Source organism: Streptomyces tendae, from assembly GCF_014650435.1.
Classification (GTDB): domain Bacteria; phylum Actinomycetota; class Actinomycetes; order Streptomycetales; family Streptomycetaceae; genus Streptomyces; species Streptomyces tendae.
This window is the reverse complement of record NZ_BMUY01000019.1, coordinates 111042-165618: the sequence shown is the minus strand read 5'-3', so window position 1 is coordinate 165618 and position 54577 is coordinate 111042. Positions and strand designations below refer to the sequence as shown.

General features: G+C 73.1%; 52 protein-coding genes, 1 tRNA gene and 2 pseudogenes. 25 read left to right on the top strand and 30 right to left on the bottom strand.

Going from position 1 to position 54577, the window contains the following annotated elements:
- Together IE258_RS36230 and IE258_RS36225 are read left to right on the top strand one after the other, a co-directional pair.
- Positions 1-272: DUF475 domain-containing protein (locus IE258_RS36230; RefSeq protein WP_189750080.1), on the top strand; the 272-nt coding region annotated here is incomplete at its 5' end.
- 150 nt (positions 273-422) lie between these two features.
- Complete coding sequence (locus IE258_RS36225) at positions 423-1160, top strand: TerD family protein (protein WP_159327465.1); 738 nt, start codon at positions 423-425, stop codon at positions 1158-1160.
- A gap of 69 nt (positions 1161-1229) precedes the next feature.
- Here the strand turns inward: IE258_RS36225 and IE258_RS36220 are convergent, their stop codons facing one another.
- Positions 1230-2207 carry a TerD family protein gene (locus IE258_RS36220; protein WP_189750079.1) on the bottom strand — a complete coding sequence of 326 codons (978 nt, stop codon included), beginning with the start codon at positions 2205-2207 and terminating at the stop codon, positions 1230-1232.
- A 207-nt stretch (positions 2208-2414) separates the two neighbouring features.
- On the opposite strand from IE258_RS36220, the gene IE258_RS36215 reads away from it, so the two are divergent.
- The 3 genes from IE258_RS36215 to IE258_RS36205 all read left to right on the top strand — a co-directional run bounded on the left by IE258_RS36215 (position 2415) and on the right by IE258_RS36205 (position 7004).
- Positions 2415-3581 carry an HpcH/HpaI aldolase/citrate lyase family protein gene (locus tag IE258_RS36215; protein WP_189750078.1) on the top strand — a complete coding sequence of 389 codons (1167 nt, stop codon included), beginning with the start codon at positions 2415-2417 and terminating at the stop codon, positions 3579-3581.
- Positions 3582-3660: 79 nt separating this feature from the next.
- Positions 3661-6192, top strand: coding sequence for a phosphoribosyltransferase (locus IE258_RS36210; protein WP_189750077.1), 2532 nt, complete (start codon positions 3661-3663; stop codon positions 6190-6192).
- Positions 6192-7004: an HAD family hydrolase gene (locus IE258_RS36205; RefSeq protein WP_189750076.1), complete on the top strand. Its 813-nt coding sequence runs from the start codon at positions 6192-6194 to the stop codon at positions 7002-7004. The genes IE258_RS36210 and IE258_RS36205 overlap by 1 nt, the downstream gene beginning before the upstream one ends.
- Here the strand turns inward: IE258_RS36205 and IE258_RS36200 are convergent.
- The 4 genes from IE258_RS36200 to IE258_RS36185 all read right to left on the bottom strand — a co-directional run bounded on the left by IE258_RS36200 (position 6922) and on the right by IE258_RS36185 (position 10432).
- Positions 6922-7761: a DedA family protein gene (locus tag IE258_RS36200; RefSeq protein WP_189750075.1), complete on the bottom strand. Its 840-nt coding sequence runs from the start codon at positions 7759-7761 to the stop codon at positions 6922-6924. The genes IE258_RS36205 and IE258_RS36200 overlap by 83 nt on opposite strands.
- 153 nt (positions 7762-7914) lie before the next feature.
- Positions 7915-8130 carry an FmdB family zinc ribbon protein gene (locus tag IE258_RS36195; protein WP_189750074.1) on the bottom strand — a complete coding sequence of 72 codons (216 nt, stop codon included), beginning with the start codon at positions 8128-8130 and terminating at the stop codon, positions 7915-7917.
- A gap of 56 nt (positions 8131-8186) precedes the next feature.
- The gene (locus tag IE258_RS36190; RefSeq protein ID WP_189750073.1) at positions 8187-9590 is read right to left on the bottom strand and encodes a coiled-coil domain-containing protein; all 1404 of its coding nucleotides are present in this window, start codon (positions 9588-9590) and stop codon (positions 8187-8189) included.
- Between the two features lie 71 nt (positions 9591-9661).
- Positions 9662-10432 carry a DUF4097 family beta strand repeat-containing protein gene (locus tag IE258_RS36185; RefSeq protein ID WP_189750072.1) on the bottom strand — a complete coding sequence of 257 codons (771 nt, stop codon included), beginning with the start codon at positions 10430-10432 and terminating at the stop codon, positions 9662-9664.
- A gap of 222 nt (positions 10433-10654) precedes the next feature.
- On the opposite strand from IE258_RS36185, the gene IE258_RS36180 reads away from it, so the two are divergent.
- The 3 genes from IE258_RS36180 to IE258_RS36170 all read left to right on the top strand — a co-directional run bounded on the left by IE258_RS36180 (position 10655) and on the right by IE258_RS36170 (position 12092).
- Positions 10655-10729, top strand: a tRNA-Val gene (locus IE258_RS36180).
- A gap of 83 nt (positions 10730-10812) precedes the next feature.
- Positions 10813-11316, top strand: coding sequence for a DUF6153 family protein (locus IE258_RS36175; RefSeq protein WP_189750071.1), 504 nt, complete (start codon positions 10813-10815; stop codon positions 11314-11316).
- Between the two features lie 80 nt (positions 11317-11396).
- Positions 11397-12092, top strand: coding sequence for a DUF305 domain-containing protein (locus IE258_RS36170; protein ID WP_189750070.1), 696 nt, complete (start codon positions 11397-11399; stop codon positions 12090-12092).
- A gap of 63 nt (positions 12093-12155) precedes the next feature.
- Here the strand turns inward: IE258_RS36170 and IE258_RS36165 are convergent, their stop codons facing one another.
- Entirely contained in the window at positions 12156-12512 is a 357-nt protein-coding gene (locus tag IE258_RS36165; protein WP_159327474.1) for a DUF8825 domain-containing protein, read from the bottom strand.
- 227 nt (positions 12513-12739) lie between these two features.
- Here IE258_RS36165 and IE258_RS36160 point away from each other — a divergent pair, with 227 nt between their 5' ends.
- Entirely contained in the window at positions 12740-12973 is a 234-nt protein-coding gene (locus IE258_RS36160; protein WP_127896886.1) for a DUF2277 domain-containing protein, read from the top strand.
- Positions 12974-13046: 73 nt separating this feature from the next.
- On the opposite strand, the gene IE258_RS36155 is transcribed toward IE258_RS36160, so the two are convergent.
- The 4 genes from IE258_RS36155 to IE258_RS36140 all read right to left on the bottom strand — a co-directional run bounded on the left by IE258_RS36155 (position 13047) and on the right by IE258_RS36140 (position 17117).
- On the bottom strand, positions 13047-13721 hold the full coding sequence (locus IE258_RS36155) for a DedA family protein (protein ID WP_189750069.1): 675 nt from the start codon (positions 13719-13721) through the stop codon (positions 13047-13049).
- Between the two features lie 121 nt (positions 13722-13842).
- Positions 13843-14301: a DoxX family protein gene (locus tag IE258_RS36150; RefSeq protein ID WP_189750068.1), complete on the bottom strand. Its 459-nt coding sequence runs from the start codon at positions 14299-14301 to the stop codon at positions 13843-13845.
- Between the two features lie 334 nt (positions 14302-14635).
- A complete protein-coding gene (locus IE258_RS36145; RefSeq protein WP_189750067.1) occupies positions 14636-16351 on the bottom strand; it encodes an alkaline phosphatase D family protein in 1716 nt (571 codons plus the stop codon).
- 121 nt (positions 16352-16472) lie between these two features.
- The gene (locus IE258_RS36140) at positions 16473-17117 is read right to left on the bottom strand and encodes an HNH endonuclease family protein (protein ID WP_003976456.1); all 645 of its coding nucleotides are present in this window, start codon (positions 17115-17117) and stop codon (positions 16473-16475) included.
- A gap of 441 nt (positions 17118-17558) precedes the next feature.
- Here IE258_RS36140 and IE258_RS36135 point away from each other — a divergent pair, with 441 nt between their 5' ends.
- The gene (locus tag IE258_RS36135) at positions 17559-18140 is read left to right on the top strand and encodes a TMEM165/GDT1 family protein (RefSeq protein ID WP_189750066.1); all 582 of its coding nucleotides are present in this window, start codon (positions 17559-17561) and stop codon (positions 18138-18140) included.
- 178 nt (positions 18141-18318) lie between these two features.
- Positions 18319-18984: an HAD-IA family hydrolase gene (locus IE258_RS36130; RefSeq protein WP_189750065.1), complete on the top strand. Its 666-nt coding sequence runs from the start codon at positions 18319-18321 to the stop codon at positions 18982-18984.
- A gap of 27 nt (positions 18985-19011) precedes the next feature.
- Here the strand turns inward: IE258_RS36130 and IE258_RS36125 are convergent, their stop codons facing one another.
- Complete coding sequence (locus tag IE258_RS36125) at positions 19012-20226, bottom strand: peptidoglycan-binding domain-containing protein (protein WP_189750064.1); 1215 nt, start codon at positions 20224-20226, stop codon at positions 19012-19014.
- 166 nt (positions 20227-20392) lie between these two features.
- On the opposite strand from IE258_RS36125, the gene IE258_RS36120 reads away from it, so the two are divergent.
- Entirely contained in the window at positions 20393-22462 is a 2070-nt protein-coding gene (locus tag IE258_RS36120) for an MDR family MFS transporter (RefSeq protein ID WP_189750063.1), read from the top strand.
- A 107-nt stretch (positions 22463-22569) separates the two neighbouring features.
- Here IE258_RS36120 and IE258_RS41495 read toward each other — a convergent pair.
- Positions 22570-22692 (bottom strand): annotated as a pseudogene (locus IE258_RS41495) (GNAT family N-acetyltransferase); the annotation flags it as partial.
- Between the two features lie 112 nt (positions 22693-22804).
- Here IE258_RS41495 and IE258_RS36115 point away from each other — a divergent pair.
- Positions 22805-23500 (top strand): hypothetical protein, encoded by a 696-nt coding sequence (locus IE258_RS36115; RefSeq protein ID WP_159327482.1) that lies wholly within the window; start codon positions 22805-22807, stop codon positions 23498-23500.
- 3 nt (positions 23501-23503) lie between these two features.
- Complete coding sequence (locus IE258_RS41490; protein WP_229892644.1) at positions 23504-24076, top strand: hypothetical protein; 573 nt, start codon at positions 23504-23506, stop codon at positions 24074-24076.
- A 10-nt stretch (positions 24077-24086) separates the two neighbouring features.
- On the opposite strand, the gene IE258_RS36105 is transcribed toward IE258_RS41490, so the two are convergent.
- A complete protein-coding gene (locus IE258_RS36105) occupies positions 24087-24494 on the bottom strand; it encodes a DnaJ family domain-containing protein (protein ID WP_189750062.1) in 408 nt (135 codons plus the stop codon).
- A gap of 88 nt (positions 24495-24582) precedes the next feature.
- On the opposite strand from IE258_RS36105, the gene IE258_RS36100 reads away from it, so the two are divergent.
- Positions 24583-24981 (top strand): FHA domain-containing protein, encoded by a 399-nt coding sequence (locus tag IE258_RS36100; RefSeq protein WP_161379925.1) that lies wholly within the window; start codon positions 24583-24585, stop codon positions 24979-24981.
- A gap of 15 nt (positions 24982-24996) precedes the next feature.
- Here IE258_RS36100 and IE258_RS36095 read toward each other — a convergent pair whose 3' ends face one another.
- The 3 genes from IE258_RS36095 to proP all read right to left on the bottom strand — a co-directional run bounded on the left by IE258_RS36095 (position 24997) and on the right by proP (position 27684).
- Complete coding sequence (locus IE258_RS36095) at positions 24997-25668, bottom strand: O-methyltransferase (RefSeq protein ID WP_189750061.1); 672 nt, start codon at positions 25666-25668, stop codon at positions 24997-24999.
- On the bottom strand, positions 25665-26150 hold the full coding sequence (locus tag IE258_RS36090; protein ID WP_189750060.1) for a GNAT family N-acetyltransferase: 486 nt from the start codon (positions 26148-26150) through the stop codon (positions 25665-25667). The genes IE258_RS36095 and IE258_RS36090 overlap by 4 nt, the downstream gene beginning before the upstream one ends.
- A 148-nt stretch (positions 26151-26298) precedes the next feature.
- Entirely contained in the window at positions 26299-27684 is a 1386-nt protein-coding gene (gene proP / locus IE258_RS36085) for a glycine betaine/L-proline transporter ProP (protein WP_189750059.1), read from the bottom strand.
- A gap of 409 nt (positions 27685-28093) precedes the next feature.
- On the opposite strand from proP, the gene IE258_RS36080 reads away from it, so the two are divergent.
- The gene (locus IE258_RS36080) at positions 28094-30232 is read left to right on the top strand and encodes a bifunctional glycosyltransferase 87/phosphatase PAP2 family protein (protein WP_189750058.1); all 2139 of its coding nucleotides are present in this window, start codon (positions 28094-28096) and stop codon (positions 30230-30232) included.
- Here the strand turns inward: IE258_RS36080 and IE258_RS36075 are convergent.
- Positions 30192-31850 (bottom strand): DUF8823 domain-containing protein, encoded by a 1659-nt coding sequence (locus tag IE258_RS36075; protein WP_189750057.1) that lies wholly within the window; start codon positions 31848-31850, stop codon positions 30192-30194. The two genes, IE258_RS36080 and IE258_RS36075, sit on opposite strands and share 41 nt — an antisense overlap.
- A 207-nt stretch (positions 31851-32057) precedes the next feature.
- Between IE258_RS36075 and IE258_RS41815 the strand changes: the two genes are divergently transcribed.
- Genes IE258_RS41815 through IE258_RS36065 form a run of 3 tightly spaced genes read left to right on the top strand, consistent with a single transcriptional unit; the run spans position 32058 to position 33911 of the window.
- Positions 32058-32183 (top strand): ATP-binding protein, encoded by a 126-nt coding sequence (locus IE258_RS41815; RefSeq protein ID WP_268256360.1) that lies wholly within the window; start codon positions 32058-32060, stop codon positions 32181-32183.
- Between the two features lie 59 nt (positions 32184-32242).
- Positions 32243-33181: an alpha/beta hydrolase gene (locus IE258_RS36070; protein ID WP_189750056.1), complete on the top strand. Its 939-nt coding sequence runs from the start codon at positions 32243-32245 to the stop codon at positions 33179-33181.
- 10 nt (positions 33182-33191) lie between these two features.
- Complete coding sequence (locus IE258_RS36065; RefSeq protein WP_189750055.1) at positions 33192-33911, top strand: helix-turn-helix transcriptional regulator; 720 nt, start codon at positions 33192-33194, stop codon at positions 33909-33911.
- A 17-nt stretch (positions 33912-33928) separates the two neighbouring features.
- Here IE258_RS36065 and IE258_RS36060 read toward each other — a convergent pair whose 3' ends face one another.
- Complete coding sequence (locus IE258_RS36060; protein WP_189750054.1) at positions 33929-34519, bottom strand: cysteine hydrolase family protein; 591 nt, start codon at positions 34517-34519, stop codon at positions 33929-33931.
- Positions 34520-34673: 154 nt separating this feature from the next.
- On the opposite strand from IE258_RS36060, the gene IE258_RS36055 reads away from it, so the two are divergent.
- On the top strand, positions 34674-35666 hold the full coding sequence (locus IE258_RS36055; RefSeq protein WP_189750053.1) for a GlxA family transcriptional regulator: 993 nt from the start codon (positions 34674-34676) through the stop codon (positions 35664-35666).
- A gap of 152 nt (positions 35667-35818) precedes the next feature.
- Here IE258_RS36055 and IE258_RS36050 read toward each other — a convergent pair whose 3' ends face one another.
- The 6 genes from IE258_RS36050 to IE258_RS36025 form a co-directional block, all read right to left on the bottom strand.
- A complete protein-coding gene (locus IE258_RS36050; RefSeq protein WP_506417439.1) occupies positions 35819-36493 on the bottom strand; it encodes a lytic polysaccharide monooxygenase auxiliary activity family 9 protein in 675 nt (224 codons plus the stop codon).
- A 191-nt stretch (positions 36494-36684) separates the two neighbouring features.
- On the bottom strand, positions 36685-37530 hold the full coding sequence (locus IE258_RS36045) for an ECF transporter S component (RefSeq protein WP_189750051.1): 846 nt from the start codon (positions 37528-37530) through the stop codon (positions 36685-36687).
- Positions 37527-39224 (bottom strand): ABC transporter ATP-binding protein, encoded by a 1698-nt coding sequence (locus IE258_RS36040; RefSeq protein WP_189750050.1) that lies wholly within the window; start codon positions 39222-39224, stop codon positions 37527-37529. The genes IE258_RS36045 and IE258_RS36040 overlap by 4 nt, the downstream gene beginning before the upstream one ends.
- Positions 39221-40405, bottom strand: a complete 1185-nt coding sequence (locus IE258_RS36035; RefSeq protein WP_229892641.1) for an energy-coupling factor transporter transmembrane component T — start codon at positions 40403-40405, stop codon at positions 39221-39223. Before IE258_RS36035 ends, IE258_RS36040 begins: the two co-directional genes overlap by 4 nt.
- 79 nt (positions 40406-40484) lie before the next feature.
- A complete protein-coding gene (locus tag IE258_RS36030) occupies positions 40485-41150 on the bottom strand; it encodes an SCO2322 family protein (RefSeq protein ID WP_189750049.1) in 666 nt (221 codons plus the stop codon).
- Positions 41147-42388, bottom strand: coding sequence for an SCO2321 family membrane protein (locus tag IE258_RS36025; protein ID WP_189750048.1), 1242 nt, complete (start codon positions 42386-42388; stop codon positions 41147-41149). Before IE258_RS36025 ends, IE258_RS36030 begins: the two co-directional genes overlap by 4 nt.
- A gap of 316 nt (positions 42389-42704) precedes the next feature.
- Here IE258_RS36025 and IE258_RS36020 point away from each other — a divergent pair, with 316 nt between their 5' ends.
- Complete coding sequence (locus IE258_RS36020) at positions 42705-43376, top strand: phosphotransferase (RefSeq protein WP_189750047.1); 672 nt, start codon at positions 42705-42707, stop codon at positions 43374-43376.
- Positions 43377-43553: 177 nt separating this feature from the next.
- Here IE258_RS36020 and IE258_RS36015 read toward each other — a convergent pair.
- Positions 43554-44183, bottom strand: a pseudogene (locus IE258_RS36015) (TetR family transcriptional regulator); the annotation flags it as partial.
- A gap of 164 nt (positions 44184-44347) precedes the next feature.
- Here IE258_RS36015 and IE258_RS36010 point away from each other — a divergent pair.
- The 3 genes from IE258_RS36010 to IE258_RS36000 are packed head-to-tail and all read left to right on the top strand — an operon-like array spanning position 44348 to position 47669.
- A complete protein-coding gene (locus IE258_RS36010) occupies positions 44348-45847 on the top strand; it encodes a glycosyltransferase family 4 protein (protein ID WP_189750046.1) in 1500 nt (499 codons plus the stop codon).
- Complete coding sequence (locus IE258_RS36005; protein ID WP_003976496.1) at positions 45841-46575, top strand: class I SAM-dependent methyltransferase; 735 nt, start codon at positions 45841-45843, stop codon at positions 46573-46575. The genes IE258_RS36010 and IE258_RS36005 overlap by 7 nt, the downstream gene beginning before the upstream one ends.
- Complete coding sequence (locus IE258_RS36000) at positions 46572-47669, top strand: prenyltransferase/squalene oxidase repeat-containing protein (protein ID WP_189750045.1); 1098 nt, start codon at positions 46572-46574, stop codon at positions 47667-47669. The genes IE258_RS36005 and IE258_RS36000 overlap by 4 nt, the downstream gene beginning before the upstream one ends.
- A gap of 19 nt (positions 47670-47688) precedes the next feature.
- Here IE258_RS36000 and IE258_RS35995 read toward each other — a convergent pair whose 3' ends face one another.
- The 5 genes from IE258_RS35995 to IE258_RS35975 form a co-directional block, all read right to left on the bottom strand.
- Positions 47689-47982 (bottom strand): hypothetical protein, encoded by a 294-nt coding sequence (locus IE258_RS35995; RefSeq protein ID WP_087809622.1) that lies wholly within the window; start codon positions 47980-47982, stop codon positions 47689-47691.
- 122 nt (positions 47983-48104) lie between these two features.
- A complete protein-coding gene (locus IE258_RS35990) occupies positions 48105-48953 on the bottom strand; it encodes a DUF5336 domain-containing protein (RefSeq protein ID WP_189750044.1) in 849 nt (282 codons plus the stop codon).
- 158 nt (positions 48954-49111) lie between these two features.
- Positions 49112-50095: an N-acetylmuramoyl-L-alanine amidase gene (locus IE258_RS35985; RefSeq protein WP_189750043.1), complete on the bottom strand. Its 984-nt coding sequence runs from the start codon at positions 50093-50095 to the stop codon at positions 49112-49114.
- Between the two features lie 57 nt (positions 50096-50152).
- Positions 50153-50827, bottom strand: a complete 675-nt coding sequence (locus IE258_RS35980; RefSeq protein WP_189750042.1) for a class I SAM-dependent methyltransferase — start codon at positions 50825-50827, stop codon at positions 50153-50155.
- 100 nt (positions 50828-50927) lie between these two features.
- A complete protein-coding gene (locus tag IE258_RS35975; protein ID WP_189750041.1) occupies positions 50928-52685 on the bottom strand; it encodes an MFS transporter in 1758 nt (585 codons plus the stop codon).
- A gap of 323 nt (positions 52686-53008) precedes the next feature.
- Here IE258_RS35975 and IE258_RS35970 point away from each other — a divergent pair, with 323 nt between their 5' ends.
- On the top strand, positions 53009-54463 hold the full coding sequence (locus IE258_RS35970; RefSeq protein ID WP_189750040.1) for an MFS transporter: 1455 nt from the start codon (positions 53009-53011) through the stop codon (positions 54461-54463).
- The last annotated feature ends 114 nt before the right edge of the window (positions 54464-54577 follow it).

Genomic DNA, 54577 nt, shown 5'->3' with positions numbered 1-54577 from the left:
TGTACGTCCGGTCGCTCACGGTCTACCTGGTCCGCCAGGGCACCCTCGACGACTACGTCTACCTGGAGCACGGCGCCCACTACGCCATCGGCGCCCTGGCCGTCATCCTGCTCGTGACCATCCAGTACGAGATCCACGAGATCATCACGGGCCTCGTCGGCGTCGCCCTGATCGGCTGGTCCTTCTTCTCCTCGGTGCGCCGCAACCGCGCACTGGCGGCGGCCGGGGGAGACGGCGACCAGGAGAAGGCGGAGGTCTCCTCCGGGGTGTGAAACCCCTGGTCCCGGGCCGGGGTGCGCCCCCGGTGCGCCCACACCCCTGGTGTGAACCCGGCCCGGACGAGGAACGCTCTGAACGGGGCGGCCGACGAGGACGACTCCTCGGGGCCGCCCCGTCGGCGGTGACGCGAAGGTGGGGCGGGAATGGGCTTCTTGGACGGGCTGTGGCGCGGCCGCGAGTCCGAGTTCGACTCGGGCAGCGCGGCGACCAACTCCATACAGCTGACCAAACGGCACAGCCAGGTCTCCCTGACCAAGCAGGGCGCGGCGACCGGCAATCTGCGCATCAACCTGGCCTGGCGCATGCGGTCCTCGGACATCGGGGGCACCCAGCGGGAGAGCCTGCTGCGGCACCCCTTCAAGGCGCTCAAGCCTCCCGAGGTCGTCGGCCACAGCCAGAGCATGGTCAACGTCGACCTCGACCTCGGCTGCCTCTACGAACTGAAGGACGGCACCCGCGGCGTGGTCCAGCCGCTCGGCGGCTTCCTGGGCGACGTGAACGCCCCGCCCTACGTCAAGCTCAGCGGCGACGACCGCTTCGGCTCGGCCTCCGGCGAGACGATCTACGTCAACCTCGACCACAAGGACGCCATCAAGCGCCTGCTGCTGTTCGCCTACATCTACGACCAGACCCCCGCCTTCGACCGGACCCACGCCATCGTCACGCTCTACCCGAGCAACGGTCCGCGCATCGAGATCGGCCTCGACGAGCGGCACCCCCAGGCCCGGTCCTGCGCCGTGGTGATGATCGAGAACGTCAAGGACGAGATCCTCGTCCGCCGCGAGGTGAAGTTCGTGTACGGCTTCCAGGGCGAGCTGGACCGGCTGTACGGCTGGGGCCTGCAGTGGGGCCGGGGGCACAAGAGCAAGGCGGAGCGATGAGCCCGTGCGCGACCGGACCAGCCGGCCCGAACCGCCGGGCCCGACGCGCCCGGGGGCGGTCCGTGGCGGCTACCGGCCGAGGAACTGCGGCCCCTGCGGGGGCAGCCGGAAGTCCGGATCGGGCGCCCCGGTGACCGGCTGCGGATAGCCGTAGCCGGACTGGGCCCCGGTGACCCCCGCCGCCGCGGGCGCCTGCGGATACCCGTACCCGGGCGGGCCGGCGGCCGGCTGGGGATAGCCGTAGGCGGGCTGGGCGGTCGGCGGCTGCGGATAGCCGTACGCGGGCTGCGCCGGTACGCCGATGGGCTGCTCCGGCGGCAGTGGCCGCGAGGCCCCCGGGAGCGGCTGCACGGCCGTCGGGTGGTCGGGGCCGACGGCCTGCGGGGCGGGCATGGACTGGGCGGGTGTCGGCTGGTCGGGCGTGGCCTGGGACGGCGCGGACGGGGCCGCGGGGGCCGACGGGGCCGGTTCGGGCCGAGGGGCCGCCATGGGGTCGTCCGAGCCTTCCGACTCGTCCACCGAGATGCCGAAGTCGGTCGCCAGGCCCTTGAGCCCGTTGGAGTAGCCCTCGCCCAGCGCCCGGAACTTCCAGCCGTCCCCGCGCCGGTACAGCTCGCCGCAGATCAGCGCCGTCTCCTGGCCGGTCTCCGGTGTGACGTCGAAGTACGCCAGCGGTTCCCCGTCGGCCGCGGCGTCGTGCAGCAGGATGCGCAGTGAACGCACGCGGTCGAAGGCCACGCCGTCCGCGGACGCGACCAGCAGGATCCGGCCCACCGAGGGCTCGACACCGGTGAGGTCCGTCTGGATGGTGTCGGTGAGACCCTCGGCGACCCGCTTCTTCCCGAGCCGCCAGACCTGGCCGGAGGGGTGCCGTGGCTGGTTGTAGAAGACGAAGTCCTCGTCGGAACGCACACGGTCGTCCGGCCCCAGCAGCAGCGCCGAGGCGTCGACGTCGGGAACCCCCTGCCCGGGAGTCCAGCGCAGCACGGCGCGTACCGTGGTGGCTTGCAGCGGGACGTTCGACCCCTTCAGCATCGCGTGCGTCATGTCGTCATCCTGCCCTCTCGGTCCTGGTCACGACAACGCGGGGGCGGGTACTCGACCGGTGTGCGCCCGCCCCGGGTCGCCGATGCCGACACGGCCGGGTTACCTGGAATTCATGCCCGGTGGGAACCTCCGACATGGATACCTACGTACTATTACCGGCCACCTTTCGACGATTCCAGGTCGCCCAGACACCACGGGGGAGTTTAAATGCGTCATTTCGGACAGATAGCCCCTGATGTGCGGAAGCGTCTCTTTCATCAGGAGCCCTGCTCCTTCACCGCGGACTCGCCGGCCAGGCTGCTGTCCGCGGCCCTGGGTGCCACGCTCTACAGCCCCGCCACCCGACCGAACCTCGCCGACGACATCCTGAAGCAGGGCGGGCGCGGCCTGGTGTCGATGGTGCTGTGCCTGGAGGACTCGATCGACGACGCCGACGTACCCGTCGGCGAGGCGAACCTCGTCCGTCAGCTCACGGACCTGGCGGAACGTTCCGGCGACGACGTCCCCCTGCTGTTCGTCCGGGTCCGCACCCCCGAGCAGATCCCCGACCTCGTACGGCGCCTGGGCCCCGCCGTCCGGCTGCTGTCCGGGTTCGTGCTGCCGAAGTTCACCGAGGAACGCGGCATCCCCTTCCTGGAGGCGCTCACCGCGGCCGAGGCCACCAGCGGCCGCAGGCTCTTCGCCATGCCCGTGCTCGAGTCCCCCGACCTGCTGTACCGGGAGTCCCGGGTGCAGACGCTGGAGGGCATCTTCCGCGCGGTCGACAAGTACCGGGACCGCGTGCTCGCTCTGCGGCTCGGCGTGACCGACTTCTGCTCCTCCTACGGGCTGCGCCGAGGCCCCGACATGACGGCCTACGACGTCCAGATCGTCGCCTCCGTGATCGCCGACGTGGTCAACATGCTCGCCCGCGCCGACGGCACCGGCTTCACGGTGACCGGGCCCGTGTGGGAGTACTTCCGCGTCCAGGAAAGGATGTTCAAACCGCAACTGCGGCAGAGCCCCTTCCTGGAGGGCCAGGCCGTGGAACTGCGCCAGAAGCTCATCGCACACTCCATGGACGGCCTGCTGCGCGAGATCTCCCTGGACCGGGCCAACGGCCTGCTGGGCAAGACCTGCATCCACCCCTCGCACGTGCTCCCCGTGCACGCACTGTCCGTGGTCAGCCACGAGGAGTTCAGCGACGCCCAGGACATCCTGCGGCCCGAACGCTGCGGCGGAGGTGTGATGAGGTCGGCCTACACGAACAAGATGAACGAGGTGAAGCCGCACCGCGCCTGGGCCGAGCGGACCCTGCTGCGCGCCGAGATCTTCGGGGTGGCGAACGAGGACATCGGCTTCGTGGAACTGCTCGCCGCCGGCCTCGCCGACTGACCGCCGGACGACCGGACGCAAGCGATCCATCACAGACGCCGGGGCCCGGGCCGCGGCGGACAACGGGAGGCACGAGTACATGACCGAGAGGGCGCACGCCGAGGGGCACGCCGAAGAGGGCGCCGGGGCATGGTCCGGCAGCTGGGTCGCCGAGCGGCTCGGCGTCCAACTCGCCGGCGACGAGGCGCTGACCGGCCTGCTGGGGCTCGCCCTGCGCCGCAACCCCAAGCGGGCGCACCTCCTCGTCTCCAACGTGCTCGGCAAGCACGTCCCGCAGTCGCCCTCCGTCGTCCACGGCCACGGCGTCGCCCTCGGCCGACGCGTCCGCGACCTGCTCGGTGCCGAGGCGGCCGAACGCGCGGTCGTCCTCGGCTACGCGGAGACGGCCACCGGACTCGGCCACTCGGTCGCCGACGGCCTGGGTTCCGCCCCCTACCTGCACTCCACCCGCCGTCCGGTCGCCACCGTCGCCCGGGCGGGCGGCTTCGAGGAGTCCCACTCGCACGCCACCTCCCACCTCCTGCTGCCGGAGGACCCCGCGCTGCTGGCCGGGGACGGGCCGCTGGTCCTCGTCGACGACGAGTTCTCCACCGGCAACACGGTGCTCAACACCGTCCGCGCCCTGCACGAGCGCTATCCCCGCAAGCGGTACGTCGTGGTGGCCCTGGTCGACATGCGCTCGCCCGCGGACGCCGGCCGGCTGGACGACTTCGCCCGGGAGATCGGCGCCCGCGTGGACCTGGTGACCACCGCCTCGGGCACCGTCCAACTGCCCCCGGGAGTACTGGAGAAGGGCCAGGAACTGGTCGCCCGCCACGAGACGGCGGCCACGGAACCGGCCACGAAACCGGCCACGGAACCGACCACCGGCCCGACCGGCCGGGGTCCGGCCGCCGCTCCGTCCGGAACCGTGCGGCGCGTCGATCTGCACTGGCCCCACGACGTGCCCGACGGCGGACGGCACGGCTTCACCCCGGCCCACCGCGCCCGGCTGGAGGCCGCCCTGCCGGCGATGGCGGCACGGATCGCCGAGGCGCTGCCCACCGGCGCCCGCCGCGTCCTGGTCCTCGGCTTCGAGGAACTCATGTACGCCCCGCTCCGCCTGGCCCACGCGCTGGAGCAGACCGTCGGTGGCGACATCGCCGTGCGCTACTCCACCACCACCCGCTCTCCCGTCCTCGCCGTCGACGACCCCGGCTACGCCATACGCACCCGCCTGGTCTTTCCCGCGCACGACGACCCGGCCGACGGCCCCGGCGAGCGCTACGCCTACAACGTCGCGGGCGCCGGCTTCGACGCCGTCGTCGCCGTCGTCGACTCGGTCGCCGACACCCCCGCGCTGCACGCCCCGGACGGACTGCAGGACCGGCTCGCCGCCCACGTCCCCCACGTCCTGCTCGCGGTCGTCCCCTCGTACGTCCCGCGCTCCCCGCACGCCCCCGAAAGGCCCTCCATGCTGCCCGAGCCCCTGCGCGGCCCCGACTTCTCCTCGTACGCGCCCGACGAGGTCGGCTGGCTGCTCCAGGACCTCTCGGACGTGACGCTGGAGGCGCCGACCGAGGAGCGCGAGGAGGCGATCCAGAGCGGCGGCGCGCACTACGCCGAGTCGCTGCCCGTGGAGTACCAGCCCAGCGAGCAGTACCAGCAGCTGTTCCACGCGGCATTGGAGACGTCCGCCGCGCGGCTGGCCCGCGCCGTCGGCGCCGTCACCGAGATCGTCCTCGCGGAACGGTCGCCCCGCCCCGTCCTGGTCTCCCTCGCCCGCGCGGGCACCCCCGTCGGCGTTCTGATGCGCCGCTGGGCGCGGTTCCGTCATGGACTCGACCTCCCGCACTACGCCGTGTCGATCGTCCGGGGCCGCGGCATCGACGCCAACGCGCTGCGCTGGCTGGCCGACCACCACGACCCCGCCGACGTCGTCTTCGTCGACGGCTGGACCGGCAAGGGCGCCATCACCCGCGAACTCGCGGCCGCCCTGCGCGCGTTCGGGGACTCCGACGGCGTCACCGGCTTCGACCCGGAGATCGCGGTCCTGGCCGACCCCGGCTCGTGCGTGCGCACCTACGGCACCCGGGACGACTTCCTCATCCCCTCCGCCTGCCTCAACTCCACCGTCTCCGGCCTGATATCCCGCACCGTGCTCCGCGCCGACCTGGTCGGCCCGCACGACTTCCACGGCGCGAAGTTCTACCGCGAACTCGCCGGCGCCGATCTGTCACCGGCCTTCCTCGACGCCGTCTCCGCCCGCTTCCCCGAGGTCACGGAAGCGGTCGACGCCCAGGCGAAGGACCTCCTCTCCGCCGACCGCGCGCCCACCTGGGAAGGCTGGGCCGCCGTCGAGCGCATCAGCGAGGAGTACGGCATCCACGACGTGAACCTCGTCAAGCCCGGCGTCGGCGAGACCACGCGGGTGATGCTGCGCCGCGTCCCGTGGAAGGTCCTGGCCCGGGCCGGGGCAGGCGCCGACCTGGACCACGTCCGCCTGCTGGCCGAACAGCGGGGCGTACCCGTGGAAGAGGTCGCCGACCTCCCGTACACCTGCGTCGGGCTGATCCACCCCCAGTACACGCGGGGCGCCACCGGCGCCGACGGCAAGGCGGTGACGCTCTGATGCCGGTGCTCGTCGCCAGCGACCTCGACCGCACGCTCATCTACTCGGCGGCCGCGCTCGGACTGACCATGCCCGACCTGAGGGCACCCCGCCTGCTGTGCGTGGAGGTCTACGAGAGCAGACCCCTGTCCTACCTGACCGAGACGGCCGCCCACCTGCTGACCGACCTCGGCGACACGGCCGTCTTCGTGCCCACCACCACCCGGACCCGCAAGCAGTACCAGCGGATCAACCTCCCCGGCCCGCCGCCGAAGTACGCGATCTGCGCCAACGGCGGCCACCTGCTGGTGGACGGCGTCTCCGACCCCGGCTGGCACGCCCGGGTGACCGCACGGCTGGCCGACGAATGCGCCTCGCTGGCCGAGGTCCGCGACCACCTGACGAACACCGCCGACCCACTGTGGGTGCGCAAGCACCGGGTCGCCGAGGACCTCTTCGCCTACCTGGTCGTCGAACGCGACCTGCTGCCCGAGGACTGGGTGAAGGAACTCGCCGTGTGGGCCGAGAACCGCGGCTGGACCGTCTCCCTCCAGGGCCGCAAGATCTACGCCGTCCCCAAACCGCTCACCAAGAGCGCCGCCGTGCGCGAGGTCGCGCGCCGCACCGGAGCCGAACTCACCCTCGCCGCCGGCGACTCGCTCCTCGACGCCGACCTGCTCCTCGCCGCCGACCGCGGCTGGCGCCCGGGCCACGGCGAACTGGCCGACTCCGGATGGACGGCTCCGACGATCAGCGCCTTGCCCGAGCGCGGCGTCCTGGCCGGTGAGCGGATCCTGCGCGAGTTCCTGCGGGCGGCGGGGCCGACTCGCTGAAGCCGCCGTCCGGGTCCCCGGCACCGCCTCCGGGACGGCTGCCGGGGCCGGGGTGGCCGTCGTCGTCGGCCGGCGACCGCGTCTCCTGCCCGTCCTGTCCGCGGCCCCGCCGCCGGTGGCCGGCGCCCGGCCGCAGCAGACGCAGGGCGATGAAGACCACCAGCGCCAGGGCGGCTGCCGCGAGGATCACCTTCGAGTACGTGGAGGCGATGCCCGAGACCTCCGACCAGTTGTCCCCCAGCGCGTAGCCCGCGAGTACGAACACGGTGTTCCAGATGGCACTGCCGAGCGTCGTCAGGGTGAGGAAGACGGGCAGCCGCATCCGCTCCACGCCCGCCGGCACGGAGATCAGGCTGCGGAAGATGGGGATCATCCGGCCGAAGAACACCGCCTTGGTCCCGTGCCGGAGGAACCACGCCTCCGTCTTCTCTATGTCGGCCACCTTCACCAGCGGCAGCTTCCCCGCTATCGCCACCGTGCGGTCCCGGCCGAGCAGGGCGCCGATCCCGTAGAGGGCGAGCGCGCCGATCACCGAACCCGCCGTCGTCCACAGCAGGACGGCGATCAGGTTCATCCGGCCGGAGCTCGCCGCGAACCCGGCGAGCGGCAGGATCACCTCGCTCGGCAGGGGAGGGAAGAGATTCTCCAGCGCGATGGCGAGACCGGCGCCGGGGGCGCCGAGGGCGTCCATGAGGTCGTTGATCCACTGCGGTGCCGCACCGCTGTCCGCGGCCGGCTGCGCTGCGATGGCTGTCATGGCGACCACGCTAGGAAATCGCGGCTGAAGGGACCCTGAGGAAGACCGCATGGTCCTGGGCAGTCTGGGCGGCTCGTTTTCCCGGGTTCCTCGACGTGCGGGGAGTATGCGGCGTGGCCGGCGGCTGTCCGAGCGGCCTCAGGCGCGGCAGCTTCAGCCGCAGCAGCCACCGCCGCAGCAACCCCCGCCACCGCCGCCGCCCGACGGTGCCGGTGCGGAGGACGAGCCGCCGACCGCGACCGTCGACAGCAGCTTCACCGTGTCGTCGTGGCCCGCGGGGCAGGCGGCCGGAGCGGCGGACTCGGCCATCGGACGGCTCAGTTCGAAGGTGTCGCCGCAGCTGCGGCAGCGGTACTCGTAGCGAGGCATGCGCACAGATTAACCGGCATCACCGACCGGCGGACCCGGTCGGCCGACCTCGCGGATCAGTGACCGGCGCCGCGCTCCTCGCGGATCTGCGCGACCACGTGGGCCACCGTCTCCCGGACCGCTTCCGTCTCCGTCAGGAAGTGCCAGTAGTCGGGGTGCCGGCCCTCCAGCGTGGCGATCGCCCGTTCCAGCCGGGCCACGGCGTCGTCCAGGGGCCGCGCGTGACGCGGCTCGGGGGTGTTGCGGCCGGCCATGGCCAGGCGCTGGGCGTCGCGGATCGCGAAGCGGGTGCGCTCGATCTCCTGCCGCGGGTCCTTCTGCACGGCGTTGAGCTGCGCCAGCCGGTCGCCGGCCGCCGAGACGGCTTCGTCGGTCGAGTTCAGCAGCGCTCGTACCGTCGACAGCAGGGCGGTGGCGTCGGGCCAGCGCTGCTCGTCGCGGGCGGTCTGCGCCTCGGCCAGTCTCCGCTCGGCCTGCCGGACCGACTCGGCCGCCTGCTCCGGCACGTGCTGGAGGTCCTGCCAGCAGGCGGCGGTGAAGCGGCGCCGCAGCTCGCTCAGCACCGGCTCGACCTGTTCGGTGCGGGTGGTCAGCGCCTGGGCGCGGGTACGCAGGGAGACCAGGCGGTGGCCGATCTCGGCGGCGCGCTCGGGCAGCCGTTCCGCCTCGGCGCGGACCGCCTCGGCCTCTCGGGTGACCCGTTCGGCCCGGTCGAGCGTCTGGGGCACCCCGTGCTGCCCCGCGCCCTGGTTCAGCCGGGTCAGCTCCGGGCCGAGGGTGGCGAGCCGGGTGGCGAGGTCGTCCGCCTTGAGGCCGGAGCCGCGTGCGGCGTCCAGGGCGTTGGACGCGGCGAGCAGGGCCTGCCGGGCGCGCTCGACGGCGGGAGCCAGCCGGGCCAGCTGGGTCTCGGCCTTGCCGAGGAGGGGGCCGAGGCCCTCGGCGAAGCGGTCCAGTTCCTGTTTGACCCGGCCCAGCTCGGTCTTGGCGGCGGTCAGCTCGGTGCGGGCGCGCGCGGCGGCCGACGCCTCCAGGTCGTCCCGGTCCAGGTCGTGGGCGTCGACGGCGCTGATGTACTGGTGGCTGACCTCGTCGATGCGCCGGCCGAGGGCCTCGAAGTCGGAGACCGCGCGCCGGGCGGCGGGGGAGGAGTCGACGGCCGCGATCGTCTCTATCGAGATCCGCAGGTCACGCTGGGCGGTGTCCAGTTCGTAGAAGGCGGCGGCCGCGTCGTCCTTCGCGGTCTGGGCCTCGGCCCGCTGGCTCTCGGCCCGCCCGCCGAACCACCGCCGGGTACCGCCCCCGGCGAACGCCGCGGGCAGCGCCGACACGGCGAGCAGGGGCAGGCCCATCAGGGTGAGGGTGTCACGGACCGCGCGCATCCGGCTCCGACGCGAGCGGTCGGGCAGGCGTCGGGCGCGCGCCACCATCGGCGAGTACGGCTGCGATGGCGTCGCCGTCACATCACTCTCCCGTGTCGTCCGTCCTGCCCGGGTTCATTCTCCCACCCGTAAGGGACGAACACACGGGGCGGTCAGTTCGCTGTTCGGACGGTGATTTTGCCGTCACCGGACCGGGCGTCCACGACGTGCGCGCTGGTGTCGTCGGTGGGCACGGACACGTCGACCGAACCGTCACCGGTGTCGGTGGACACCTTGTACGCGGCCCGGGGCAGCGAGATCGTCACGGAGCCGTCGCCGGTGCGGGACTCCACCCGGTCCGGGACGGTGTCGAGTTCCAGCCGGACCGAACCGTCGCCGGTGTGTGCCCGCACCCGGCGGGAGGAGACCGAGGCACGGACGGAACCGTCGTCGGTGCGCAGTTCCAGCGGGCCGGAGGAGTCGGTGACGTGTACGGAGCCGTCGCCGGTACGGATGTTCAGCGCGTCCTCGAACCCGCTGGCCCGCACACTGCCGTCCCCGTCCTTGACGTCGACGGCGATGCCGCGCGGCACCTCGACGCGGTGCTTGGCCGCGCAGTTGGCGACCACACCGGAGCAGTGCATCCGCAGCACCAGCCGGTCGCCGTCCATCTTCCAGGTCACCTCGGGGTCCGAGCCGACCGCGACCGAGCCGGAGAACCACCGCGTGACCTCGATCTTCCCGGCGGCGTGGTCGTCCGAGGCGACGATCTCCAGCGCGGAGTCGTCGGTGTCGACGGTGAGCGTGCGGCCCTGGAGGTCGAACGACCGGTGCTCGGGGTCCTTGTCGTCCGAGGCGGAGGCGCAGGCGCTCAGGCCCGCGACGAGAACGGCGACGGCACCGAGGGCGGCGAACGCGCGGACGGGAACGGTACGGGCGGGCATGGCGGTCTCCCCCTGGAACGGACGACGAGGCGCCGCGCCCGGGACTTCCGCGGTGCGCGGAGACCTGCTGGGCGAGGCTCTTCGACCGTACGGAGCACGCGCCCCCGGCGGGATCCGGACCGCTACCGGATCGAGGGTGGGGTTAACCCCCCGGGGCCCGGTCACCGGGGGAACACGTTTGCCGGGCAGCGCCTTGGGCCATGTAGGCTGTCGACTCGTCCTGGGTGCGTAGCTCAGGGGTAGAGCGCCTGCCTTACAAGCAGGATGTCGGCGGTTCGAAACCGTCCGCGCCCACCAGGACCGGCGCCTTCGTCGGTGCGCAAGGCCCCCGGAGATCTTCCGGGGGCCTTACGCGTGCGGTCGTTCCCGGCCTCCCTAGGATGAGGTCCGTGAGCAGCAGCACCGAGCAGCACGTCCCCGGACCGCCCGTGCGGTGGCGGCTGGCCGTGTGCGTGCTCGGACTGCTCGCCGGGCTCTTCGGCATGCACGGGCTGGCGCCCGCCGGCGGCCTCCCGGAGCACTCCGCGGAGCGCCCGCACGCGTCGGCGGCACCGGCGGCCGCGGACGCGCATGCGACGGAGCCGCCGCCGGTGCCGTCCACACCGCCCGCACCGATGGCCGCGCACGCCGACGCGGTGCACACCGGAGAGGCACATGCCGGGTGCCCGCAGGGCGACGGTTCCTGCGGCGGCGGTCATCTCCGGCACGCCGACGCGATGTGCGCGTCCGGCGCGGTGAGTGACGGACCGGTGCTGCCGGCGCCCGTTCCCGACCCCGTCCCCGTCGTCGGGTGCGACGGGACCGTACGCGTGCACGCCGTCGACGCCCCGGACGGGGCGCGGGCACCGCCCTCCCTCGCCGAACTCCAGCTCCTGCGGATCTAGACACCGCCCCCGCACCCGCGCTGCCCGAGCGCCGCGCGGTGCACCGGCATGTCCATCCCCTTCACAGCAGGAGTCCACGCATGAACAGCATCCGTACCCGCACGCGCCGTACCGCCCTGGTGGCCGCGACGGCCACCGCCGCGTTCCTCCTCGCCGCCTGCGGAGGCGGCAGCGGCGACGACGGCGGCAGCGCTCACGAGGGCCCGCACGGCTCCGCGTCCGCGAGCGCCGACGCCGGAAGCACCCTCGGGAACGAGACCGGAGAGAAGGCGCACAACGCCCAGGACGTCGCCTTCGCGCAGGGCATGATCCCGCACCACCGGCAGGCGCTCGAGATGGCGCGGCTGGCCCCGGACCGGTCGGCGTCGGCCGAGGTCGAGGACCTTGCCGCCCGCATCGAGAAGGCGCAGGACCCGGAGATCACCACCATGACCGGCTGGCTGACGGCCTGGGGCGAGGACGTGCCCCAGCCCGCGGCCTCGAACGCCTCGCCGGGGGCGACGGAGCCGATGCTCGGCATGGACCACTCGGGACACTCGGGCATGCCCGGGATGATGGACGGCCAGGACATGGCGGAGCTGGAGAAGGCGTCGGGCCGGGCGTTCGACACGATGTTCCTGGCCATGATGGTCGAGCACCACGAGGGGGCCGTCGAGATGGCCGGGACCGAGCAGGCCGAGGGCCGCTACGCACCGGCACGGGCGCTGGCCGACGACATCGTCACCGCGCAGAACGCCGAGATCACGGAGATGAACAAGCTTCTCGGCAAGCAGTGACCCGGTAGGAGACCAGGCCCTCGGCCGCACTCACGAGTCCCGCCCGGGCGACGCTCACGCTTCTCAGGCGTCCCCGGGCGGTGACTCGGGGAGCGGGGCCTCATGGGTGTGCTTCAGCGCCGACCGGGCGCTCACCTGGTCGGGGCCGGTCGTCTCCGACCAGTAGCGATGGGTGCTGACGAACACGGCCAGCTCGCGCTCGCGGCGGCGGAGCTTCTCGACCTCGGCCTGCTCGTCCGCCGACCAGCCGGGCGAGGCCGGGCGTTCGACCTTCCGCCAGCCGTTGTCGTCGCTGAATCCGTCGAGCGGTTCGACAGACCAGGGAAGTCTCTTCAACAGGGCCGACAGCTCGGCCCGGACCTGATGCAGTTCCTCCTGACCGGCGAGGAGGTCACTGGGGAAATCATAGGTCGTAGCCACATGCCAATGATACGCCTGTTCGATTTTGAGGCGCGCGTTCCCTTCCGTGGTTCACGCGAAAGGGTGGCCCCGCGGCCCCACGGCCCCGCCCGACTGTCAGACCTCTGCCCTACCGTGAAAGACAGGTCGACTTCGAGTGTTTCGAGTGTGTCGACTTCGAGTGTTCGGAGGGCCACTGGAGCCGGTCGAACGACTGGCGGGTGGATCTGGAGAGGGAGACCGACGTCATGTGCCGCAGCATCAAGACCCTGCGTCCGCCGGTGCTGGCCGAGGAGGCCACCGAGGACGAGATCAGGGCCGCCGCCCTTCAGTACGTACGGAAGGTCTCCGGTTTCCGCGCGCCCGCCGCGCACAACCGGGAGGTCTTCGACGACGCCGTCGACGCCGTCGCCAAGGCCACCGCAGAGCTGCTCGCGAGCCTGGAGATACGGGGCGGCGCCGGAGCGCGACGCGCCTCCTGACGCCGGTCGGTGACGCCGGGCGGCACCCTCGCGAGGCTTCCGTCGCCACCGAGGGGCGACGAGGGCGCCGGCGTTACGAGGCTTCCGTCGTCCTGGGCTGCCTGCGCATCAGGTACGCCGCGCCCGCCCCCGCGCCGAACAGCGCCACCAGCGACACCCCCGCCGCCAGCCAGGTCGCGCCCAGCCACTGACCGCCGAAGTAGCCGAGGGCGACGCTGTACGCGGCCCAGGCCAGTCCGGCCAGCGCCGACCAGGGGAGGAACTCGCGGACCCGGCGGTGCGCCGCCCCGGCGACGAGTGAGACGACCGAGCGACCGGCCGGGGCGAACCGGGCCAGGACGACGAGGGCGCCGCCGCCGCGGGCCAGGGCGCCGCCGAGACGTTCCTGCGCGGAGGTCAGCCGCCGGGAACGGGCGATCGCGCGGTCCAGTCGCGCCCCGCCGCGCCAGGCGAGGCGGTACACGGCAAGGTCGCCGGCGACGGAGGCGGTCGCCGCGCAGAGCGTGAGGACGACGATGTCGGGAACGTCCTGCGGAACCCGCCCGGCGGCCGCCGCCCCCGAACCCGCCGCCGCCGCGGTCGCCGCCGTGATCACGAGGACCCCGCTGGGCAGCACCGGCAGGAAGATGTCGAGGAGCACCGAAACGGCCACCAGCGCATAGATCCATGGGCTGCTGACCAGCGACCCGATGCTTCCCAGACCTTCGACCACCACAACTCCCCGATACTCCCCCGTGGGCCGGGCCATGCCGCGAGACGCGGGGACGGCAGGAGCGGCCGATGACAGCCATACAGCGTACGCCCGGGGTGTGACAGAGGGTTCACAGGGGGCTTGTGTGATCGACGCGCGGCGTTCACACGCGGTCGGATCAGGCCGCGACCGGCGTCTGCCGCTCCGGGGTGGACTGCTCCGGCTCCGACGTGCGCCGGGCGAGGAGCCGGTCCAGTCCGAAGGCACCGGAACCGGTGAAGGCGAGCAGCAGGAAGGCCCAGCAGAACATGACGGAAGCCTCGCCGCCGTTCTCCATCGGCCACAGGGCACCCGGCTGGTGCACCTTGAAGTACGCGTAGGCCATGGAGCCGGAGGCGATGACCGCCGCGGCTCGGGTGCCGAGGCCCAGCAGGACGAGGCTGCCGCCGACCAGCTGGATCACGGCCGCGTACCAGCCCGGCCAGGTGCCCGCGTCGATCGTGCCGCCCCCCGCCGCGCCACCGAGGACGCCGAAGAGCGAGGCGGCGCCGTGGCAGGCGAAGAGGAGGCCGACGACCATGCGGAACAGGCCGAGTACGTATGGCTGGGCGGTGGCGCTGTTGAGGCGTCCGGGCATGGGGGAGTGCTCCTTCGGTCGGCCGGCCGGAACGGGCCGGTGGGGGACGGAACCGAGTGGGCGGCCCACGTTAGGTGAGCCTAACGAGTGCTTGCAAGTTCAACATTTAGCCATAGCCTGACGTGCGGTCACCTGCCCGCTACTGCCACCGGGCCAGGTGGGAGCGCTCCCACACTCGCGGCGCGGCCCACCGACGTGACTCAATTCATACCCCGCACCGCCCCTGACCCATGCGGGCCGCACACCGCCGCGGCCCCAAGCGGGCCACACCGTCTCACCCCGTGCGGGCCGTGCCGTCTCAACCCGGGCGGGTCGCCGCGCCTCCCGGGGCCGTCTACGCCAGCTCCCGGTCCGTCACCTTCCGCAGGACGGTCGTCCCGTCACGATGGGCCCGGGCCTGTTCCAGGCGCAGCCGCGCCGACCGCCCCCGCAGGGTCAGCGTCATGATCTGGTTGCCGAACCAGGGCCCGCCCGTTCTGCGCCAGCTCACCGCCGGGGGCGTGCAGCGTCCGTGCCGGGCGATGCGCCGCCCGAGGGCACGCGCGGGGGCGCTCCAGCCGAAGCGGAAGCCGAGGCGGATCGAGAGCGGCACGGAGTTGTGGACGGGGGAGCAGGTCAGCTGGGCCACGCGCGCGTCCGGTGCCCGCCCCGGCCACGACGGCTCGGCCACGTAGGCGTGGTGGACGTCGCCCGACAGCACACTCACGGTCGCGGGCGCTCCAGGCCCGGTACCGGCCTCGGCGATCAGGTCGCCGAGGGCGTCGAAGGACGAGGGGAACGCGGACCAGTGCTCCAGGTCGGCCCCGCGCCGGATCCGCTCCCCGAGCCGCGCCCAGCGCGCGCCCCGTTCACCGCCGCACATCGCGGCGTTCCACGCCTCCACGTCGTGCACCAGGTGGGGCAGCAGCCAGGGCAGCGAGGTGCCGATCAGCAGGTGGTCGTACGCGCCGAGACCGTCGCCGCCGTTCTCGCTCGCGCCCCCGTTCTCGCTCCCGCCCCTGTTGTCGCCCTGGCCCCCGCTCCCGCGGCCCCGCCCGTCGAGGATCTGTTCGCGCAGCCACGCGGCCTCGGCCGGGTCGAGCATCGTGCGGCGGTCCTCCTCCAGGACGCGGGCCGCGCGGGAGTCGACCATCAGCAGCCGTATGCGCCCGAAGTCGCGCCGGTAGCTCCAGCGGACGGAGGCCGGATCGGCGTCGGCGCGGGCGGCGAAGTCCCGCAGGGCGTCGGTGCCGTCGGGTGCCTCGCGGACGGCCGTGTAGAGCGGGTCGGCGGCCAGTTCGTCCGGGGACAGGTTGCCCAGCTGCTGGTACACCCAGTACGACATCAATCCGCTCAGCAGCCGCTGCTGCCACCAGTCGGTGGCCCGCATGTCGGCGAGCCAGGCTGCGGAGGTGTTCCAGTCGTCGATGACGTCGTGGTCGTCGAAGATCATGCAGCTGGGGACGGTGGACAGCAGCCAGCGCACCTCGGGGTCGAGCCAGGACTCGTAGTAGAGGCGGGTGTACTCCTCGTAGTCTGCGACCTGGTCGCCGGGACCCGCGTCCAAGTCCCGCCGGCCGGCGATCCACTGGCGCGTGGCGTCGGAGATCTCGTCGGCGTACACCTGGTCGCCGAGCAGCAGCAGCACGTCGGGGCGGGCACCGTCGGGGTCGGCCGCGACGCGGGCTGAGAGGGTGTCCAGGGCGTCGGGACCCACGCGGTCCTTGCCGCCGGCGGGCGGCGCCGCCCAGCGGCAGGAGCCGAAGGCGACGCGCATGCCGTCGTCGTCCGTGGGAGTGGCGATCACCGAGGGCGGGAAGCGGGAGTCGGGCGGCGGCCACACACCGGTCCCGTCGAGGAGCACCTCGTACTCCGTCGCCGTGCCGGGCGTCAGGCCGTCGACCTGGACCAGGGCGTAGTGGTGGCCCGCGATCAGGAAGCTGCGGGCCGTGCCCCGGGCGCCGTCGGCGCAGCGCACCTCGGCCGTGCAGGGGCCGTCCGTCTCGACCCAGACGGTCGCGCGGGAACCGTCGGTGTACCTCAGCAGTGGTCCCAGGCGCAGTTCCGTCACGATGATCCTCTCCTCCGTCGCCCCGTACGGTACGGAACGACGGAGGCCGGCGGGGAGGTTCCGCGCCGAACTGACGGCGGAACGGGCGGCGGAACGGACGGCGGCCGGACGCCGACGGGCGTCAGCAGTTCGCGAGATAGCCCTGCAGGGCGGACTTCTCCGCCGAGTCGACCGAGAGGTCGTAGTAGTACTTCACCTGCACCCAGGCGCGCACGTACGTGCAGCGGTAGGCGCTGCGCGAGGGCATCCAGGTGGCCGGGTCCTGGTCGCCCTTGGACTGGTTGACGTTGTCGGTGACCGCGAGGAGCTGGGGCCGGGTCAGGTCGTTGGCGAAGGACTGCCGGCGCGAGGTGGTCCAGGAGTCGGCGCCGGAGTCCCATGCCTCGGCGAGCGGCACCAGGTGGTCGATGTCGACGTCGGAGGAGGCGGACCAGGTGGCGCCGTCGTAGGGGGAGTACCAACTGCCGCTGGTGGCGGCGCAGGAGGAGTCGGTGACGACGTTCGTGCCGTCGCGCTTGAGGATCGTCTCGCGGGTGTTGCAGGTGCCGGACTGGGTGATCCAGTGCGGGAAGAGGTCGCGGTCGTAGCCGGTGCGGTCCTCGGTGGCCACCGTGAGGGAGGCGAGGTAGGTGCGGGCGGTGGCGGCGCTGACCGGGGTGGGGAGGGCGGCGGAGGCGGCCGGGCCGTTGAGGAGCCCGGCGGAGGCTATGAGCCCGGTGAACGCGGCGAGGAAACCGAGCCGTCGACGCGCGTAGAACTTCGGCATGCGAACTCCCTGTGAGTGTGGGGGCGTTGGGACGCGGGCAGGGGAATGCTCGCGACGCCGCATGGCGCACGGGTGTGCGGTCGGTTAGAAGTTAGTGACGTGTGCATGGCACGTCTAGAAGCGCGGCGAGACTCGTGACGGAGACGGGCCGGGACTTTCGGCCCTCGGCCCCGCCCGGGGGGTCGCGTACTATGGACGGCGCAGAAGGGGAGTAGCTCTTCGCCGGACCGTCGACATACTGCTCAGCTCGTCTGAGCCGGCGCCCGGAGGCAGGCCTCGTGAGCGGGGCAGGCCAGCGAGACCTTCGGCAAGCAGTGCACGCCCGTGCCGTACGGCAGGGGTGGATCCGTGTGCTGCCGTGCCGAGGTGTCGCGCGTCGCGGGGATCGAAATCCGCACCATCAGCACTCTCGGCGGGGTGGCCCCGACCGATTGAGGAACCTTGATCAGCCTGACCGTGACGGCGCTCGTCTTCGGTGTCGTCTTCCTCGCCGAACTGCCGGACAAGACCGCACTCGCCGGCCTCGTCCTCGGCACCCGCTACCGGGCCTCGTACGTCTTCGCGGGCGTGGCCGCCGCCTTCCTGGTGCACGTCGTGCTCGCCGTCGCGGCGGGCAGCGTGCTGACCCTGCTGCCGCAGCAGCTCGTGCACGCGATCACCGGTGTGCTGTTCCTCGGCGGTGCCGCCGTGCTGCTGATGAAGAAGGACGACGAGGACGAGGAGGTCCGCAAGCCGCAGGACCAGTCCTTCTGGAAGGTCGCCGGGGCGGGGTTCATGCTCATCCTGGTCGCCGAGTTCGGCGACCTGACGCAGATCATGACGGCCAACCTCGCGGCCCGCTACGACGACCCGCTCTCCGTCGGCCTCGGTGCGGTGCTCGCGCTGTGGGCGGTGGCCGGGCTCGGCATCGTCGGTGGAAAGGCCCTGATGAAGCGGGTGCCGCTGGGGCTGATCACGAAGATCGCGGCGGTGCTCATGCTGGGCCTCGGCGTGTGGAGCCTGTGGGAGGCGATCGCCGGCTGAGCGTCGGCCGCCGGTCCCCGGCCGGGTCCCGGCCGGTTGTGACGGGGCCGGTGGCGTGCGCCGGTGGCGCGAACCCCGGTCTGTTTTGTACCGTGGGTGAACAAAGTGGCTCCCGTCCGTTCTCCCTGACCGGCGGGCGGGGCCGCCTTGTTTCCGCCCCGCGCCTTGGAGTCTGCCGATGACGGCCACCGCAAGCACCGTTCTGCCCGCCCGTGCCCTGCTGCTCGACATGGACGGCACCCTCGTCAACTCGGACGCCGCCGTCGAGCGCGTCTGGCGGCGCTGGGCCGACCGGCACGGGCTGGACGGCGACGAGGTCATGAAGGTCGTCCACGGACGGCAGGGCTACGCCTCGATGGCGCTGCTGCTGCCGGACCGGCCCATGGAGCAGAACTACGCCGACAACGCCCGCATGCTCGCCGAGGAGACCGCCGACACCGAGGGCGTCGTCGTGATTCCCGGCGCGCCGGACTTCCTCGCCTCGCTGCGCGGCCTGCCGCACGCCCTGGTGACCTCGGCCGACGTGGCCCTGTCCACCGCGCGGATGGCCGCCGCCGGGCTCGTCCAGCCGGACGTCCGGATCACCGCCGAGTCGGTCGGCGCGAGCAAGCCCGACCCGGAGGGCTTCCTCAAGGGCGCCGCCGAGCTGGGCATCGACCCCGCCGACTGCATCGCCTTCGAGGACTCCGGCGCCGGCATCGCGGCCGCGCGCGCCGCCGGGATGCGGGTCGTGGGGGTCGGACCGCGCGCCGGGTTCCACGGGCCGGACGTGGTCGTCGAGGACCTGACACAGGTCCGGGTCGAGGCCGCCCCGGACGGCGGCCTGCGCCTGCACATCGGCTGACGCCGCCTGCCCGGGGGCCCGCCGCCGCTACGGCTCCCGGGTCTCCGACTCCAGCCTGCGGCGGGTTTCGGGGCCGTAGACGCCGACTCCGTCGGAGTAGATGCCGCGATACCACTGGTAGTGCCGGACCGCGTCCTCGACCTGACGGTTGTAGTTGCCGTTGAAGTCGCCCCGGTAGAACTCCTTCTCGGCCAGGCGCTGCTGCAGTTCGACGACCTCCGGGCCCTGGTCGCCGCGGCGCAGCGTGGGGCCGCCGCCGGGATCGCCGTCGTCCTCCTCGGACTCCTGCGGAGCCTCCTCGGCCGGCGCGCTCGTGCTCTGCGTCGGCTCGGCCGACCGGGACGGAGTGGGCGAGGCGCTCGACGCCGACGGGGACGGCGACGCCGAAGCGCTCGGTTCGGCCGAAGGGGACGCGGACTCGGACGGGGAAGCGGACGCGGAGGGCGTCGGCGAGGCGGCGGTCGTGCTCGGTCCGGCGCTCGGCGGGGCCTCGCTGGTCGACGGGTCCGGCACGCTCGCCCGGACCTCGTCCGGCAGCGCCCCGTCCCGCGACGGGGTGTCGTACGAGAACAGCCCGCTCGCGAATCCCGCCGCGCCGACCACCACCACGACCGCCCCGGCCGCACTCAGCAGGACGCCCTTGCGGCGCCTCCGCGGCGGCCGTCCCCCGCCGTCCGCACTCTCCGCCCCCGGGCCCACCCGCGGGAGGGGAGCGGTGGCGGACGCGTCGAACAGGCGCAGGTCGTGTGCGCTGGGCGAGCCGGTCGAGGGGGCGAGGGGCGTCGGCAGCGCGGAGGTCGCTTCCGCGTCCCCGGCGGGCGAACCGGCACCGGCACCGACTGCCGCACCCGCACCCGTACCGGCTGCCGCTCCCGTACCGGCCCCGGCGTCGACGGCGCGCAGCGTCATGGTGGCGTCCGGGTCGGAATCGGACGCGGGTGCGGCGCTGGGCTCACCGGAAGAGCCGGACGGGCCGGAGGCGTCGGGTGCATCGGACGGGCCGGACGCGTCGGGTGTGTCCGAGGGCTTCCCGGCCCCGTCCAGCTCGACGTACGGCCGTATGCGCAGCGGGTCGAAGTCCTCCGCCGCTGCCGCCTGGGCCGTGCGGGCGTCGCGCAGGGCGTCGGACGCCCTGGTTCCGCAGGCGCAGGACGGTGTGTTGTCCGCCGCCCTGGGTGTGCCGCACTCCGGGCAGGCGGCCCCCGCCGACCGGTCCTGCGACGGCTCCTTCTGCTGATCCACGCGTTCGTCCCTCCCCTCGCGACTCCCCTCGCGAACTCCAGAGATTATGCAGATCTTCTCCATACTTCGGCGCACACGCCCCCGGAATACCGGCTTCCTGGAGGACTGAAACGGTCATAACTGGTCACACCGACCTGGATGGACCGTGACACCTGTGGAGGTCGGGATGGCCGGAGACGTGCGCGAGGCGACGGAGTCGGAGCCGGACCCGGCGCGGTCCGCGCCACCGGGGGAGCGGGAACAGGTCGCCGGCGGCGTACTCGTCTCCATCGGGGCCCTGCTCCTCGGGATGCTGCTCGCCGCACTCGACCAGACCATCGTGTCGACGGCGCTGCCGACCATCGTCAGCGATCTCGGCGGACTCGAGCACCTGTCCTGGGTGGTCACCGCGTACCTCCTGGCGGCCACCGCCGCGACCCCGCTGTGGGGAAAGCTCGGCGACCAGTACGGACGCAAGAGGCTGTTCCAGCTGGCGATCGTGATCTTCCTGGTCGGCTCCGCGCTGTGCGGCACAGCGCAGGGCATGGGCCAGCTGATCGCCTTCCGCGCCCTGCAGGGCCTGGGCGGAGGCGGTCTGATGGTGCTGTCGATGGCGATCGTCGGCGACCTGGTGCCACCCCGTGAACGAGGCCGCTACCAGGGCCTGTTCGGCGCCGTCTTCGGCGCGACCAGCGTGCTCGGCCCACTGCTCGGCGGGGTCTTCACCGAGCACCTCAGCTGGCGCTGGGTCTTCTACATCAACCTCCCCATCGGCGTCGTCGCGCTCGCGGTGATCGCGGCGGTCCTGCACATCCCGCGCCGGGCCACCCGGCACGTCATCGACTACCTCGGCACCCTCCTCATCGCCTCCGTCGCCACCTGCCTGGTCCTGGTGGCCTCGCTCGGCGGCACGACCTGGGCCTGGGGCTCCCCGCAGATCATCGGCCTCGCGGTGCTCGCGGTCGTCCTGGCCGTACTCTTCGTGGCCGTGGAACGCAGGGCGGCCGAGCCCGTCCTGCCGCTGAAGCTCTTCCGCGTCCGCACCTTCACGCTCTCCGCGGTCATCAGCTTCGTCATCGGCTTCGCGATGTTCGGCGCGATGACGTACCTGCCGACGTTCTTGCAGGTCGTACGGGGTGTCACGCCCACCATGTCCGGCGTGCACATGCTGCCGATGGTGTTCGGCCTGCTGCTGTCGTCGACCGTCTCCGGGCAGATCGTCAGCCGCACCGGCCGCTGGAAGGTCTTCCCCGTCGCGGGCACCGCCGTGACCACCCTCGGACTGCTCCTGCTGCACCAGCTCGACGAGAACAGCGCCACCGCCGAGATGAGCGCCTACTTCTTCGTCTTCGGCCTGGGCCTCGGTCTGGTGATGCAGGTCCTCGTCCTCATCGTGCAGAACGCCGTCGCCTACGAGGACCTGGGCGTAGCCACCTCCGGCGCGACCTTCTTCCGGTCCATCGGCGCGTCCTTCGGCGTGGCCATCTTCGGCACGATCTTCGCGAGCCGCCTCGGCGACCAGCTCACCGACGCCTTCCGGGGCGCCGCCCTGCCGCCCGGCGTCTCCGTGGACACCCTCAAGGCCGACCCGCGCGGCATCGGCGCCCTGCCGCCCGCGCTGCGCCCCGAGGCGATCCACGCCTACGCCTCCTCCATCACCGACGTCTTCCTGTACGCCACCCCCGTCGCCCTCCTCGCCTTCCTCCTGGCCTGGTTCCTGAAGGAGGACCGGCTGCGCGGCTCGGTCACCGCGCCGGACGCCACCGAGACCCTCGCCAGCAACCCGGTGGAACGCTCCTCGCACGACGAGGTGTGCCGCGCCCTGTCGGTCCTCGGCACCCGGGAGGGCCGCCGGGAGATCTACCGCCGGATCACCGCACGGGCGGGCTACGACCTGCTGCCCGCGTCGAGCTGGATGCTGCTGCGGGTCAGGAAGTACGGCCGCGTCGAGCCCGCCCAGCTGGCGGAGCGCAGCCCGGTCCCGCTGGCCACCGTGATGGCGGCGGCCCGGCAGGTGGAGGAGCGGCACCTCGCCGTCCGCGAGGGCCCCGACCTGGTCCTCACCCCACGCGGCCGCGAGGTCGCCGAACGGCTGGCGCTGGCCCGCGAGGACTCCCTCGCCGAACTGCTCGGCGACTGGTGGGGCCCGGACCGCCCGACCGACCTGGTGCGGCTGGTGCGGGAGCTGACCGGCGAACTGTGCGGCTCGGAGCGGGAGCGCCCGCACGGGACGCGTACGCCCGCACGGGCGGGCTGAGCACCTCCGACGCCCCCTTCTCCAAGCCCTGTCAGGGCTCCTGGTCCAGCGGCTTGTGGAACCAGTGCTCGGCGTACGGGCTGTCGTTGTGGGCCTCGGTCTCGGTACGTGTAGTACGCGCGCCAGAGGGCGGCGGCGACGGGGGAGTCGTACGGTTCCGGGGCGACGGTCCAGGTCATGACGGGCATGGTCGGCAGGGACCGGTGAGCCGGGCAGGCGTATTTTCCCACCGATGCTCCCTCGGCGCACGCCGTGCGCCGTTTGAGCGCGGACTCCGGGGCAACCCGAACGGCGAACCGGCCCGCTCGGAGAGCCGGCAGGCCGAAAACCCGGAAGGCACTCATGTCCACAGGCGTGATCATCGCTCTGATCGTGATCGTGGCGGTCGTGCTCGTCGTCGCGGCCGTCCTTGCCCTGCGCGCACGGGGTCCCCAGCACGGCGGGAGCCTGAAGCGGCGCTTCGGGCCCGAGTACGACCTGGCCGTGGCCCGGCACGACGGCGACACCAAGGCCGCGGAACGGGAACTGGCCGAACGGGTGCGGCGGCACGGGTCGTTGCACACCCGGCCCCTGGAGCCCGCCGAGCGCGAGCGCTTCGAGGCGCGCTGGGCCGCGGCCCAGGAGCGCTTCGTCGACTCCCCGCGCGAGGCGGTCGGCGAGGCGGACCGGCTGCTCGCGGAACTCGCCGCCGCGCGGGGCTTCCCGGACGGCGGACAGTACGAGGAGCAGCTCACGGCGTTGTCCGTGCACCACGCCCACCATGTCGAGGGGTACCGCCGCGTGCACCGCGTGACGCACACGCGCGCGGACGACGCACAGGGCGGCGGCGCGGGCACGGAGGAGATGCGCGCGTCCATGGTCGAGGCCCGCGCGCTGTTCGAGGCGCTGGTACGCCCGGACCGCCACGACGCCGGGCGGCGGCGGACCGGCACGGAGGCCGGCGAACCTCTTCCCGCCGCCCCTGCCGCCCCCGCCGCCCACGCGCCCCGCACGACCCACGCGTGGTCGCTCGGCAAGCGCCGGCCGAAGGAGAGCTGAGGCATGCCCGACACGACAGGCCGACGCGGAACCACCGCCGGACCCGACATCACAGGCGAACACCGATCCACCGGCGGACCCGACATCACAGGGGAGCCCGGCACCACCGCCGGACCCGACATCACGGGTGAGCCCGGCACCACCGCCGGGGCGGGCACCCCGGACCGACCGGAGACCAGGGCCGAGCCCGGCATCACCGCCGGCGCAGGCGCCCCGGACCGACCGGGGACCACGCCCGAGCCCGGGGCCGCCGCCGAAGCGCCCTCGGCGGTCACGCCCGCCGGGGTCGCCGGGCCGCTCCTCGCGGCCGGTGAGTCCGACCGGCTCGGCCGGCGGTTGCACCAGGCGGTGACCGGGTTCGTCGACGCGCCGCGTGCCTCCGTCGAGGAGGCCGACCGTGTCCTGGAGGAGATCTCCGCCCGCTTCACGGACGTCGTGGCCCACCGCCGCCGCACCCTGCGCAGCTCCTGGCAGGAGGCCGGGCCGGACGGCGGCGCGCCGAGCACGGACACCGAACAACTCCGCCTGGCCCTGCGGGACTACCGCGAACTGGCGGACCGCCTGATGCGCCTGTGAGCCACGGGCGTCACCGCTCCGCCCGGCCCTCCCGCCACTGCCGTACGACCTCTTCGACGTCGTAGGGCTTCAGACCCAGCGGGGGGCCGGGCGGCGGCTTGAACATGACGTCGCGGATCTTGACGTTGATCTCCTCGACGATGCGGCGGACCACCCGCTCCGATGGGGCCTTCGCCGCCGCCTCCAGGGCGTCCTCCGCCTCCTTGCGCAGGGCCAGCGTGGGCGGCAGTACGGAGAAGCCCTCGCGGGCCATCTTCCGCTTGACCCACCACAGTTCGTCGTAGGTGCTGTCCATCTCGCCGGGCAGGGGCTTGCCCGCGCCGGGCAGCTCGGCGAACTCGCCGCGTGCGTCCGCGTCTCGAATCTGTTTGTCGACCCAGGACTCGAAGTCGACGCCGGGTGGCTTTCGCTCGGTCATGACCCCATTGTGCCGGACGCCGGACATCCTTCCCCGGGCCGATCTATCATGCGGCGGCGACCAGCGGACTGACCTCGAAGGAGCGCACGTGCTCGAACTCACCATGGCCGCCGTCACCGCGGCGGACGCGGGCGCCACGGCCGGCATGCAGATGGCCGACGCGCCCAGCGACCCCGACGCGGTGCTGCGGGTGGGCAGGGACAGGTCCGTGTGCCGGCTGTCGACCCCGGACGACTGGCTGTTCGTCTCCCGCGTCCACCTGGAGTTCCGCTGCGGCCCGGACGGCACCTGGCGGCTGACCTGGCTCCGCGGCTCGCAGCCGGAGCCCTCCTGCGAGGTCCGGCTGACGGTCGGCGGACACGCGCAGGCGCAGCCCATGACGTACGGCGGCACCGTGCCGCTGCCCAGGGGCGGCAGCGGCGAAGTGGTGGTCCAGGACCTCGCCGAGCCGCGCAGCGTCAACGTCGGCTTCTACCACGAGGTGTAGGACCGGGGCCCGCGATCAGGGCAGTACGCGCGCCAGTGCGAACCCGTCGTACCCCTTGCTGCCGACCGTCTGGACCGCGGTGCCGCTGAGGCGGGGATGGCTGCCGATCAGCTCGATGGCGGCGCGGGTGCCGCGCACGTCGTCGGCCGGGTCGTCGGCGTCGGCCACGCGGCCGCCGCGGACCACGTTGTCGATGACGATCAGGCTGCCGGTGCTGGTGAGTCTCAGGGCCCACTCGAGGTAGTGCGGGTTGTTGCCCTTGTCGGCGTCGATGAAGACCAGGTCGAAGGGGGCCGGGTTCTCGTCGGCGAGCTTCGGCAGGGACTCCAGGGCGGGGCCCAGGCGTACGTCGACGAGGGCGTCGAGGCCGGCGCGGGCGATGTTGCGGGTGGCGACCTCCGCGTGCCGGGCGTTGTACTCCAGGGTGACCAGACGGCCGTCGGCGGGCAGGGCGCGGGCCAGCCAGATGGTGCTGTAGCCGCCGAGGGTGCCGATCTCCAGGATGGAGCGGGCACCCTGGATCCGGGCGAGGAGCTGAAGCAGTTTGCCCTGGTTGGCGGTGACGTTCACCGGCGGCAGCCCGGCGGCGTCGCTCTCCCTGCGGGCGGCCGCCAGGGCCTCGTCCTCGGGTGCGAGGTGGCTGACGAAGTAGCCGTCGACCTCGTCCCAGAGCCGTGACTCGCTCATGCGGGGCCTCCCGCGGGCACGGCGCGGCGGAAGAGCTGGCGGGAGCCGCCCTCGGGGCCGGGTGCGGCCGCTTCGGCGGGGGTGAAGCCGAGGCGCTCGTAGAAGGCGCGCGCGCCGCTCTCGCGAGCACCGGGATGGTCGGCTCCGAACGTGACCACTTCGACGTCGGCCGGTCCCCGTACCCACCTGCGCATCGCGTCCCCCATCAGCCCACGGCCGACGCCGCCCGCACGGGCCTGCCGGGACACGACCAGCCAGTGGATGTGGTGGACCGACGCGTCCGAACCGAACAGCAGCCCACCGAGCAGGTCCGGGCCCGGGGCCGAGGAGACGGCGACGAGTGCCGCGTTCCGGCGGATGTGGTCGCGCACCGCGTCATGGAACCCGGCGTCCTCGACCATCGGGCCGAACCAGTGCTCCACCTGGGCCGCCAGGCCCAGGAAGCCGGGAAAGTCTCGCTCTTCCGCAAGTCTGACCATCATCCCGGCAGTCTCGCAGAGCAGACCGCGGCCCGCAGGCCGCAAACTGCGGACCACAGGCCACGGGCCGCGTGCCGCAGGCCACGGGCCACAGACTGCGTGCCACGCGTGCCGCAGGCCGCGTGCCACAGACCGCGGACCGCGGTGTGCGCTAGCGCCCCTCCACCGCCGGTGCCGAGCCCGGCAGCGGGCGTCCCGCGGACTCGGTCATGAACCACACCGCCACGCCGCCAACCACGGCCGCGGCCATCATGTAGTACGCGGGCATCATCATGTCGCCCGTCGCCCCGATCAGCGCCGTCACCACCAGCGGCGTCGTCCCGCCGAACAGGGACACCGAGACGTTGAAGCCGATCGACAGCGAGCCGTACCGCACCCGCGTCGGGAACAGCGCCGGCAGCGCGGACGGCATCGAGGCCGTGAAGCAGACCAGCAGCATGCCCAGCGCGCCCATGCCGAGGGCCACCGCGAGCAGGCTGCCCTCGCGGATCAGCAGCAGCGCCGGGACGGACAGCAGCAGGAAGCCGGCGCAGCCCGCCGCGATCACCGGCCGCCGCCCGACCCGGTCGGTCAGGGCGCCCGCGAACGGCTGGACGACCATCATCAGCGCCATCACGCCCAGCACCACGAGCAGCCCGTGCGTCTCGTCGTACTCCAGCTCGCTGGTCAGATAGCTCGGCATGTACGACAGCAGCATGTAGTCCGTGACGTTGAAGACCAGCACCAGGCCGACGCAGAGCAGCAGCGCCCGCCACTGACCGGTGACCATCTCGCGCAGCGGCACCTTGGGCCGTGCCGTCTCCGCCTTCGCCACCTCGGCCGCGAACGCCGGGGTCTCCTCGAGACGCATCCGCAGGTACAGGCCGACGATGCCCATCGGGCCCGCGATCAGGAACGGGATGCGCCAGCCCCAGGACATCAGGTCGCCGTCCGACAGCAGCGCCGTCATCAGGGTCACCAGGCCGGCGCCGCCGATGTACCCGGCGAGCGTGCCGAACTCCAGCCAGCTGCCGAGGAAGCCGCGCCGCTTGTCCGGCGCGTACTCGGCGATGAAGGTGGACGCGCCCGCGTACTCACCGCCGGTGGAGAAGCCCTGCACCAGCCGCGCGGCCAGCAGCAGCACCGGCGCCCAGACGCCGATCGTCGCGTACGACGGGATCAGCCCGATGGCGAACGTGCCCGCCGCCATCATGATCATCGTCACGGCGAGCACCTTCTGCCGTCCGACCCGGTCGCCGAGCGGACCGAAGACCATGCCGCCCAGCGGCCGGACCAGGAACGCCGCCGCGAAGGCACCGAAGGTGGAGAGCAGCTGCGCGGTGGGGTTGCCGGACGGGAAGAAGACCTTGCCCAGCGTCACGGCGATGTAGCTGTAGACGCCGAAGTCGAACCACTCCATCGCGTTGCCCAGTGCCGCCGCCTTGACGGCGCGCCGCACGAGCGCTGGATCGGTGGCGGTGGGCGCGCCGGCGGCACGCGGGACGGGAGCGGGGGGCGTACGGGACGGAGGAGCAGCGGCGACGGGGGCGGCCGACAAAACTACGCTCGCCTACTTTCGACGGGGACAGGGACGGGGGGCGGAGTGCGCCACGACCCGCACGGCGGCGCTGTCGCCGGGCCGGAAAGCGCCCGCGGCACTCGGCCACGGGCAGAAAAGCGACCATAGGCGCTGATGCGCCGCTTACGCCCGGTATGCTTTTCGTTGCACTGTGCACCAAAACGGGGTGCACGCAGGAGACATGCGCGCGCCGTGCGCCGTCCGGCCACCCGCGAGCTGTGATCCTTCTCGCTCCCCGAAACGAAAAGCGGTCCGCTGTCAGGTTGAGTGGGGGGCGCTCGCGTCTCCCTACGGGGGTGGTGCGAGCCTCATAGGGTTCGCAGGGACGACACACTGCGTACACGAGCTCGGTACGCGGGGTACGAACGGGGCGGGAGGCCGACGAGGCGTGGCGAATGCGGAGCACAGTGGGCGACCGGCGGAGTCCTTCGGAGCCTCGGCCGCCGACGTGAGCAGAGCACGTTGGCGCGTCGCACGCCTCGGCCTGTGGCTGATCGCGGCCGTCCTGGCCGTACGGCAGGTGGCCGCGGTCCTCGGCACCCCACGGGGGGAGCGCCTGACGGACCTGGAGACCTGGGTCGGTGAGCACGGCGTCCTGCACGTGGAGGGGTCGCTCTACGACTCCACGCAGTTCACCGGCACGCCGTTCGTCGGCCTCGTCCTCAAGCCCTTCACCCGCGCCGCCGAGCAGGCCCTCGGCTGGGGCTGGACCTTCGGCTCGCTGCTGCTCGTCGTGGCCCTCGGCCTGGTCGCCGCCCGCGCCCTGCCCCAGCCGGTCGGACGCCGTACGGCGCTGCTCGCGGCGCCGGTCGCCATCAGCCTGCTGATGCTCTCGCTCCCGGTGCGCAACGCGTTCTGGCTCGGGCAGACCAGCATCATCCCGGTCCTCCTAGTCCTGCTCGGCTGCTTCGCCGTACGCGGAGCCCGGGGCGACCGGGTGGGCGGCGTGCTGATCGGCGTCGCCGCCGCCTTCCAGCCGACCGTCCTGCTCTTCGTCCCGCTGCTGTGGTTCACCGACCGCAGACGCGCCGCCCTGTCCACCGGGATCACCTTCGCCGCCTGCACCGCGATCGCCTGGGCGGCCATGGCGCAGGACTCGTACACGTACTGGGTGCACCACATGGCCGGCGTCGGCCTGGGCGGCGAGGCCGACGACCTCGCCAACCAGTCGCTGCACGGCGCCCTGCTCCGCCTCGGCCTGAACGGCCCGCTGGAGATCGCCCTCTTCCTCCTGCTCGGCGCGGCCGTCGCCGTCCTCGCCCTGCGCCGCGCCGTGCGCTACGCCCGCGACGGACAGCTGCTGCTGGCCGTCGCCGTCACCGGCTGCGCGGCCGTCGCCGTCTCCCCGGCCACCTGGCAGCACCAGCTGCTGTGGGTGCTGCCCGCGGTGGTCGGCCGGGTCGGCAAGCGGGCCTCCGACCGGTACGTGTGGCCGGTCGCCGTCGTCCTGGTGATGACGCTGCCCGCGAAGATGATGCTGCCGAACATGGCGGCCCTGTACCCGCTGCGGGACAACGTCGTGCTGCTGGCCGCGCTGGCCGCCGCCGTCGCCGTGCCCTTCCTGGCGCGCACGTCGCCGTACTTCGAGAACCCGGTCCCGACGGCCTACGCACCGCCGGTGCCGACCCGCTTCAAGCACGTCCCGCTGCTGCCGTTCCTGCGCCGGGTCCTGACCCGCCCCAACCTCCTGCTGGAACTGCTCCTCATCCGGGTCACCTACGCCGCCTACTCGCAGGTGCGCCTCGCGGCGACCGGCGGCAGCAACTCGGCGGGCCGGGCGCGGGCCGAGGAGCACGGGACGCAGATCCTCGACATCGAGCGCTTCCTGCACATCGACATCGAGCACGCGATCAACCACGCAGTCGTGAAGGTCGGCTGGCTGCGGGACTTCTTCGACTTCTACTACACGTCGTTCCACTTCGTCGTCCCGCTGGCCGTCCTCGGCGTCCTGTACTGGCGCCGCCCGGTCGACTACCGCTGGGCCCGCGCCTCCCTGGGTTTCGCCACCCTGCTGGCCCTGGTCGGCTTCTGGCTCTACCCGCTCGCCCCGCCGCGGCTGATGCCGGGGCTCGGGATCATCGACACCGTGCACGGCGTGCAGGACTTCACGAAGCCGGACTACGGCACGCTGACGCACCTCACCAACCAGTACGCGGCGATGCCGTCGCTGCACTTCGGCTGGTCGCTGTGGTGCGGGATGGTGATCGCGATCATCGCGCCGAGGGTGTGGATGAAGGCCCTGGGCCTGCTCCACCCCCTCTTCACCGTCTCGGCGATCGTGGCGACCGGCAACCACTGGGTCCTGGACGCGGTGGGCGGCGCGGCCGTGGTCGCGGCGGGCTTCGGACTGACGTACTGGTTCCAGGGCCCGCGGGCCAGGACGGTCACGGCGGCGGCGAAGGCGGCCGGGGAGCCCGTGGCGACGGCGGAGGCGGCCGGCGAATCCGCGGCGGCGGCCAAGACGGCCCGGGAACCCGCGGCGGACGTCAGCAGCGACCTCCCGGCGAAGGACCGTACCGGGAGCTGATCCGGTACTCACCCGGCGCGTCGACCGACAGCCGGGTGAACTCGCCGTCCCGCGTGAGGCACCCGCTGTCGCTGCGCAGCCACGGCGACCAGGCGACCCGCACGGTCACCGCGCCGGGCTCCTCCACGCGCAGCACCAGGTCGGCGGGGGCGGCGGTCACGACGCTGCCGGGCGCGGAGACCAGCGGTACGGCGTCCCGTACCCGGAAGACCTGCCAGTGCGCGTCCCGCCAGACGGGCTCCAGCCACTCGGGCCGCAGCTCCGGGTCCCGGACCAGCTCGGCCTCGGCCCTCGCCGGACCGTCCGGCTTGCCGAGCGGGGCGACGACGAAACCCACCGCCCACCGGTCCAGCCACTGCCGGTAGGTGGCCGCGGAGAAGGTGCCGTCGTAGAAGAGGCGGCCGCGTTCCACGTCGAGCTGCCGGTTCCAGCCGCGGGCCAGGTTGACGTGCGGGGCGAGCAGGGTGGCCTCGCGGTGATTGCGGGCCGGCACCACCTCCACCCGTGTGCGATCGGCGCCGAGACCCTTCAGGGCGTCCACGACACCGTCCGTCTCGGCGGCCCAGGCCGGCACGGTGGTGGAGACCTTCAGGTCGTCGGCGGTCTTCTTGCCGACCCACCCCGAGGAGTAGACGACCGCGACGGCCAGCAGCCCTGACACCAGCCGCACCAGCCGCCGCGACCGGGCCGCGGTGAGCGCGGGAGGGGCGGAGAGCAGCGCGGCCAGCAGCACGGCGGGCGCGAACAGCTCGGCGAACCGTTCGACGTTCGTGCCGACCGGTGAGGCGATCAGATACGTCAGCACGGTCCCGAGCGCGTAAACGGCCCCGCTCCACCGGGCGACCCGCCAGGTACGCGGGGCCAGCACGGTGACGGCGAGGCCGAGCACGACCGGCGGCCATATTCGGGCGAACGGCATCGGCTGCTCCCCGGTGAAGGGGAAGAACAGCGTCGTCAGCCCGACCACGGCCGCCGGGGGTATGAGCAGCACGAGGGCGCGCCGCCAGTCCCGTACGAGCAGGAACGCGGCCCCGACCACGGCCAGGAACAGCCCGGCCACAGGCGAGGCCATCGTCGCCAGCGCCGCGTATCCGGCGGCGAGCCACAGCCGCCGCTCCCGCACCAGCGGCACGCAGGCCGCCAGCGCGAGGGCGACGCCGAGCGCGAAGGTGGTCCGGCCCGAGGCCACGTCGCACCACAGCGCGAGGGAGGCGAGCAGCGCGGGCCACACCGGCCTGCGCACCCCGCACCGCACGACCAGCACGGCCGCGAGCCAGGAGGCGGCGAGCCCGGACACGACCGTGACCGTGCGCACGCCGAGCGCGGCCATCAAGTACGGGGAGACGACGCTGTAGTTGACGGTGTGCATCCCGCCGTACCAGAACAGCCCGTACGCCGAACCCCCGTGCCGTGACACGAAGTCCGCCCACGCCTCCTGCGCGGCCAGGTCACCGCCGCCCGTGGCGAGAAACGCCCACCACACCGCGTACAGCGGGATGGTGGGCAGGGTCGCGAGCAACGGCACGCGATGCCGGTGCCCGAAGGCGCGCAGGGCGTCGCTCGCGCGTCTGTCCCGACGCCGTTCGGGCCGGGGGACGGTCAGTTCGGCAGGGGCCACGGTCGGGGTTTCCGTTCGGCGTCGTCGGGGTGCACGGCGGGGACACGTGCGAAGACGATAAATCGAACAGAAACGTTGACCTGGGCCGGGGCCCGACTACTCGGCGGTGGCGGCCCAGCCGACGAAGGCGGTGAACGTGGCGGGGCGAGCGGGGTCCGGGTGGAGGTGTCGGAGGGGAGCCCCCGGCAGCCCGTACCGTCCGCCTGGGTGAGCGACGACGCGGAGGGCGGCCGGGGGTTGATGCTGCTGGAGGCGGTGGCCGACAAGTGGGGCGTGGGGCCGGGGCCGAGGGGCGGCAAGACGGTGCGGTTCGAGTGCGGGGGCGGGACGTGACGTGGTTCACGGGGAAAGGGTGACAGGGTGTTGTCGCGGACAGCGGCGACTGTCGGCGCATGACGATCACAGATGAGGACTGCCTCGCCGAAACCCTGACATTCAACGCCCGGTTCGAGGCTGCTGCCGCGAGCCGTCCGCCTCGTGGGCAAGCGGTGGATGCAGACGTGCTGGCGCGTCTGCGGCGTAATCGGCTCGGTGGCGACACGCCACCCGTGCGACTGCCGCAGGGCCAGGACCGCGTCGTCGCGGGCGGGGTGAAGGTCCGAGCGTTCGTGCCGGATCACGTCGACGGCGTGTATCTGCACATACACGGCGGCGGCTGGGCGTTCGGGTCGGCGGACGGGCAGGACGAGAAGCTGTGGCGGCTTGCTGTGGAAGCCCGGCTGGCCGTGATGAGTGTGGACTACCGTCTGGCGCCGGAGCATCCGTTCCCCGCAGGCCCCGACGACTGCGAAGCGGCCGCCCGGTGGCTGGTGGACCACGCCGAGGCCGAGTTCGGCACGGGGCGGCTGTTGATCGGTGGTGAGTCGGCCGGTGCCCACCTGAGTGTCCTGACCCTGCTGCGGCTTCGCGACCGGCACGGCATCACCGGTCCGTTCCGTGCGGCCCACCTGGCCTTCGGCCCGTACGACCTGTCGATGACACCGAGCCAGCGGCTGTTCGGCTGCCGGCGGTTGCTGAGCAACTCCGACTCCGTGCGGCGAAGTTATGAGCTCTTCACGCCGGGAATGGGCCCGGAGGAGCGCCGCGACCCGGAGGTCTCGCCGCTGTACGCCGGTCTGACCGGCCTGCCGCCCGCCCGGTTCGTCGTCGGCACCCAGGACCCGCTGCTGGACGACTCGCTCTTCCTGGCTCAGCGGTGGCAGGCGGCCGGGGCGCCGGTGCAACTCGGCGTCGTCGCAGGCGCGATGCACGGCTTCACCCTGTTCCAGTCGACCGTCACCGCACGCGAACAGCAGCGGGAGCGGGACTTCCTGGCCGGCGCGCGACGGTAGCGTCGGCCCCATGAACCGCACTCCTCGGCTCTACGCACTGGTGGAAGAGTTGCGCGCGGCGGCGCCGCGAACGTTGACGGTCGCAGCGCTTGCCGCGCGGTTCGAGGTGAGCACACGCACGGTGCAGCGCGATCTCCAGGCGCTGATGGAGGCGGGTGTCCCGGTGCGCACCATGCCCGGGCGGGGCGGCGGCTGGTCGATCGACCGGGCGATGACTCTCCCGCCGATCCGGTTCACCGCCGAAGAGGCCGTGGCGCTGGTCGCCGCGCTCGCCGTCGCCGACGCCTCCGCCCTCTATGCCGGCGCCGTCCGTACGGCGTCCCAGAAGATCGCGGCCTCGATGACCGGCCCCGCCTCGACGGCTGCCGAGGAACTCGCCGCCCGGATCGTCGTGCTGCCGACGCGGACGGCGGGGGCGGTCCGGACCGCAGTGGAGCAGGCTCTCACCGACGGGACGGTGCTGCGGCTGTCCTACGTCAGCGCGGCGGGGCAGGAGAGCGACCGCGACGTTGAACCGGCCGGGCTGCTCACCGCCGACGGCAAGTGGTACCTCATCGCCTGGTGCCGCACGCGGCAGGCGGGTCGAGGCTTCCGACTGGACCGAATCACCGCGGCGGCTCCGACCGGTGAGCGGGCGCGACCCCATGAACTGGCCGGCCTGCTGCTCGGCTCGGCCGCCGCCGGCGCGGTGCAGCCCACCGCGCTGGCTTCACTCATCCCCCCGCCATGACAATCGGAACTACTCACCTAGGTCAGGGACTCCTGCGACGGTACGACGACCCCGTACATGTCGGCGACGGTGGCGAGGGCGCCGTAGTGCACCTGGCGGGCGTCGAGTTCGGTGTCCGCGACCGGGAGGGCGCGGGTGGCGCAGGCGTCGGCGACGACCGTGGGGCGGTTGCCGCGCAGGAAGGCGCCCTGGGCGGTGAAGGCCACGCACATGTGCGTCATGAAGCCGATGACGACGAGGTCGTTGTTGCCCGCCGCGTCGACGTGCTCGCCGAGGTCGGTGCCGAAGAAGGAGTCCGGCGCCTTCTTGGTGACCACGGGTTCTCCGTCGACCGGCGCGACGCTCGGGTGGATCTGGCCGACCTCGGCCCGGAGGTCGTACGGGCTGCCCTCACCGCCGTCGTGAACGACGTGGACGACCTTGGCGCCCTCCCGGCGGGCGCGCGCCAGCAGTCGAGCCGCCGCGTCGAGAGCGGCCTGCCAGCCGTCGAGTTCCATCACGCCGGTCGTGTACGTGTTCTGGTAGTCGACGAGGACGAGCGTGGAGTCGGCGAGCTTGGCGGGGGTGTCGTCGAGCCCGCTGAGGCGGCGCAGCGTGGTTCTGGGCATGGGTGCTCCCTCGGATTCGGGTGTGCGCGGCAGCCGTTGCGTCGGCCTGCTCCTACGACGCTAGGGCTCGCACGGCGATGTCGGCAATGTCATCTAACCTGCAGATACCGACATGGCCGTGGGGCCGTGCGGCCGCGCGACCGTGGGAGGGACCGTGAACCCCGTCGGACGACTGATCGTCGTCGTGCTCTTCGACGGCGTCGACCTGCTCGACGTCACCGGACCGCCGGAGGTGTTCTCCCTCGCCCGGCGGGAGACGGAGGACGCGGCGGGCTACGAGGTGGTCCTCGCCGCCCAGACCACGGGCCCGGTCACCACCGCCGCCGGTGTCCGCGTCCTGCCCGATGCCACCTTCGAGGAGCTGTCGGGGCGGCGCATCGACACCCTGATCGTGCCCGGCGCGGTCGAGATCGACGGCCGACGCCGGGTCAGGGCGCTCACCGACCCCGTCGTGGTCGAGTGGGTGCGGCGACTCGCGGAACGGACCCGGCGGGTCACGTCCGTCTGCGTCGGGGCACACGTGCTGGCCGCCGCCGGGCTGCTCGACGGCAAGCGCGCCACCACACACTGGTCGACCGCGCGGCAACTGGCCGACGAACATCCGGCGGTGGAGGTCGACGCCGACCCCATCTTCATCCGCGAGGGTGACGTGTGGACCGGCGCGGGCATCAGCTCCTGCCTCGACCTCGCCCTCGCACTCGTCGCCGACGATCTCGGCGAGGCGGTGGCGCTGCGGGTGGCCCGGCAGTTGGTGATGTACCTGAAGCGGCCGAGCGGGCAGAGCCAGTTCAGCGTGCCGTTGGAGCAGGTCTCCACGACCCGGCGCGTCGAGGACCTCCGCCACCACATCATGCGCAACATCGCCGCACCGCTCACCGTCGCCGACCTCGCGGCCCACGCCCACGTCGGCGAGCGGCAGCTCACCCGGATCTTCAAGACCGAGCTGGGCACGACCCCGTACGCCTACGTCGAGTCGGCGCGCGTGGAAGTGGCACGCCAGCAGCTGGAATCCACCGACGCGACCCTGGAACGCGTCGCGTCGGCCTGCGGCTTCGGCACCGTCGACACCCTGGTCAGAGCCTTCCGCCGCAGGCTGGGCACGACACCGACCGAGTACCGCCGCCGGTTCCGGACCCTCCCCGCCTGAGGTGGGTTCCCGGGCACGGAACGCCGAGGGCGGGAGCCCCGCCGGGGCAGGTGGCCGAGGGGCCCCTGCCCCGACGGGGCTCGGTCGGTCTGCCGGGCGGGCGGCTCACCGGCGCCCGGCGAAGGCCGGTGCCGTGCGCGGGGCTCCTCGGCTCAGCCGAAGTTCACGTCGCTGCACCACATGTACGCCTGGTCGAGGTGCGAGGCCTGCCAGATCACGAACAACACGTGGTGTCCGGTGTACCCGGAGGTCTGGACGGGGAAGGTGATGTTCTGTGCCGGGGCGTAGCTGCCGGTCTGCGTGATGAAGTCGAGGTTGCCCCAGCCCAGGGTCTGGGTCTTGGGGTCGAAGCCCTGCTTGCTCACGTAGACCTTGAAGTAGTCGGCGCCATGGGACGCCTGGTCGTACAGCTGCACGGAGAAGTTGCTGCCGACGTTGGTGGTCTTCCACTGGCCGGGCTTGTCCAGACTGGCGTTCCTCGACAGGTTGTTGCTGCAGAGCGTCCCGTCGGGGGTCTTCGCCTGGAACTGGCCACCGAGGCCGTCGCGGAGGGCACTCATCCAGTTCCACATGGTGTCGGCGTTGGCCTGGAAGGCCTGCCAGCACATGGGGTCCTGGGTCTGCATGGCCGAGTTCGTGTGGTTGCTGCCCCACGTCTGCCAGCACTGGTACGCGCGGGTGGCGGGAGAGACGATGGTGCCGTGGGCCTGGGCGGGGGCGGACCAGGCCAGTGCGCCGACGACCACGGCGAACAGCATGACGAGCGCCTGGAGAGGTCGGCGGAGGGCCGACCGCGAGCGCCGGGTTAACGGACTCGTTGTGCGCATGTGGGGGGAACTCCTTCCAGAGACAGGGCTGTAATGGGAGCGCTCCCAAAGTGACGACTCCTCAATGAAATGTCAATGAAACAGACAAACTTGATCACGGAGTCCGGAGGGGCAACGGCTTAGGATGACGCCGCGTCAGTTCACGGTCCCGCGGTGGCACCGCCGTCGGTGCCCCGGTCACGTGGCGCGGCTCAGCCGGTCGGCCGCTCGAACGTGACCGGCGCCTCGAAGGCCGCTCTGCGGGTCGCGCGGCGCAGGGCCTTCAGGACCGGGGTGCCGAGGGCGAGGGTCAGGACGACCGTCATGGCGGCGCGGCCGCCGTCCCAGCCCAGTGACGTGGCCAGGCAGTAGGCGAGGAAGCGGGCCAGGTTGTCGGGGACCGACGCGTCCGGGTCGAAGGCGATGTTCGAGGTGAGGGTGTTCATGAAGGTCCAGCCCGCCAGGTTCATCACCGTGCCGTAGGCGAAGGCCGCCAGGCAGCCGTACGCGGCCAGCATCAGCAGTTCCGCGCGCCCGCGCAGGCGGTCCGGGCCCGGCAGCAGGCCCGCGCCCATCGTGAACCAGCCCATCGACAGCATCTGGAACGGCATCCACGGCCCCACCCCGCCGGTGAGCAGCGCGGACGCGAACATCGTGACCGAGCCGAGCACGAAGCCGAAGCCGGGGCCGAGGACCCGGCCGCTGAGCACCATGAGGAAGAACATCGGCTCCAGGCCCGCAGTCCCCGCGCCGATCGGGCGCAGCGCCGCGCCCGCCGCCGCCAGCACGCCGAGCATCGCCACCGCCTTGGGGCCCAGACCCGACTCCGAGATCGTCGCCGCCACCACCGCCACCAGCAGGACCAGCACGCCCGCGAACAGCCATGGCGCGTCCTGTGTGTGCGCGTTCAGCGAGGCGTCCGGCGGGGCCAGGAAGGGCCACCCGAAGCCCGCCACCCCCACCGCGCTGACCAGCAGCAACGCGGCGACCGAACGCGGGCCCAGGCGGACCGCGCGGGCCTGGCGGTCGCGGGGAGCGGCGGCACGGTCTCCGGTCACGACAGGGCCTCCCGCACCTGGGCCACGGTCAGCCACTTCCTCGGCGCCAGCACCTTGGCGACCTGCGGGGCGTAGGACGGGGAGGCCACCACCACGTCCGCCGCCGGGCCGTCGGCGATCACCTCGCCCTCCGCGAGCAGTATCACCCGGTGGGCCAGTTCGGCGGCCAGTTCCACGTCGTGCGTGGCCAGTACGATCGCGTGGCCCTCGGCCGCCAGGTCGCGCAGGATGCCGGCCAGCCGGGCCTTCGCCGCGTAGTCCAGGCCGCGTGTCGGCTCGTCCAGGAGGAGGAGGGGAGGGCGGGCGGTCAGGACGACGGAGAGGGCGAGGGTGAGGCGCTGGCCCTCGGAGAGGTCGCGGGGGTGGGTGTCGTCGGTGACACCCGGGAGCAGTTCGGTGAGCAGGGCGCGGCAGGTGCCGGGGGCCGCCTCCGCGTCCCGGTCGGCGGCCGCGCACTCGGCGGCGACCGTGTCGGCGTACAGCAGGTCGCGCGGCTCCTGCGGGACCAGGCCGACGCGGCGTACGAGGTCGCGGGGCGCCGTGCGGTGCGGTACGGCGTCGCCGGTCCGGACCGAACCGGCCGACGGTTCGACCAGGCCGACGAGCGCCGAGAGCAAGGTCGACTTTCCGGCGCCGTTGCGGCCCATCAGGGCGACCGTCTCGCCGGCGGACACCGTCAGGTCGATGTGGCGCAGGGCCTGGACGCGGTCCCGGCGGACGGCGAGGGAGCGGACCTCGGCGGCGTACGGGGTGGGGGACGAGGGGCCCGCCTCGGGCTTCCTGCGCAGGCGCACGCGCCGACGGAACGGGGCGGGCCGCAGGGCGGGGGGTGCCGGGAGCGGCGCGGACGGGGGTGGTGTGTGGTCCGGGATCTCCCGGTCGGCCAGGCGCTCGCGCAGGGGCGCGGCCCGGCGGCGGGCGTCCCGGATCGTCAGCGGCAGCGGGGACCAGCCCGCCAGCCTGCCCAGGCCCACCACCGGCGGGTACACCGGGGACACCGCCATCACGTCCGCCGGAGCGCCGAGCAGTGGTGCCTCGCCGGGGGCCGGGAGCAGGACGACCTGGTCGGCGTACTGGATGACCCGCTCCAGGCGGTGCTCGGCCATCAGGACCGTCGTACCGAGGTCGTGGACCAGGCGCTGGAGGACGGCCAGCACCTCCTCGGCGGCGGCGGGGTCCAGGGCGGAGGTCGGCTCGTCCAGGACCAGCACGTCCGGGTGCGGGGTGAGGACCGAGCCGATCGCGACCCGCTGCTGCTGGCCCCCGGAGAGCGTGGCGATGGGGCGGGACCGCAGGTCGGACAGGCCCAGCAGGTCCAGGGTCTCCTCGACACGCCGGCGCATCACGTCCGGGGCGAGGCCCAACGACTCCATGCCGTAGGCCAGTTCGTCCTCGACGGTGTCCGTCACGAAGTGGGACAGCGGGTCCTGGCCGACCGTGCCCACCACGTCGGCGAGTTCGCGCGGCTTGTGGGTACGGGTGTCGCGGCCGGCCACCGTGACCCGGCCGCTCAGCGTGCCGCCGGTGAAGTGCGGGACGAGGCCGCCGACCGCGCCGAGGACGGTGGACTTGCCGACTCCGGAGGGACCGGCGAGCAGGACGAGTTCGCCCTCGGGGACCTCGAAGTCGATGCCGCGGACGCTGGGTTCGGCCGCTCCGTCGTACGTCACGGAGACATCCTCGAAGCGGATCACGACGGCTCCTTGGCGGGTACGGGGGCGGGTACTGGGGCGGGCTCGGGCTCGGGCTCGGGTGGGAGGGCGGGCTCGGGTGCGGGAGTCACGAACGCCGGGAGCAGGCCGAGGAGTACGGCCGCCGCCGGCCACAGGGGGAGGGTGGGCGCGGTCAGCGGGACCACGCCCGGGTGCAGTGCCGCCGGGTCGCGGGCGGCGGCCAGGAACAGGAGCGCGGCGACCGCGACGCCGGAGCCGGTGACCAACCAGGCGCGGGCGCCCCAGCGGTCCGGGCGGTAGCGGGTGCGGACGGTGCGCCGGCCGCCGAGCCACAGGCCCCCGAGCGCGGCGGCGCCACCGGCCAGGAGTACGGGGATGCCGTACGTGCCGCCGGCGGCCGTCAGCAGCCCGTACGTCCCGGCGCAGATGCCCAGCAGGCCGCCGAGGGTGAGGGCGGCGGTGGTACGGCGCACGGCGGGCGGGACCTGGGCGGTACGGCCGTAGCCGCGGGCGTCCATGGCGGCGGCGAGGGCGACGGAGCGCTCCAGGGCGCCCTCCAGGACGGGGAGGCCCACCTGGAGCAGGCCCCGCACGCCCCGGTCTGGGCGGCCGCGCAGGCGGCGTGCGGCGCGCAGGCGCTGGACGTCCGCGATGAGGTTCGGCGCGAAGGTGAGGGCGACGACGACGGCGACGCCCATCTCGTACAGGGCGCCGGGGAGGGACTTGAGGAGGCGGGCTGGGTTGGCGAGGGCGTTCGCGGCGCCGACGCAGATGAGGAGGGTGGCCAGCATCATCGCGTCGTACAGCGCGAAGGTGATGCCCTCCGCGGTGACCCGGCCGCCGAGGCGGATGCCCTGCGCCCAGTCGGGGAGGGGGACTTCGGGGAGCGTGAGGAGGGTGTGGGTGCCGGGGATGGGGGAGCCGAGGACGGTGGTGAACAGGAGGCGGATGAGGAGGACGGCGAGGGCGAGTTTGACGAAGGCGCCGTAGGAGCGGGCCCAGGGGGCGTGGGGGCGGCGGGTGATGACGACGTAGGCGGAGACGGTGACGAGGAGGGCGAGGAGGAGGGGGTTGGTGGTGCGGGTGGCGGCGGTGCCGAGGGATAGCGCCCAGAGCCACCAGGCGCCGGGGTGTACGGGTTCGCGGCGCTGGTGGGGGGTGGGGGCGCTTGCCGGCGTTGACAGGGTGCCGCCTGCGCCCACCCTCCCCCACGCTCGGCTTCGCTCGCGCGGGGGGACCCCCATCGCCCCAGCGGCACGACTGCCCGCAGGGACAGCGGCTTCAGCGGGTTGCATTCCTGCGCCGCCTTGCCTGCCAGGCGCCTGCGGCGGCCAGGGCGGCGATCACCGCGATGCCCGCGATGAGGCCGACCGAGGGGCCCCCGTCGTCCGAGGTGTCCTTCTGCTCCGGGGCGGTTGTGGTCCCCTGCTCCTCCTGTTTCTCCTGCTCCTGTGCCACCTGCTCGCCGCAGCCCGTCTTCGGGTAGCCCGCGATCGCGCACAGCAGGGCGTTGGTGTCGTAGCGGAGGGGGCCGGCGACGGCGGCCAGGGCGTCGGCCGTCGTCGCGTCGGGGGAGACCTGGGCGCAGGCGGTGCGCGGGGCCGGCGGGGTCTCGCCGGACGGGGCGTCGGACGCCGCGCCGAAGTCGAGGACCAGCGCCACCCGCTTGCTGCCGTCCTCGGCCGGGGTCTTCGCGCAGATCGACGCGAAGTCCGCCGTGCCGCGCGGCTGGGCCGCGTCGTCCGAGTTCTCGCTCACCGCGAAGCGGAAGCCCTGCACGTCGCCGTCGGAGGGGCGGACCAGGGACGGGCCCTGCGTGGCGTAGACCCACTTCCCGCCGTCGCGGTCCCAGAAGGACCAGTAGCGGTACCCGGCGGCCTGTGCCTGGCCCGCGGTCCCGATGAGCAGGAACGCGGCCAGGAGGACGAGGACGACGCGGCGGGTCACGGCTGCTGCTTCTTGTTGCGGTTGCTGAGCAGGAAGCCGATGCCGATGCCGAAGACCAGGCAGACGCCGACGAACCACCAGACGCCGAAGGGGGAGTCGTCCTCCTTCTCGTCCGTGTTCGCGGACGCGGTGTCCTTCGCCGCCGCCCCCTGCGGAGCCGGCCCCGTCGCGTTCAGCTTCTCCACCAGGTCCGTGCCGCCGAAGTCGCGCGGGTCGGTGCCGGTGGCGTGGGCGGCGAAGATCAGCTGGGCGTAGGCGGCCGGGCCGCTCTCCGCGGCCCACTTCGCGGCGTTCTTCTCCAGCCAGGCCAGTGGCTCGGCCGCCTTGTCCGCGCCGCCCTGCGCGGCGAGGGCGACGACCGCGTCGGCGGTGTTGCCGTAGTCGGGCTGGTCGGCGGAGCCGCCGAGGGCGGAGACGAGGTGGCCGTCCTTGGCGAGCGTGGCGGTGAGATACGCGGCGGCGTTGGCGGCGGCGCCCTCGCGGGTGGGCTTGTCCGCGTCGATGCACGAGGCGGCGCCGGCCTTGTCGGCGGCGTCGGCGACCAGGCCCTCGCCGAGGGCGCCGAGGACACCGGCGGCGGTCGCGTCCGCGTTGGGGAGCAGCTTGCCGTCCTTGTCGGGCTGGAAGGCGAAGGCGCCCGCGCCCTTGTCCTTGGCGCAGGGCAGGGCGAAGGTCAGGAGCGCGTCGTAGGGGGACTTGCCGTCCTTGACGACCTTCTCGGGGTCGGTCTCCGTGGCGGTGAGGGCGCCGACGACGACGGAGGTGGAGTTGGCGTCGCTGGGGGTGCCGGGGTTGTAGCCCCAGCCGCCGTCCTCGTTCTGCACGGACTTCAGCCAGCCGAGGGCGCTCTCGACGACGTCGCCGTGCCCGCCGACGGCCCACAGCGCCTGGACGGCGGCGGCCGTGTTGTTGGTGTCGATCGGGGTCTTGGCGTCGCAGTCCGCCGCCGGGTCGGCGCGGAAGGGGGCGAAGGCGCCGTTCGCGCACTGCTGGTCCGTGAGCCACTTCACGGCCGTCGAGGACGGGATCACGCCCGCCGTGTCCTGCGCGAGCAGCGCGAGGGACTGGCGCCAGACACCGTCGTACTGGGGGTCGGTGGTCCCGTACAGCCCGGACGGCGCGGTCTTGGACGGGGAGGAGGACGGCGACGGATCGGCGGCGACCGCGGGCGCGGCGGCGGCGCCGATCACGGCTATGGCGGCCAGAGCCGCGGCGCTGCTGCGACGGCGGACGTTCATGAGCGGCGGGTGCCTTTCCCTGTGCGGAGCCCGGCAGCACGGGGCACCCCCGGCGGCTCGGCCCCGTATGCCTCGACGGTGCCCGTGCTCCGGCGGGCGCCGGGCACGTGAGCCGGTCACATCCGTACGGGGCAGTCCGGCTCACCGTCCGCGGCCCCGGGGGGCTGGGCGGGCGGCTCACGGTTGCGGGTCAGCGCCGGAATTGCACCGGCTTCCCCCCGTACGGGTGATGACGACGCCGCCACTTTACCCGCCCGCCGGGGCCGGGCCGAGGGGCGGCCGGACGGGAGGAGCGGCCGGGGGATACGTTCCGGGCATGCGGACGGGGAGACTGATCGGGGCGGGGCGTACGGCCGACGTGTACGAGGCCGACGCGGGGTGGGTGCTGCGGCGCGACCGGGAGGGGACCGGGGACGCGGTGGCCGAGGGCGCGGTGATGGAACACGTGCGGGCGCACGGCTACCCGGTGCCACGGGTGCGGGCGGCAACGACACAGTCACCGCGTACGGACCTGGTCATGGAGCGGCTGTCCGGGCCGACGATGCTGCGGGCCTGCCTGGACGGGGCGTTGACGCCGCAGGACGCGGGCGGCCTGCTCGCCGGGCTGCTCCGGCTGCTGCACGAGGTACCCGCACACCGCTCCCCCGACCCGGGCGCGCGCGTCCTCCACCTGGACCTGCACCCGGACAACGTGATCCTCACGGCCGACGGGCCCCGGGTGATCGACTGGTCCAACGCCGAGGAGGGCGACCCCGGTCTTGACTGGGGCACGTCCGCGGTGATCCTCGCCCAGGTGGCGGCCGTCGGCGGCTCGCTGGCCGGGCCCGCCGCGGTCATGCTGGCCGCGCTGCTCGCCGACCCGTCCACCCTGACGCCGGACGGCCTCGCCGAGGCGCTGCGGCGACGGGCGGTCAATCCGACCATGGGCCCGGACGAGGTGGCGGCGCTGCCCGCGGCCGAGGAGCTGATCCGCTCCCACCTGGGGTGAACGGCGGGGCTCTCAGGGGGTCTCCGCAGCCTGCGCCGTTCCCACCTGTGCCGTTCCCACCCGCGCCGTCCCCGCCTCCGTCGTTCCCACCCGCGCCGTCCCCGCCTCCGTCGTTCCCACCCGCGCCGTCCCCGCCTCCGTCGTTCCCGCCTCCGTCGTTCCCGCCTCCGTCGTTCCCGCCTCCGCCTCCGTCACGTCGATCAGGCGGCACACCGTCTCGATGTCCACCCGCACCTGGGCGAGCGAGGTGCGCCCCGCGAGCCAGGTGATCAGGGTCGACAGCCAGGTGTGCTCGACGACCCGGACCGCCGACAGCTGCTCGGGCGTCGGGTTCTCCAGGCCGCCCATCGCGTCCAGGACGATGGCCGTGGTCTGCCGCGAGACCTGGTCGACCTCCGGCGAGACGCTCCGGTCGGCGAAGGTCAGGGCACGGGCCATCGCCTCGGCCAGTCGGGGCTCGCGCTGCAGGGCGCCGAAGGCCCGCATCAGGGTCTGCGCCACCCGGTCCCCGGCCGTCTCGCCGGTGGGCGGGCTCTTGCGCAGGGTGCCGTGCAGCCGCTCCAACTGGTCCTGCATGGTCGCCACCAGCAGATGCACCTTGGACGGGAAGTACCGGTACAGCGTGCCGAGGGCGACCTGCGAGGATTCCGCGACCTCCCGCATCTGCACCGCCTCGAAGCCGCCCCGGCAGGCCAGCCTGGCCGTCGCGCGCAGGATGCGGCGGCGGCGCTCCCGCTGCCGCTCGGTCAGGGGCGGTGCGGAGGAGCGGTGCGCCGGGCCGGAGGACTCCACTGCCGGACGGTCCACCTCGATCACCTTCTCCCCCCGTGGCGTGAATCACCTGATCCACTCGTCACAGCCCGGCTACCTGCCGGTAGATTCGAAGCCGCTGACGATCAAGTCTGAAACTTGTTCTAGATTAACCTCCCGACGTAGTGTCGCGGGACAGCGCAGTGAGAAGGGGGCCCAGAGTGACCGCCGAGGCCAGTCAGACGGGTCCCCGTCCGGAGCCAGCCGCCGACGGCTCGCCGCCCCTGCGCATCGCGCTCCTCACCTACAAGGGGAACCCGTTCTGCGGCGGCCAGGGCGTCTACGTCCGCCACCTCTCCCGCGAACTGGCCCGCCTCGGCCACCGCGTCGAGGTCATCGGCGCCCAGCCCTACCCCGTGCTCGACGTCCTCGACGGCCGGGAGGACCGGCTGTCCCTCACCGAGCTGCCCAGCCTCGACCTCTACCGCCAGCCCGACCCCTTCCGCACCCCGAAGCGCGGCGAGTACCGCGACTGGGTCGATGCGCTCGAGGTCGGCACCATGTGGACCGGCGGCTTCCCGGAGCCGCTCACCTTCTCGCTGCGCGCCCGCCGCCATCTGCGGGCCCGCCGCGGCGACTTCGACGTCGTGCACGACAACCAGACGCTCGGGTACGGGCTGTTGGGCGATGTGGGAGCCCCGCTCGTCACCACCATCCACCACCCCATCACCGTCGACCGGCAGCTGGAGCTGGACGCCGCCGACAGCCGGGGGCGCCGCTACTCCGTGCGCCGCTGGTACGCCTTCACCCGGATGCAGAAGCGCGTCGCGCGCCGCCTGCCCTCCGTACTCACCGTCTCCGGCACCTCCCGCCAGGAGATCGTCGACCACCTCGGCGTACGGGACGACCGCATCCACGTCGTCCACATCGGCGCCGACACCGACCTGTTCTCGCCCGACCCGTCGGTGCCCCGGGTGCCGGGCCGGATCGTGACGACGTCCAGCGCCGACGTGCCGCTCAAGGGCCTGGTCTTCCTCGTCGAGGCGCTCGCGAAGGCGCGCACCGAGCACCCCGGGGCCCACCTCGTCGTCGTCGGCAAGCGGCCCGCCGAGGGGCCCGTCGCCCAGGCGATCGAACGGTACGGCCTCGAAGGCGCCGTCGAGTTCGTCAAGGGCATCTCCGACGCGGAACTGGTCGACCTGGTGCGGTCGGCGGAGGTCGCCTGCGTGCCGTCGCTGTACGAGGGCTTCTCGCTGCCGGCCGCCGAGGCCATGGCGGCCGGTACGGCGCTGCTCGCCACCACCGGAGGGGCGGTCCCCGAGGTCGCCGGACCCGACGGGGAGACCTGCCTCGCGGTGCCGCCGGGCGACGCCGACGCGCTGGCCGCCGGGCTGAACCGGCTGCTCGGCGACCGTGAACTGCGGGCCAGGCTCGGCGCCGCCGGACGCGAACGCGTGCTGCGGCACTTCACCTGGGCGCGCGCCGCCGAGGGCACCGTCGCCCGCTACCGCGAGGCCATCGGCGACCGCCCCCGGGCCGCCACCGCCAGCGCCGCCGTTACCGCGCCCGCCGCCGCGAGCGCCGCCGTCATCGCGCCCGCCGCCGCGGCCACCCAGAGGACCGCGCCCGCGACCCAGGGCCCCGCCCCCACCCCCACCCCGACCTCGCCCCCGACCACCGGTGACCCCGGCGTCTACCCCGAAAGCAGGGCCACGTGCTGACCGTCGACTTCTCCCGGTTCCCGCTCGCCCCGGGCGACCGCGTCCTGGACCTCGGCTGCGGCGCCGGCCGGCACGCGTTCGAGTGCTACCGGCGCGGGGCCCGGGTCGTCGCGCTGGACCAGAACGCCGAGGAAATCCGCGAGGTCGCCAAGTGGTTCGCCGCGATGGAGGAGGCCGGCGAGGCCCCGGCCGGAGCCACCGCCACCGCCATGGAGGGCGACGCGCTGGCCCTGCCCTTCCCCGACGAGTCCTTCGACGTCGTCATCATCTCCGAGGTGATGGAGCACATCCCCGACGACAAGGGCGTCCTCGCCGAGATGGTCCGCGTCCTCAAGCCCGGCGGCCGCATCGCGATCACCGTGCCGCGCTACGGCCCCGAGAAAGTCTGCTGGACCCTCTCCGACGCCTACCACGAGGTCGAGGGCGGTCACATCCGCATCTACCGCGCCGACCAGCTCCTCACCCGCATCCGCGAGGCCGGACTCAAGCCGTACGGCACCCACCACGCGCACGCGCTGCACTCGCCGTACTGGTGGCTGAAATGCGCGTTCGGCGTCGACAACGACAAGGCGCTGCCGGTGCGGGCGTACCACAAGCTGCTGGTGTGGGACATCATGAAGAAACCGCTGGCCACCCGGGTCGCCGAGCAGGCGCTGAACCCGCTGATCGGCAAGAGCTTCGTGGCCTACGCGACCAAGCCGCACCTGCCGCCGGTGGACGCCGCGTGACCTCGCCCCGCACCCCCGGCACACCCCGCACCCCGCGCACCGAACACCTCGTCCTGCCCGGCGTCCTCACCGCCGACGAGGCCGCCGCGACCGTCCGCGGCATCCTCGCCGTCCAGCGCGAGGACGGCGCGATCCCGTGGTTCCGCGGGCACCACCTCGACCCGTGGGACCACGTCGAGGCGGCCATGGCCCTGGACACGGCCGACGAGCACGAGGCCGCCGAGCGGGCGTACGCGTGGCTGGCCCGGCACCAGAACCCGGACGGCTCCTGGTACGCCGCCTACGCCGACGGAGACTTCGCCGACGTCACCGACCGCGGCCGGGAGACCAACTTCGTCGCCTACGTCGCCGTCGGCGTCTGGCACCACTACCTCGCCACCGGCGACGACACCTTCCTGGACCGCATGTGGCCCGTCGTCCACGCGGCCGTCGAGTTCGTGCTGCGCCTCCAGCAGCCCGGCGGGCAGATCGGCTGGCGCCGTGACGACGACGGCACGGACACCGCGGACGCGCTGCTGACCGGCAGTTCCTCCGTCCACCACGCCCTGCGCTGCGCTCTCGCCATCGCCGAGCAGCGCGAAGAGCCGCAGCCCGACTGGGAGTTGGCGGCGGGTGCGCTGCGACACGCCATCCGCCGCCACCCGGAGCGCTTCCTGGACAAGGGCCGCTACTCGATGGACTGGTACTACCCGGTCCTCGGCGGCGCGCTGACCGGCACGGAGGCCAGGTCCCGCCTCAAGGAGAGCTGGGACCGCTTCGTGGTCCCGGAGCTCGGCGTGCGCTGCGTCGTCCCCAACCCGTGGGTGACCGGCGGCGAGTCGGCCGAACTCGCGCTCGCCCTGTGGGCGGTCGGCGAGTCCGACCACGCCCTGGAGGTCCTCCAGTCCATCCAGCACCTGCGGGATGCGGACAGCGGCCTGTACTGGACGGGCTACGTCTTCGAGGACGACGCGATCTGGCCCCGCGAACTGACCACCTGGACGGCCGGTTCGCTGCTGCTCGCCGTCGCCGCGCTCGGCGGCCACGAGGCCACCTGCCAGGTCTTCTCGGGCGACCGGCTGCCCAGGGGACTGGACCCGGACTGCTGCGTCTGAACGCCGGGACCGGTGCCGGTCAGTGCCGGTGCAGGCGGTTGGCGATCGCGTGGCCGACGAAGAGGTAGACGACCGCGGCCAGTCCGTAGCCCGCGACGACCCGGGCCCACGCCTCGTCGAACGTGAAGAGGTCGTGCGACCAGCCGGCCAGCCAGTCGGCCGCGTCATGGACGAAACGCACCAGGTCGTTGGCCCGGTTGGCGTCCAACAGGTACATCAGGATCCACAGTCCGAGGATGAAGGCCATGATGTCCGCGATCACCGCGACGGCCGTTCCGGCGGAGTTGGACCCACTGCGCGTTCGAGGGGACATGCCTTCCGTCTGGCCCCGGACGTGTGTTTGAAACCTACGGAACCCACGGAAACCCTACGGCCCCTCGCCCGGAAGTACCGGTGGGCGAGGGGCCGTTGAGGTGAACGGGCGAGCGGGCCGGATCAGCCGCGCTGGATGCCCGAGGTGTCCTGCAGGACGCCGCGGCGGCCGTCCTGGGTCTGCGCGACCAGGTTGGCGCCGCGCTGCTCGACGGCCAGGTACCAGGTACCCGGCGCCAGCTCGGCGATCGGCGTCGGGGAGCCGTCCTCCGCGAACAGCGGACGCGGCACCGGCACGGCGAACCAGAACGGGGAGAAGTCCCCGGCCGGCTGCGCCTGCGCCTGCTGCGGCGCCTGCGGCTGACCGGGCTGCGGCTGGCCGCCGAAGGACGGACCGGGCTGACCCGGCTGTCCGGGCTGGCCCGGCTGACCGCCGTACGGCTGCTGCTGGGCGCCGGGGTAGCCGTAACCACCCTGGGGCTGGCCGCCGTAGGGCTGCGGCGCGGCCGGACGGGCGGCCGGGATCAGGGTGCCCTTGAGGGCCGGGAGCAGCGGCGTGGCCACGGCCGCGGCGGCCATGACCAGCGTGGCGATGAGCGCGAGGATCAGGCCGATGCCCGCCCCGATGTTGTCCAGGCCACCGTCGTTGTCGAAGGCGCCCGCCGGGTCGAAGATGTTGCCGAGCGCGCACCACGCGGCGAAGACCGTGAACGCGATGCCGAACTGGCCGAGGTCGAGACCGGCCACCTTCTTGGGCTGCGGCATGGCGCGGTTCACGACGACGAGCGCGGCGCCGATGACGCCCGCCAGGACGACACCGAGCACGACCGAGCCACTGCCCCACAGGCTGGGGATCTCGGCGCTGTCCGGCGCACCGTCGATCGAGTAGATGTCGAGGAACGACGCGATCAACAGCAACACCGCTGCTCCGATCACCACGCCGTCGCCTCGAGTGAGCGAGCGGATATTCACTTCAGGTCCTTCGTAGGTCGTCTCGTCGTCGGTAGAGGCGTCGCTGTCACGATGGCGCCGAAAGGTTCCGGTGTGAAGCGCGGGGGTGGCCCCTCATCGTACGGACGACACTATCGTCCGTACCTCGGGGCTGTCCGCAGGGATCGGGACGCCGATCACTACCCGCGCAGGAAACTCACGATTCCCTCAGACATCCCCTCCGCCGCCTTCTGCCGCCAACTGCCGCTGGTCAGCAGGGCCGCGTCCGTGCTGTCGCGCATGTTGCCGCACTCGATGAACACCTTGGGAACCGTTGACAGATTGAGACCGCCCAGGTCCGTGCGCGTGACCAGACCGGTGCCGTCGCCGACGTAGTTGGAGGGCGCGGTGCCCGTGACGCGCACGAAGCTGCCCGCGACGCGCTTGCCCAGTTCGGCGGAGGGTTCCACGACGGCGCGGGTGTCGGCGGCGCCGTCGTGGACCGCGCCCGGCATGATTACGTGGAAGCCGCGGTTGCCGGCCCCCGACCCGTCGGCGTGGATCGAGATCGCCGCGTCCGCCTTCGCCTCGTTGCCGATCCGGGCCCGTTCGTCCACGCAGGGCCCGAACGAACGGTCGCCGTCCTGCGTCAGCTTCACGGTCGCGCCCTGCTTCTCCAGCAGGTCGCGCAGCCGGTGGGCCACGTCGAGGGTGAACTTCGCCTCGGGCCAGCCCGCGTTGGTGGCCGTGCCGGTCGTGTCGCACTCCTTCCAGTGCGTGCCGACGTTCACCTTGCGGTTGATCTCGGTGGCGTGCTGGAAGTTGGCGGGGTTGTGCCCCGGGTCGATGACGACGACCTTGCCCTTGAGGGCACCGGTGGCGGGCGGCCGGGAGGCGGACGGCGCCTCGGACGTGGGGGCGGGAGAAGAACCCACGGGCTTCTCGGCGTCGCCGTCCTCGGAAGCGGGGCCGTCGGAGGACGGCGACGCCGACGTCCGTACGGCGCCCGCGCGGTCGGAGCCGCCCCCGCCGGTGTCTCCGTCGTCCGGGCCGCCGACCGCCGCGTAGACCCCCCACCCGAGCAGCGCCCCGGGCACGAGCGCGGCGACCGCCACGGTCAGCGGGCGGCGCAGCCGGGAGCGGCGGGGCTGGGGAGGTTCGAAGTCCGGGCCTGTGTACGACACGTCAGCGACTCTAGCTTTCCTGCGACCCGCTCCGCCGGACAGGCCCTGACCGCGCCCTCAGATTCCCGCGCCGGTTCGCCGCAGGACGCGCAGCGAGTCGGTCGCGGAGACCTCGGTGAAGGCGCTGGAGGCGAGAGCCCTGAGGTAGACCCGGTACGGGGCCTGGCCGGTGAACTCGTCGGCCGGGTCCGGGAAGACGTCGTGGATGACCAGCAGACCGCCGTCGGCCACGTGCGGGGTCCAGCCCTCGTAGTCGGCGTTCGCGTGCTCGTCGGTGTGGCCGCCGTCGACGAAGACCAGGCCGAGGGGGGAGTTCCAGAGCGCCGAGACCTGGGGGGAGCGTCCGACGAGGGCGACCACGTGCTCCTCCAGACCGGCCCGGTGCAGGGTGCGCCGGAAGGTGGGCAGGGTGTCCATCATGCCCAGCTCCGGATCGACCGTCTCCGGGTCGTGGTAGTCCCAGCCCGGCTGCTGCTCCTCGCTGCCCCGGTGGTGGTCGACGGTGAGCGCGGTGACTCCGGCCCGGCGGGCCGCGTCCGCGAGCAGCACGGTGGAACGCCCGCAGTACGTGCCGACCTCCAGCAGCGGCAGCCCGAGCCCGCCCGCCTCCACGGCGGCGGCGTACAGCGCGCGGCCCTCGTGCACCGGCATGAACCCCTTCGCGGCCTCGAAGGCGGCCAGGATGTCGGGGGAGGGGGAGGGGGCGGGGAGGGAGCCGGGGGCCGCGGTCATGGGGGCCTTTCGCTGGTCGTACGGGGTGTGCGGCGCCCCATGCTGCCGTACCCCCCGCCGCGCGGTGCGACAGGGGGTACGGGGCCGGGGCGGCGGAGGGTCAGGCCGGGACCGTCTCGCCCGGCAGGGACAGGTCCAGGTCGACCGGGCGGTCGCCGTCGTGGGTGGCGGCGTGCGCGAGCGGCGCGTGGCCCGCGGCGCGGGCGGCCAGGACGTACGGGCCCTGGGCGGGCACGGCGAGGGCGTAGCTGCCGTCGGCGTCGGAGAGGGTCGCTCCCGCCTGCCGTCCGTGCCGGTCGATCAGGGTGACCTTGGCGCGGGCGACGGGGGCGCCGTCGGCGGCCAGCACCCGGCCCCGGAAGCCGTGCGGCGGCTGTCCGGCCCCTGCGAGCGCCTGCTCGGCGCGGGCCAGGTTCGCGTCCTCCTCGCTGCTCGCCCGCAGCTGCGAGACCGCGGACGGGGTGCGGCGCGGGAGGAAGAAGGCCAGCACCAGGCCGACGGCGACGGCGGCGGCCGCGATCAGGAAGGAGACCCGGAAGCCGTGCAGGGTGGGGACGGCGACGCCGCCCACGTCGTTCGACGTGTTGGCGAGCACCATGCCGATGACGGCGCTCGACACCGATGTACCGATGGACCGCATCAGCGTGTTGAGGCCGTTGGCGGCGCCCGTCTCGGAGGCCGGGACGGCGCTGATGATCAGCGCGGGCAGGGAGGAGTAGGCGAGGCCGATGCCCGCGCCGATCAGCACCGAGGTGAGGACGGTCTGCCAGGCGGCGCTCATCAGGCCGAGACCGCCGGCGTAACCGATGCCGATGATCACCAGGCCGATGATGAGGGTGGTGCGGGGGCCGTAGCGGGCGGACAGGCGGGCGTAGACCGGCGCGGTGAACATCATCGTCAGGCCCAGCGGGGCCACGCACAGGCCCGCGACGACCATCGACTGCCCGAGGCCGTAGCCGGTCTCGGAGGGCAGCTGGAGGAGCTGCGGCAGGACGAGGGAGATGACGAAGAAGGAGACGCCGACCATGATCGAGGCGAGGTTGGTGAGCAGGACCTCGCGGCGGGCCGTGGTGCGCAGGTCGACCAGCGGGGCCGCGACACGCAGCTCCATCAGGCCCCACAGGAGCAGGACCACGACGGCGGCGCCGAACAGGCCGAGCGTGGTGGGTGACGACCAGCCCCAGTCGCTGCCCTTGCTGATCGGCAGGAGGAAGAGGATCAGACCGGCCGACAGGCCCAGCGCGCCCGGCAGGTCGAAGGAGCCCTTGGCGCGCAGCGGGGACTCCGGCACGACCAGCAGGGTCAGGGCGATGGAGACGACACCGAGGCCCGCGGCGCCGAAGTACAGGGCGTGCCAGTCGGTGTTCTGTGCGACCAGGGCCGCAGCGGGCAGCGCGAGTCCGCCGCCGACGCCGATCGAGGAACTCATCAGCGCCATCGCCGAGCCGAGCCGCTCACGGGGCAGCATGTCGCGCATCAGGCCGATGCCGAGGGGTATCGCGCCCATGGCGAAGCCCTGCAGCGTACGGCCGACGATCATCGGGACCAGGGCGTCGGTGAGCGCGCTGAGCAGCGCGCCGACGACCATCACCGACAGGCTGGCGATCAGCATGCGGCGCTTGCCGAACAGGTCGCCGAGCCGGCCCATGATCGGCGTGGCCACGGCTCCCGACAGGAGGGTGGAGGTCAGGACCCAGGTGGCGTTGCTGGGTGAGGTGTCCAGAAGTCGGGGCAGGTCCTTGATGACCGGGACCAGCAGGGTCTGCATCACCGCGACGACGATGCCCGCGAACGCGAGCACCGGGACGGTGGCCCCGCTCGCTCGCCGCGCGGGCTCGTCGGTCGTCGTGTGGGACATGGGGTGGGGCCTCCAGGCCGGAGTGTGTGGATGCGGTGCGTGATCGGGATGTGTGCAGGATGAACCTCGTGCGCCGGGGCAACTATTCCGTTGCTTCGAGTCGCTAACGAATTCTTGACCGTCTCTTGGGGCGAGGACCGGACGGCGACCAGGTCCCGGGAACCGGGTGGCGAGTGGGCCGGGGAAGCAGGGGCGAGTGGACCGGGGGACCGGGTGGCGAGTGGGCCGAGGGGATCAGGTGTCGAGTAGGTCGCGGGACCTAGGCCGGTCCGGGGCCGAAATACCGATGCAAGGGGCGCACCCGGGTTGAGACCATGACACCCATGCTGGAAGCCAGCGGTACCTCCACCGCCCCCCGGATATCCCCGCGCCGCACCCCGCCGACCTGGCTGGTCGTGGCGATCGCCTGCGCCGGTCAGTTCCTGGTCGTCCTCGACGTGTCCGTCGTCAACGTCGCCCTGCCGTCGATGCGGACCGACCTCGCGCTGAGCGCGCAGGGACTCCAGTGGGTGGTCAACGCCTACGCCATCGCCTTCGCCGGGTTCATGCTGCTCGGCGGACGGGCCGGCGACCTGTACGGGCGCAAGCGGATGTTCCTGGTCGGGCTCGGGCTGTTCACGCTGGCCTCGCTGGGCGGGGGCCTCGCCCAGGAGGGCTGGCAGCTGCTGCTCGCCCGGGCCGTGCAGGGCCTCGGCGCGGCGGTGCTGGCCCCCTCGACGCTGACGCTGCTGACCGCCGCGGTGCCGGAGGGCGCGGCGCGGGCCCGCGCGATCGCGACCTGGACCGCCGTGGGCGCGGGCGGCGGTGCGGCGGGCGGACTGGTGGGCGGTGCCCTGGTGGACGGGCTGTCCTGGCGCTGGGTGCTGCTGATCAACGTGCCGGTGGGCGCGGTCGTGCTGGCCGGTGCCCTGCTCTGGCTGACCGAGAGCCGGGGCGGCCTGCGCCGCCGCCTCGATCTGCCGGGCGCCCTGCTGGTGACCACCGGGCTCGCCACGCTGGCCTACGGCATCTCGCAGACCGAGTCCGAGGGGTGGGCGGCGACGCCGACGCTGGTGCCGCTGCTCGCGGGGCTCGCGCTGCTCGGGCTGTTCCTGCTCGTCGAGGCGCGGACGGCGGCCCCGCTGATGCCGCTCGGACTGCTGCGGCTGCGGTCGGTCGCGTCGGCGAACGTGGCGATGCTGGTGTCCGGCTCGTCGATGTTCTCGATGTGGTTCTTCATGACCCTGTACGCGCAGAACGTGCTGGGCTACTCCCCGCTGGAGGCGGGCCTGGCCCTCGTGCCCAGCTCCCTGGCGGTGGTCCTGGGTTCGAAGGCGGCCCCACGCTTCCTGCCGGTGCTCGGCTCCCGGAACGTGGCCGTGCTCGGCACGCTCGTCGCGGCGGTCGGCTTCGGCTGGCAGTCGACGATGACCGCGGACGGCGGCTATCTGACCGCGATCATGATCCCCGGCGTACTGATGATGCTGGGCGCGGGCATCGCGGCGACCCCGCTGGCCTCGCTGGCCATCTCCGGTGCGGCGCCCGGGGACGCCGGACTGGTCTCCGGGCTGATCAACACCTCCCGGACGATGGGCGGTTCGCTGGGACTCGCGGTGATGTCGACGATCGCGGCGAGCCGGTCCGGGGGCGAGGACGCGGGCCCAACGGCCCTGACAGACGGCTACGCCCTGGTCTTCCGCACGGCATCGGCAGTCCTGGTCGTCGCGGCCCTCCTGATGTGGCTCTGGCTCCCGGCAAAGAGCCCCAAGCCCGAACAGAAGGCCAGCAGCACAGACTGACCGCCGACCGCGGGGCGCCCCGTTCTCCCGGGTTCACCGGAGCGCCCCAAAGGGGCGCGGGGCGGTGTCTATGCGCGGCTCCGCCGCGGGGGCGCGAGCAGCTTGCGTGATCCC

Coding starts and splice junctions, on each gene's coding strand:
- IE258_RS36225 (WP_159327465.1), top strand. CDS start 423: ATGGGCTTCTTGGACGGGCTGTGGCGCGGCCGCGAGTCCGAGTTCGAC.
- IE258_RS36220 (WP_189750079.1), bottom strand. CDS start 2,207: ATGACGCACGCGATGCTGAAGGGGTCGAACGTCCCGCTGCAAGCCACC.
- IE258_RS36215 (WP_189750078.1), top strand. CDS start 2,415: ATGCGTCATTTCGGACAGATAGCCCCTGATGTGCGGAAGCGTCTCTTT.
- IE258_RS36210 (WP_189750077.1), top strand. CDS start 3,661: ATGACCGAGAGGGCGCACGCCGAGGGGCACGCCGAAGAGGGCGCCGGG.
- IE258_RS36205 (WP_189750076.1), top strand. CDS start 6,192: ATGCCGGTGCTCGTCGCCAGCGACCTCGACCGCACGCTCATCTACTCG.
- IE258_RS36200 (WP_189750075.1), bottom strand. CDS start 7,761: ATGACAGCCATCGCAGCGCAGCCGGCCGCGGACAGCGGTGCGGCACCG.
- IE258_RS36195 (WP_189750074.1), bottom strand. CDS start 8,130: ATGCCTCGCTACGAGTACCGCTGCCGCAGCTGCGGCGACACCTTCGAA.
- IE258_RS36185 (WP_189750072.1), bottom strand. CDS start 10,432: ATGCCCGCCCGTACCGTTCCCGTCCGCGCGTTCGCCGCCCTCGGTGCC.
- IE258_RS36175 (WP_189750071.1), top strand. CDS start 10,813: ATGAGGTCCGTGAGCAGCAGCACCGAGCAGCACGTCCCCGGACCGCCC.
- IE258_RS36170 (WP_189750070.1), top strand. CDS start 11,397: ATGAACAGCATCCGTACCCGCACGCGCCGTACCGCCCTGGTGGCCGCG.
- IE258_RS36160 (WP_127896886.1), top strand. CDS start 12,740: ATGTGCCGCAGCATCAAGACCCTGCGTCCGCCGGTGCTGGCCGAGGAG.
- IE258_RS36155 (WP_189750069.1), bottom strand. CDS start 13,721: ATGGCCCGGCCCACGGGGGAGTATCGGGGAGTTGTGGTGGTCGAAGGT.
- IE258_RS36150 (WP_189750068.1), bottom strand. CDS start 14,301: ATGCCCGGACGCCTCAACAGCGCCACCGCCCAGCCATACGTACTCGGC.
- IE258_RS36140 (WP_003976456.1), bottom strand. CDS start 17,117: ATGCCGAAGTTCTACGCGCGTCGACGGCTCGGTTTCCTCGCCGCGTTC.
- IE258_RS36130 (WP_189750065.1), top strand. CDS start 18,319: ATGACGGCCACCGCAAGCACCGTTCTGCCCGCCCGTGCCCTGCTGCTC.
- IE258_RS36120 (WP_189750063.1), top strand. CDS start 20,393: ATGGCCGGAGACGTGCGCGAGGCGACGGAGTCGGAGCCGGACCCGGCG.
- IE258_RS36115 (WP_159327482.1), top strand. CDS start 22,805: ATGTCCACAGGCGTGATCATCGCTCTGATCGTGATCGTGGCGGTCGTG.
- IE258_RS41490 (WP_229892644.1), top strand. CDS start 23,504: ATGCCCGACACGACAGGCCGACGCGGAACCACCGCCGGACCCGACATC.
- IE258_RS36105 (WP_189750062.1), bottom strand. CDS start 24,494: ATGACCGAGCGAAAGCCACCCGGCGTCGACTTCGAGTCCTGGGTCGAC.
- IE258_RS36095 (WP_189750061.1), bottom strand. CDS start 25,668: ATGAGCGAGTCACGGCTCTGGGACGAGGTCGACGGCTACTTCGTCAGC.
- IE258_RS36090 (WP_189750060.1), bottom strand. CDS start 26,150: ATGATGGTCAGACTTGCGGAAGAGCGAGACTTTCCCGGCTTCCTGGGC.
- IE258_RS36070 (WP_189750056.1), top strand. CDS start 32,243: ATGACGATCACAGATGAGGACTGCCTCGCCGAAACCCTGACATTCAAC.
- IE258_RS36065 (WP_189750055.1), top strand. CDS start 33,192: ATGAACCGCACTCCTCGGCTCTACGCACTGGTGGAAGAGTTGCGCGCG.
- IE258_RS36060 (WP_189750054.1), bottom strand. CDS start 34,519: ATGCCCAGAACCACGCTGCGCCGCCTCAGCGGGCTCGACGACACCCCC.
- IE258_RS36050 (WP_506417439.1), bottom strand. CDS start 36,493: ATGCGCACAACGAGTCCGTTAACCCGGCGCTCGCGGTCGGCCCTCCGC.
- IE258_RS36025 (WP_189750048.1), bottom strand. CDS start 42,388: ATGAACGTCCGCCGTCGCAGCAGCGCCGCGGCTCTGGCCGCCATAGCC.
- IE258_RS36020 (WP_189750047.1), top strand. CDS start 42,705: ATGCGGACGGGGAGACTGATCGGGGCGGGGCGTACGGCCGACGTGTAC.
- IE258_RS35995 (WP_087809622.1), bottom strand. CDS start 47,982: ATGTCCCCTCGAACGCGCAGTGGGTCCAACTCCGCCGGAACGGCCGTC.
- IE258_RS35980 (WP_189750042.1), bottom strand. CDS start 50,827: ATGACCGCGGCCCCCGGCTCCCTCCCCGCCCCCTCCCCCTCCCCCGAC.
- IE258_RS35975 (WP_189750041.1), bottom strand. CDS start 52,685: ATGTCCCACACGACGACCGACGAGCCCGCGCGGCGAGCGAGCGGGGCC.
- IE258_RS35970 (WP_189750040.1), top strand. CDS start 53,009: ATGCTGGAAGCCAGCGGTACCTCCACCGCCCCCCGGATATCCCCGCGC.